At 63.8% G+C, this 57,671-nt stretch carries 42 protein-coding genes and 6 pseudogenes (1 of these 48 running past the window's edge); 18 read left to right on the top strand and 30 right to left on the bottom strand.

The genetic code is table 11. From position 1 onward, the window contains the following. A protein-coding gene (locus E4Q08_RS18225; RefSeq protein WP_034913053.1) for a hemerythrin domain-containing protein crosses the window boundary here: on the bottom strand, positions 1 to 283 show its 5' portion. It extends 179 nt beyond the left edge of the window; only the first 283 of its 462 coding nucleotides appear in the window; the start codon lies at positions 281 to 283; its stop codon lies beyond the left edge, outside the window. 100 nt (positions 284 to 383) lie between these two features. Between E4Q08_RS18225 and E4Q08_RS18220 the strand changes: the two genes are divergently transcribed. The 4 genes from E4Q08_RS18220 (at position 384) to E4Q08_RS18205 (ending at position 2,456) form a co-directional block, all read left to right on the top strand. After that, positions 384 to 827, top strand: a complete 444-nt coding sequence (locus E4Q08_RS18220) for a universal stress protein (RefSeq protein WP_034913051.1) — start codon at positions 384 to 386, stop codon at positions 825 to 827. A 29-nt stretch (positions 828 to 856) separates the two neighbouring features. Beyond that, positions 857 to 1,543: a retropepsin-like aspartic protease family protein gene (locus E4Q08_RS18215; RefSeq protein WP_169071404.1), complete on the top strand. Its 687-nt coding sequence runs from the start codon at positions 857 to 859 to the stop codon at positions 1,541 to 1,543. Between the two features lie 12 nt (positions 1,544 to 1,555). After that, the gene (locus E4Q08_RS18210) at positions 1,556 to 1,816 is read left to right on the top strand and encodes a hypothetical protein (protein ID WP_034913048.1); all 261 of its coding nucleotides are present in this window, start codon (positions 1,556 to 1,558) and stop codon (positions 1,814 to 1,816) included. 112 nt (positions 1,817 to 1,928) lie between these two features. Next, complete coding sequence (locus E4Q08_RS18205) at positions 1,929 to 2,456, top strand: CoA pyrophosphatase (RefSeq protein ID WP_248594992.1); 528 nt, start codon at positions 1,929 to 1,931, stop codon at positions 2,454 to 2,456. Here E4Q08_RS18205 and E4Q08_RS18200 read toward each other — a convergent pair whose 3' ends face one another. Next, positions 2,457 to 2,927 carry a hypothetical protein gene (locus tag E4Q08_RS18200; protein WP_169071402.1) on the bottom strand — a complete coding sequence of 157 codons (471 nt, stop codon included), beginning with the start codon at positions 2,925 to 2,927 and terminating at the stop codon, positions 2,457 to 2,459. A gap of 241 nt (positions 2,928 to 3,168) precedes the next feature. Between E4Q08_RS18200 and E4Q08_RS18195 the strand changes: the two genes are divergently transcribed. Further along, a complete protein-coding gene (locus E4Q08_RS18195; RefSeq protein ID WP_169071401.1) occupies positions 3,169 to 4,350 on the top strand; it encodes an acetyl-CoA C-acyltransferase family protein in 1,182 nt (393 codons plus the stop codon). Positions 4,351 to 4,532: 182 nt separating this feature from the next. Here the strand turns inward: E4Q08_RS18195 and bioD are convergent, their stop codons facing one another. The 9 genes from bioD to E4Q08_RS18150 form a co-directional block, all read right to left on the bottom strand. Continuing rightward, on the bottom strand, positions 4,533 to 5,225 hold the full coding sequence (gene bioD, locus E4Q08_RS18190) for a dethiobiotin synthase (protein ID WP_034913311.1): 693 nt from the start codon (positions 5,223 to 5,225) through the stop codon (positions 4,533 to 4,535). Continuing rightward, positions 5,222 to 5,992 carry a malonyl-ACP O-methyltransferase BioC gene (bioC, locus tag E4Q08_RS18185; RefSeq protein ID WP_169071400.1) on the bottom strand — a complete coding sequence of 257 codons (771 nt, stop codon included), beginning with the start codon at positions 5,990 to 5,992 and terminating at the stop codon, positions 5,222 to 5,224. Before bioC ends, bioD begins: the two co-directional genes overlap by 4 nt. Next, entirely contained in the window at positions 5,973 to 6,737 is a 765-nt protein-coding gene (locus E4Q08_RS18180) for an alpha/beta fold hydrolase (RefSeq protein ID WP_034913306.1), read from the bottom strand. The genes bioC and E4Q08_RS18180 overlap by 20 nt, the downstream gene beginning before the upstream one ends. Further along, positions 6,734 to 7,888: an 8-amino-7-oxononanoate synthase gene (bioF, locus tag E4Q08_RS18175; RefSeq protein WP_169071399.1), complete on the bottom strand. Its 1,155-nt coding sequence runs from the start codon at positions 7,886 to 7,888 to the stop codon at positions 6,734 to 6,736. The genes E4Q08_RS18180 and bioF overlap by 4 nt, the downstream gene beginning before the upstream one ends. Next, positions 7,885 to 9,216, bottom strand: a complete 1,332-nt coding sequence (bioA, locus tag E4Q08_RS18170) for an adenosylmethionine--8-amino-7-oxononanoate transaminase (RefSeq protein ID WP_169071412.1) — start codon at positions 9,214 to 9,216, stop codon at positions 7,885 to 7,887. The genes bioF and bioA overlap by 4 nt, the downstream gene beginning before the upstream one ends. A 7-nt stretch (positions 9,217 to 9,223) precedes the next feature. Then, positions 9,224 to 10,399, bottom strand: a complete 1,176-nt coding sequence (locus tag E4Q08_RS18165) for a DUF2863 family protein (RefSeq protein ID WP_034913296.1) — start codon at positions 10,397 to 10,399, stop codon at positions 9,224 to 9,226. 237 nt (positions 10,400 to 10,636) lie between these two features. Continuing rightward, complete coding sequence (locus E4Q08_RS18160; protein WP_034913293.1) at positions 10,637 to 11,104, bottom strand: carbohydrate-binding protein; 468 nt, start codon at positions 11,102 to 11,104, stop codon at positions 10,637 to 10,639. A gap of 61 nt (positions 11,105 to 11,165) precedes the next feature. Continuing rightward, on the bottom strand, positions 11,166 to 11,651 hold the full coding sequence (locus tag E4Q08_RS18155; RefSeq protein ID WP_169071398.1) for a DUF2934 domain-containing protein: 486 nt from the start codon (positions 11,649 to 11,651) through the stop codon (positions 11,166 to 11,168). A 185-nt stretch (positions 11,652 to 11,836) separates the two neighbouring features. Next, a complete protein-coding gene (locus E4Q08_RS18150; protein ID WP_169071397.1) occupies positions 11,837 to 13,825 on the bottom strand; it encodes a site-specific recombinase in 1,989 nt (662 codons plus the stop codon). A 101-nt stretch (positions 13,826 to 13,926) separates the two neighbouring features. Here E4Q08_RS18150 and yaaA point away from each other — a divergent pair, with 101 nt between their 5' ends. Both yaaA and E4Q08_RS18140 read left to right on the top strand, forming a co-directional pair. Further along, the gene (gene yaaA, locus E4Q08_RS18145) at positions 13,927 to 14,709 is read left to right on the top strand and encodes a peroxide stress protein YaaA (RefSeq protein WP_034913288.1); all 783 of its coding nucleotides are present in this window, start codon (positions 13,927 to 13,929) and stop codon (positions 14,707 to 14,709) included. Positions 14,710 to 14,776: 67 nt separating this feature from the next. Then, positions 14,777 to 16,093: an NYN domain-containing protein gene (locus tag E4Q08_RS18140; RefSeq protein WP_169071396.1), complete on the top strand. Its 1,317-nt coding sequence runs from the start codon at positions 14,777 to 14,779 to the stop codon at positions 16,091 to 16,093. 98 nt (positions 16,094 to 16,191) lie between these two features. On the opposite strand, the gene panD is transcribed toward E4Q08_RS18140, so the two are convergent. From panD to hda, 7 genes are all read right to left on the bottom strand, one after another. Beyond that, a complete protein-coding gene (gene panD / locus E4Q08_RS18135; RefSeq protein WP_034915916.1) occupies positions 16,192 to 16,575 on the bottom strand; it encodes an aspartate 1-decarboxylase in 384 nt (127 codons plus the stop codon). A 60-nt stretch (positions 16,576 to 16,635) separates the two neighbouring features. Next, positions 16,636 to 17,481 carry a pantoate--beta-alanine ligase gene (panC, locus tag E4Q08_RS18130; RefSeq protein WP_169071395.1) on the bottom strand — a complete coding sequence of 282 codons (846 nt, stop codon included), beginning with the start codon at positions 17,479 to 17,481 and terminating at the stop codon, positions 16,636 to 16,638. Positions 17,482 to 17,590: 109 nt separating this feature from the next. Continuing rightward, on the bottom strand, positions 17,591 to 18,403 hold the full coding sequence (gene panB, locus E4Q08_RS18125) for a 3-methyl-2-oxobutanoate hydroxymethyltransferase (protein WP_169071394.1): 813 nt from the start codon (positions 18,401 to 18,403) through the stop codon (positions 17,591 to 17,593). Between the two features lie 530 nt (positions 18,404 to 18,933). After that, positions 18,934 to 19,428 (bottom strand): 2-amino-4-hydroxy-6-hydroxymethyldihydropteridine diphosphokinase, encoded by a 495-nt coding sequence (folK, locus tag E4Q08_RS18120; RefSeq protein WP_034915922.1) that lies wholly within the window; start codon positions 19,426 to 19,428, stop codon positions 18,934 to 18,936. A gap of 118 nt (positions 19,429 to 19,546) precedes the next feature. Next, entirely contained in the window at positions 19,547 to 20,902 is a 1,356-nt protein-coding gene (pcnB, locus tag E4Q08_RS18115; protein WP_169071392.1) for a polynucleotide adenylyltransferase PcnB, read from the bottom strand. A gap of 85 nt (positions 20,903 to 20,987) precedes the next feature. Beyond that, the gene (locus tag E4Q08_RS18110) at positions 20,988 to 21,653 is read right to left on the bottom strand and encodes a histidinol-phosphatase (RefSeq protein WP_169071391.1); all 666 of its coding nucleotides are present in this window, start codon (positions 21,651 to 21,653) and stop codon (positions 20,988 to 20,990) included. An 18-nt stretch (positions 21,654 to 21,671) separates the two neighbouring features. Further along, positions 21,672 to 22,328 carry a DnaA regulatory inactivator Hda gene (gene hda / locus E4Q08_RS18105; protein ID WP_169071390.1) on the bottom strand — a complete coding sequence of 219 codons (657 nt, stop codon included), beginning with the start codon at positions 22,326 to 22,328 and terminating at the stop codon, positions 21,672 to 21,674. A 145-nt stretch (positions 22,329 to 22,473) separates the two neighbouring features. On the opposite strand from hda, the pseudogene purM reads away from it, so the two are divergent. Beyond that, positions 22,474 to 23,518: pseudogene (purM, locus tag E4Q08_RS18100) on the top strand (phosphoribosylformylglycinamidine cyclo-ligase). A 114-nt stretch (positions 23,519 to 23,632) separates the two neighbouring features. Then, positions 23,633 to 23,953 (top strand): hypothetical protein, encoded by a 321-nt coding sequence (locus tag E4Q08_RS18095; RefSeq protein WP_169071389.1) that lies wholly within the window; start codon positions 23,633 to 23,635, stop codon positions 23,951 to 23,953. On the opposite strand, the gene E4Q08_RS18090 is transcribed toward E4Q08_RS18095, so the two are convergent. Further along, positions 23,947 to 26,844 (bottom strand): DUF2135 domain-containing protein, encoded by a 2,898-nt coding sequence (locus E4Q08_RS18090; RefSeq protein WP_169071388.1) that lies wholly within the window; start codon positions 26,842 to 26,844, stop codon positions 23,947 to 23,949. The two genes, E4Q08_RS18095 and E4Q08_RS18090, sit on opposite strands and share 7 nt — an antisense overlap. Before the next feature lie 106 nt (positions 26,845 to 26,950). Beyond that, positions 26,951 to 27,211: pseudogene (locus tag E4Q08_RS18085) on the bottom strand (anaerobic C4-dicarboxylate transporter family protein); the annotation flags it as partial. 285 nt (positions 27,212 to 27,496) lie between these two features. Here E4Q08_RS18085 and E4Q08_RS18080 point away from each other — a divergent pair. From E4Q08_RS18080 to E4Q08_RS18060, 5 genes and pseudogenes are all read left to right on the top strand, one after another. Continuing rightward, a pseudogene (locus E4Q08_RS18080) lies at positions 27,497 to 28,506 on the top strand (sulfate ABC transporter substrate-binding protein). A gap of 102 nt (positions 28,507 to 28,608) precedes the next feature. Continuing rightward, positions 28,609 to 29,445, top strand: coding sequence for a sulfate ABC transporter permease subunit CysT (gene cysT, locus E4Q08_RS18075; RefSeq protein WP_169071387.1), 837 nt, complete (start codon positions 28,609 to 28,611; stop codon positions 29,443 to 29,445). A 1-nt stretch (position 29,446) separates the two neighbouring features. Beyond that, positions 29,447 to 30,340, top strand: a complete 894-nt coding sequence (cysW, locus tag E4Q08_RS18070; protein ID WP_169071386.1) for a sulfate ABC transporter permease subunit CysW — start codon at positions 29,447 to 29,449, stop codon at positions 30,338 to 30,340. A 3-nt stretch (positions 30,341 to 30,343) separates the two neighbouring features. Then, entirely contained in the window at positions 30,344 to 31,405 is a 1,062-nt protein-coding gene (locus tag E4Q08_RS18065; RefSeq protein ID WP_169071385.1) for a sulfate/molybdate ABC transporter ATP-binding protein, read from the top strand. A 9-nt stretch (positions 31,406 to 31,414) separates the two neighbouring features. Next, positions 31,415 to 32,350 (top strand): CysB family HTH-type transcriptional regulator, encoded by a 936-nt coding sequence (locus E4Q08_RS18060; RefSeq protein ID WP_169071384.1) that lies wholly within the window; start codon positions 31,415 to 31,417, stop codon positions 32,348 to 32,350. A gap of 105 nt (positions 32,351 to 32,455) precedes the next feature. Here the strand turns inward: E4Q08_RS18060 and E4Q08_RS26225 are convergent, their stop codons facing one another. Continuing rightward, entirely contained in the window at positions 32,456 to 33,727 is a 1,272-nt protein-coding gene (locus E4Q08_RS26225) for an adenylate/guanylate cyclase domain-containing protein (protein ID WP_169071383.1), read from the bottom strand. A 309-nt stretch (positions 33,728 to 34,036) separates the two neighbouring features. Here E4Q08_RS26225 and E4Q08_RS18050 point away from each other — a divergent pair, with 309 nt between their 5' ends. After that, positions 34,037 to 36,469, top strand: a complete 2,433-nt coding sequence (locus E4Q08_RS18050) for a tetratricopeptide repeat protein (protein WP_169071382.1) — start codon at positions 34,037 to 34,039, stop codon at positions 36,467 to 36,469. A 46-nt stretch (positions 36,470 to 36,515) separates the two neighbouring features. On the opposite strand, the gene E4Q08_RS18045 is transcribed toward E4Q08_RS18050, so the two are convergent. Beyond that, positions 36,516 to 37,148, bottom strand: coding sequence for a putative metalloprotease CJM1_0395 family protein (locus tag E4Q08_RS18045; RefSeq protein ID WP_169071381.1), 633 nt, complete (start codon positions 37,146 to 37,148; stop codon positions 36,516 to 36,518). Between the two features lie 264 nt (positions 37,149 to 37,412). Between E4Q08_RS18045 and recC the strand changes: the two genes are divergently transcribed. Genes recC through recD form a run of 3 tightly spaced genes read left to right on the top strand, consistent with a single transcriptional unit; the run spans position 37,413 to position 46,857 of the window. Then, complete coding sequence (recC, locus tag E4Q08_RS18040) at positions 37,413 to 40,970, top strand: exodeoxyribonuclease V subunit gamma (RefSeq protein ID WP_169071411.1); 3,558 nt, start codon at positions 37,413 to 37,415, stop codon at positions 40,968 to 40,970. Continuing rightward, on the top strand, positions 40,967 to 44,758 hold the full coding sequence (gene recB / locus E4Q08_RS18035; RefSeq protein WP_169071380.1) for an exodeoxyribonuclease V subunit beta: 3,792 nt from the start codon (positions 40,967 to 40,969) through the stop codon (positions 44,756 to 44,758). Before recC ends, recB begins: the two co-directional genes overlap by 4 nt. Next, positions 44,755 to 46,857: an exodeoxyribonuclease V subunit alpha gene (gene recD, locus E4Q08_RS18030; protein ID WP_169071379.1), complete on the top strand. Its 2,103-nt coding sequence runs from the start codon at positions 44,755 to 44,757 to the stop codon at positions 46,855 to 46,857. The genes recB and recD overlap by 4 nt, the downstream gene beginning before the upstream one ends. A 220-nt stretch (positions 46,858 to 47,077) precedes the next feature. Here the strand turns inward: recD and secF are convergent, their stop codons facing one another. From secF to porA, 8 genes and pseudogenes are all read right to left on the bottom strand, one after another. Continuing rightward, positions 47,078 to 48,022 (bottom strand): protein translocase subunit SecF, encoded by a 945-nt coding sequence (gene secF, locus E4Q08_RS18025; protein ID WP_169071378.1) that lies wholly within the window; start codon positions 48,020 to 48,022, stop codon positions 47,078 to 47,080. Between the two features lie 12 nt (positions 48,023 to 48,034). Then, positions 48,035 to 49,912: a protein translocase subunit SecD gene (secD, locus tag E4Q08_RS18020; protein ID WP_169071377.1), complete on the bottom strand. Its 1,878-nt coding sequence runs from the start codon at positions 49,910 to 49,912 to the stop codon at positions 48,035 to 48,037. Positions 49,913 to 50,100: 188 nt separating this feature from the next. Next, positions 50,101 to 50,427 (bottom strand): preprotein translocase subunit YajC, encoded by a 327-nt coding sequence (yajC, locus tag E4Q08_RS18015; protein WP_034919631.1) that lies wholly within the window; start codon positions 50,425 to 50,427, stop codon positions 50,101 to 50,103. Between the two features lie 55 nt (positions 50,428 to 50,482). After that, positions 50,483 to 51,592: a tRNA guanosine(34) transglycosylase Tgt gene (tgt, locus tag E4Q08_RS18010; protein ID WP_169071376.1), complete on the bottom strand. Its 1,110-nt coding sequence runs from the start codon at positions 51,590 to 51,592 to the stop codon at positions 50,483 to 50,485. A gap of 87 nt (positions 51,593 to 51,679) precedes the next feature. Then, positions 51,680 to 54,413: pseudogene (gene ppdK / locus E4Q08_RS18005) on the bottom strand (pyruvate, phosphate dikinase). 159 nt (positions 54,414 to 54,572) lie between these two features. Continuing rightward, positions 54,573 to 56,195, bottom strand: a complete 1,623-nt coding sequence (locus E4Q08_RS18000) for an NAD(P)-binding protein (protein WP_169071375.1) — start codon at positions 56,193 to 56,195, stop codon at positions 54,573 to 54,575. Next, positions 56,195 to 57,209: pseudogene (locus E4Q08_RS17995) on the bottom strand (thiamine pyrophosphate-dependent enzyme). Before E4Q08_RS17995 ends, E4Q08_RS18000 begins: the two are co-directional and overlap by 1 nt. An 11-nt stretch (positions 57,210 to 57,220) precedes the next feature. Continuing rightward, positions 57,221 to 57,671: pseudogene (porA, locus tag E4Q08_RS17990) on the bottom strand (pyruvate ferredoxin oxidoreductase); the annotation flags it as partial.

Raw genomic sequence — 57,671 nt, 5'->3', positions numbered from 1 at the left:
GCTCGGCCAGCGCCGCTGCGGCGGCGGCGAGCAATTGTCGCATCTGCGCATGCTCGCCGCGCATCACCTGCGTAGGCCCCCGGTACATGCCGGTGCTCTGTTCAAAGAGCGGAAAGAGGAGCGATTCTTCGGCCGCGAAATGATCCTGCATCGCCTCCTGAAAACGACCGAATCCGGTCCTCGCCAGTTCCCAGTCGCCGCTGGCGACAGCCTGCTCGACCGCGACCATCAGATGGTCACAAGAGCGATGATCGTTGGCCATGAAATTCGTGATCGTGTGCATGCAGAAACCTCGCTGAATTAACACTATCATTGTCTGGCGGATGCTTGCCGCCAACCATGACCAATATCAACTAAAATGAATTCTCTGTGGAGGAAATGCCATGTTCAAACACATCCTTGTCCCTACCGACGGCTCCGAGCTTTCCCAAGACACTGCCCGTCGGGCAATTTCCTTCGCCAAGGAGACTGGCGCGCGCATTACGGCGTTCTTCGCCAAACCGGAATACCCGGTCACTTATTATGGTGAAGGGGCGCTGATCGACCCGACGACGCCCGAGAAGTTTGCCGAACTTGCTGAGCAACAAGCCCAGCAGACGCTGGATTTCGTCGTCGAACTCGGCGCGGCCGAGGGTGTCCAGGTCGCCAAGCTGTCGCTGACCAGTGACGTTCCCTATCAGGCGATCATCGACGCTGCGACCGAAGCCGGCTGCGACCTGATTTTCATGGCCTCGCATGGTCGTCGCGGTATCACCGCCCTGTTGCTCGGCAGCGAAACCAACAAGGTGCTGACGCACTCGAAGATTCCGGTGCTCGTTTACCGCTGATTCCGCCAGGCTTGCCTGCAGAGTACGTTATGGTCGAGCACTGCATTCGCCGGGGTGGCCGCTGGCGTTGCGGCTGGACGGCGATTCGGCAGATACTCTGCCTGTCATTGTGCACGCTCTACTGGCCTGCACTGGCGGCTGACGTCGGGCTGGCCGGTGTCTTTCCAGGAAAGGCTTTGCTGACCATCAATGGTGGGGCGCCGCGAACCGTGGCCGTCGGCGCGAAAACCGACGAAGGCGTCAAGGTGCTTTCGGTCGATAATGACACCGCCACTATCGAGATCGACGGAAAGAAGCGTATCCTGCGGGTTGGGCAGAACGTCGCGTCGCAACCCTCGGGCGATGGGGGTGGCAAGGCGGTCTTGACGGCTGACGGCAGTGGCCACTTTCTGACCACGGGAAACATCAACGGAACGACCATTCGCTTTCTTGTGGATACCGGTGCCACAATGATCTCGCTCGGTGCCGGCGATGCGCGGCGCATCGGGATTGACGCCAGCAAAGGACAGCGGGGGATCACCAATACGGCCAATGGCCCGGCGTCGGTGATTCATGTCAAGCTGGATACGGTACGGGTTGGCGAGATTGTCCTGAATAATGTCGATGCCCTGGTGCATCAGCAGGATCTGCCGTTTGCCCTGCTGGGCATGAGTTTCCTGAACCGGATGGAAATGCAGCGCGATGGTCAGACCATGACTCTCAGGAAGCGCTACTAGGAGAAGTCGAATATGCCTCACCGCGACGAAAAAGTATCGATGTTGGGCCACGAACTCGAACTCTTGATGGGCGAGCGGCAGAGGCTACTGCAGGTCGTCGGTGCAACTGCCGCACTGGTCGCCTCTCTGGACAGCAGTCTGCTGCCGCAGGGAGCCATCAAGTCCGCGAATCTGGTTTCGAGCTCGCTCAATGCCCTGCCCGAAGAAACCTTGCGCGACGCGCTGGCCGCGGTGCGTGCCGAGATCGAGAAGGAAGTGCGTGTCCGTACCTGAGGCCCTGCTCGAGCCTGCGATCGGGTCAGCGTTCGGGTCAACAGCCGGCAGCGGCGTCGTGGACCTCGACCGAGTACGCCAGGTTCTGCACCGCGAGCCTGCGCTGGCGACGATGGTGCTCGAAGACGGTGTCGGTGATGAGGAATTGCTGCCGGCCGCCGTGCTCTTCCCGATCGTTCGACGCATCGCTGGGCCGACGGTATTGCTGACGCAGCGCACCGCGCATCTGAAGGATCATCCCGGGCAGATCAGTTTCCCGGGCGGGCGGCGCGAGCCGACGGACACTTCGCCGGCGCATACGGCCTTGCGCGAGGCAGCCGAGGAGATCGGTCTGGCCGCCGAGCATGTCGAAGTCGCCGGCTACCTGCCGGAATACCTCACCAGTACCGGCTTTCGGGTCACCCCGGTGGTGGCTCTGGTGAACCCGCCCTTCGAGTTGCAGCTCGACGCGTTCGAGGTGGCCGAGGCATTCGAGGTGCCGCTGGCTTTTCTGCTGGATTCCGCCAACCACCAGCAGCATTCGCTCCACTACCGCGGCAGGCTTCGTCACTACACCGCGATACCATACCGAGAGTACTTCATCTGGGGAGCGACAGCAGGGATCATTCTGTCCCTCTGGAGGGCACTTGCCAAGGGGTGATCAATCGAGCACCAGCGCGAGTTTCACCAGAAACTGCTTCGCCTTGTTCTGGTCGGGTGCAGCGCGCAGCGCTGCACGGAGTTTTCCGACCTTCTTGCGGAGATCGTCGGCGGTCTCTGCCTGCTCGATCTCGGCGATCAGTGTGCCTGCCTGCGAACCCAGCAATTCCTGCAAAGATCGGACGGTGTAGCTTTTGGCGAGGCTGATGTCCTCGTCGGCTGGTGGTGGTGGTCGCCGAACGGCTGCTTTGCTCCCCAGCGCCTGTACCTGCACGAACCCGCCATCCAGCAGGGCAGCCAGTTGCTGTGCGCCCTCGGTGACGGAGGCGCCAAAGGCCAGCAACTGGTTTCCGGTACGCTGCCCATCGACCATGATCAACATGGCGCGCATGCGAAAAGGGAGGTGGCTCGCGCGGGTAGAGATCTCCTCGATGCCTTTGGGAGTTTTGCTGAAGACTGACGACAGATCCATTTCCGCCATTATACTGACATTCGGCTGGCGCTTCGCATGCGCGGAGCGACGCGGGAGTGATTTCCGAAGAGGGCAATTTCAGAAGCTTTGCACGGCGAACCTTTGCTATCATTGACTGGCTGCCGGCGCGGCTTGCTGCTGCGGATTTCGTGATGTCTGGCGTGCGCTGCTGCGGTGCTTGTTTTTGATGAGGCTTGCCAGTCTGGTAGGCGGTTGATCGATTATTTACAGGAGTTTCTTCATGAGCAGAGAAGTAGTTGTACTAAGCGCGGTCCGTTCAGCCATTGGCACCTTCGGTGGTTCGCTCGCCAATATGGAGCCGCATGAGCTGGCCGGCACCGTGATGAAGGAGTCGATCGCCCGTTCCGGTGTCGATCCGCAGCAAATCACTTACGTGACGGTCGGCAATTGCATTCCGACCGATTCGCGCTTTGCCTATGTGGCCCGCGTCGCCTCGATCCAGGCTGGTTTGTCGATGGATTCGGTGGCCATGGCCGTCAACCGTCTGTGCGCATCGGGCCTGCAGGGCATCGTGACGACTGCCCAGAACATCATGCTCGGCGACGCCGACTATGGTATCGGCGGTGGTGTCGAAGTCATGTCACGTGGTTCCTACATGTTGACGGCGATGCGCAGTGGTGCCCGCATGGGCGACACCAAGGCCATCGACATGATGGTCGCCACGCTCAACGACCCGTTCGGTGCGGGTCACATGGGCGTCACTGCAGAGAATCTCGCCAGCAAGTGGCATATCAGCCGTGAAGAGCAGGACGCCTTGTCCGCCGAGTCGCATCGCCGTGCTGCCGCTGCCATCGCCGAGGGCCGCTTCAAGTCGCAGATCGTTCCGATCGTCATGAAAACCCGCAAGGGCGATGTCGTGTTCGATACCGATGAACATGTCAAACCGGCGACGACGATCGAAACCCTGGCCAAGATGAAACCCGCTTTCAGCAAGGACGGGACAGTGACCGCCGGCAATGCCTCCGGAATCAATGACGGTGCCGCCTTTATGGTGCTCACCGCTGCCGACGTCGCCGCCAGTGCTGGTCAGAAGCCGATTGCCCGTCTCGTTGCCTACGCCGTTGCCGGTGTGCCGAACGAACTCATGGGCGAAGGTCCGATCCCGGCGACAAAAGCGGTGCTCAAGAAGGCCGGCCTGACGCTCGATCAGATGGACGTCATCGAGTCCAACGAAGCCTTTGCCGCGCAAGCCATTGCGGTCAACAAGGGGCTCGGCCTCGACCCGGTGAAAACCAATCCGAATGGTGGGGCAATCGCCCTCGGCCACCCGGTCGGCTGCTCGGGCGCTTTCATCGCGACGAAAGCGATCTACGAATTGCAACGTATCGGCGGCAAGTATGCGCTGGTCACCATGTGCATCGGTGGCGGGCAGGGCATTGCGGTGATTTTCGAACGCACCTGATCTTCGCTTTCTGAGTAGGTCGGGTTACGCTGCGCTAACCCGACCTACGTGCCCGGTCTTTAATGTGAAAGTCGCGTCAGCAACTCACGAAACTCCCCTCTCCACTTGCGGGGGAGGGGTCGGGGGGAGAGGGAAACGGTCATGATTTTCATGATCGGGGGTGCCTGGAAAAGTCATGACCGTTAGACCGGCGATGGCGGCAAAGGCAGTCCCATAGCCGGTAACCGCAGACTGCGCGCGGCTTCTGCGGGTGTCGTGCCATGTGCGACGACGCCGAGCAGCGGCGCTGCCAGCCGTTGTTGCAGTGCCGCCAGGTTCTCGCTGAAATGGGACATCGCCGGATCGATGCGGTTGGCCACCCAGCCAGCCAGCGGCAGAGCGCAGGCAGCGATCGCCTGCTGGGTCAGCAGCGCATGGTTGATGCACCCGAGGCGCATGCCGACGACGAGAATCACCGGCAAGCGAAGCATGACCGCCAGATCGGCGGTGTCGCAGTCGGTGCCGAGCGGCACACGGAAACCGCCGACCCCCTCGACGAGAACCACGTCGGCGAGGGTCTGCAGCTTAGCAAAAGACGCGGCGATGTGCGGCAGCTCGATGCAACGGCCTTCCTCTGCGGCGGCGATGTGCGGCGCGATCGCAGCGCCGAATCCGTAGGGATTGACCAGCGAACGTGCGGGCTCGATCGACGAAGCCGCGAGCAGGCGTTCGACGTCCTCGTTGCGACCCTGCTCATCGAGACCGGCGGCGACCGGCTTCATCGCCACTGCGCTCAGCCCGGCCTGACGGCAGGCGTGCAGCAGCGCGCAGGCGACAAAAGTCTTGCCGATCTCGGTATCGGTGCCGGTGATGAACCAGCCGCGTGGGTCTGTCATTTTCTGGCGTAGGCAAGAATCACGTCGTAACGTGCCGGCAGACCGGCCGCCGTGCGGTGCGCTTCGTAGGCGGTCTGTACCCGCTGCCAGGCGGCACGCCCGAGCAGGCCGCTGCGCGCACCTTCGCCGACCGAGTTGGCGCCGATGTCCTTGACCGCACGCAACAGGGTTTTCAGGTCGGGGTAGTGCAGGCTGATGGTCTCGCGGTGCAGGCGGATTTCGCAGAAGCCGGCACCCGCCAGCGCTGCTTCGATCGTCGCTGGTTCGCTGAAAGTAAGGGTGTGGCGGTGGCGGTCGATGCCGCTGAAGGCCACGCGCAGTTCGTCGAAGGTGCCGGGACCGAGCGTACTCAGCGCCAGTTGTCCACCTGGGCGAAGGACGCGCCGCGCTTCCCGGAAAACGGGGCCGACAGCGCACCACTGCACGGTCAGGTTCGACCACCAGGTCGTATAACAGTCCGCCTGGCAGGGCAGGGCCTCGATGTCGGCAGCAAGGCAAAGGTCGGCGTCCTGGCGTGCCCGGGCCAGCATCGCTGGCGCGAAGTCTACCGCGGTAATCGTCGCATCTGGCCAGCGGTTGCGCAACAGGCGGGCGCCGTAGCCGGTACCGCAGCCGGCGTCGAGGATGCTGGTCGGTTCCGGAGTCGGTGTAAAACCTGCCAGCAGCGATTCGCAGACCTGTCGCTGCAGCACTGCAGCATCGTCATAGGAGGCTGCGGCGCGATCGAAGGATTCGCGGACACGCTGCCTAGGAGGCGGTTCGGGCATGGCAGAAATCGTCCAGCAGGGCTACGAAGCGATCGGGATCGGCAAGGAAGGGTGCGTGTGCGGCGCCGGCGAACACCTCCAGGCGGGCGTTCGGCATCGCTTTCGCCATGGACTTCGCCGCCGCGAGCGGGTTGAGCGTGTCCTGGTCACCATGGATGAGCAGGCTCGGTGTCGCAATCTTCGGCAGTAGCAAACGCAGGTCGAGGTCCCGAAGCCAGTCGAGGCCGCGGCGCAGCGTTTCCGGGTCAGGCAGTCGGCCGGCGCGCAGGCCGGCGCGCAGCGTGCGGCCAAGCGCCCGCGCCTGCTCGTCGCCCTGGTTCAGCAGCCCGACGAAACGCTGCAGGGTCTGTTCCGGTTGCTGCCGGATATTCTCCGAGAAGCTGTCGAGCAATTCCGGTGCCTGCGCCTGCTGCCAGTTGCCGCGCTGGACGAAACTGGCGCTGGCGCCGACCAGCACCAGGCCGGCGACGCGTTGCGGTGCGAGCAGGGCGGCGCGCATGGCCAGCATGGCACCGAGTGACCAGCCACAGAGGATCACCGAATCAGGGAGCGCATCGATCAGGCTCCGTGCCGTCTCGGTGAAATCTGCATCGCTGGCCGGTGACTGGCCGTAGCCGGGGAGATCGACGGGGTGCACCCGGCAGGATCGCGACAAGGACACGAGCAGCGGCTGCCAGACGGCGCTGCCGAGCCCCCAGCCGTGCACCAGCGCGAGTTCGGGATCCTTGCCGATGAGCACGCTCATGCCAGCGCTCGCAAGGCGTCGACCAGGCGGGCCAGATCGGCTTCGCTGTGGGCCGCGGTCAGCGACACGCGTAGACGCGCGCTTCCCCTGGGCACCGTCGGCGGCCGGATCGCCGGTACCCACAGGGCTCGCTCGAAAAGCGCGCTGGCGACCCGCAGGGCATCATGGTTGTCGCCGATGATCACCGGCTGGATCGCCGTCGGTGAAGGCAGTAGCTGCCAGCGCGTGTCTGCGAGTCCAGCGCGCAACTGCGCGACGAGTTGCCACAGATGCTGACGACGGGCATCGCCGGCAGCGATCAGGTCGAGACTGGCGGTCAGCGCGCAGGCGATGATCGGGCTGGCGGCGGTGGTAAAAATGTAGCTTCGCGCCCGCTGCTCCAGCCATTCGATCACCGTCGCGTCACCGGCGACGAAAGCACCGGCAGCGCCCGCTGCCTTGCCGAGGGTGCCCATATAGACGAGGCGCCTGGCCGCAGGAAGGTTGAAATGATCAAGGCTGCCGCGTCCCTGCCGACCGAGAACGCCGAAACCATGCGCGTCGTCGACCACCAGCCAGGCATCGAAGCGCTCGGCGAGCGCCAGCAGGCCGGGCAGGGGAGCGAGATCGCCGTCCATGCTGAACACCGCGTCGCTGAGGATCAGCTTGCGTCTGGCCGGGCTCGCGGCGAGCAGACGTTCGAGTACCGTCAGATCGCCGTGCGGGTAGCGCTGGCTGTCGGCGCGCGAGAGCTGCACGGCGTCGATCAGGGAGGCATGGTTGAGCCGGTCGGAGAACACCGCGTCGTGACGCCCGACCAGCGCCGGAACGATCCCCAGGTTGGCCAGGTAGCCAGTCGAGAAGAGCAGGGCGCGTGCAAAACCGGTGAACGCGGCGAGCTTCTCCTCGAGCACTGCGTGTGCGCCGAGATGGCCGCTGACCAGATGCGAAGCGCCGCTGCCGACGCCCCAGGCCCTGGCACCGGCGCAGGCGGCTTCGACCAGCGCCGGGTCATTGGCCAGGCCGAGGTAATCGTTGCTGCAGAAGCTGAGCAGTGAGCGGCCGTCAAGCCGGGCTAGCGGTCCGCAAGGGCATTCGAGAGTCCGGCGGTGGCGTTTGAGACCGTCACGCTGCAGAGTATCGAGTTCGCTTTGCAGTTCTTCCCAGATCATCTGCCGAGCGCCGCCTCGAGTGCAGCGCGGGCGCGATCCACGAGGAACGCGCATTGATCGCGGCTGATCACGTAGGGCGGCATGAAATAGACGGTATTGCCGATCGGTCGCAGCAGGATTTCGTTGGCCAGGGCCTGCCGGTAGAAACGTTGCGAGAACTCCGGATCGTCGGTGTGCACGTCGAACGCAGCGATCATGCCACGCTGGCGGAGGTGGCGCACCTGCGGGTGACCGGCCAGCGGTGCCAGGCAGTTGCCGAGATGCTCGGCGAGGCTGCGATTGGCGTCGATCACCTGCTCGTCGGCGAAGAGGTCGAGGGTTGCCAGGGCCGCCCGGCAGGCCAGCGCGTTGCCGGTGTAGGAGTGCGAGTGGAGAAAGCCGCGGCTGATCTGATCGTCATAAAAATCGGCGTAGACCGCATCGCTGGTCATGACGATCGACAGCGGCAGGTAGCCGCCGGAGATGCCTTTCGACAGGCAGAGGAAGTCCGGCTGGATCGCCGCCTGCTGATGGGCAAAGAAGGTGCCGGTACGCCCACAACCGACGGCGATCTCGTCACAGATCAGATGCACCTGGTAGCGGTCGCAGAGGGCACGCGCCAGGCGCAGGTATTCCGGATCGTACATCGCCATGCCGCTGGCACACTGGATCAGCGGCTCGACGATCAGCGCGGCAATGCGCGGATGGTGTCGTTCGAGATGGCTCTCGAGTGCGGCGGCCGCGCGGCGGGCGACCTCGACCGGGGTTTCCCCCGCCTCGGCGAGGCGTGCATCGGGCGTCGGCACGGTGCTGGCCGGGCGGATCAGCGGCGCGTAGGCGTCCTTGAACAAGGCGACGTCGGTGACCGCGAGCGCACCGATGGTCTCGCCGTGATAGCTGCCGGTCAGGCACAGGAATTCCTGCTTGTCCTGGCGACCGCGGTTCTGCCAGGAGTGGAAAGACATCTTGAGCGCGATTTCGGTTGCCGAAGCGCCGTCGGAAGCATAGAAACAATGGCCGAGCATGCCGCCGGCGAGTACCGACAGCCGCTCGGAAAGCTCGACCACCGGCCGGTGCGTGCAGCCGGCGAGGATGACATGTTCGAGTTCATCGAGCTGCTCGCGCAGCGCCGCATTGATGCGCGGATGGCAGTGGCCGAAGAGGTTGACCCACCACGAGCTGATGCCGTCGAGGTAGCGCCGGCCGTCGAAGTCATACAGCCAGACCCCCTTGCCGCTGGCGATCGGAAGCAGCGGCAGGGCCTCGGACGCGGCCGCATGCTGCTTCATCTGGGTGCACGGATGCCAGACGGCGTCGAGGCTGCGTTGCAGCAGATCGCGATTGCCCATCATCGGTTCAATGCAGGGTCTGTGATGGTGCGTTGTTCTGCTCCGGCATCTCGGCGTGTACGGTATCGCCGTCGATATTCGGATAGAGCGGCGCACCACAATCGTCACAGAACTCGTAGGGAAACTGCTGGTCGAGCGCGACCACGTCCCTGAGGCCGGATTTGCGCAAAGCGGTTTCGATCTCGCCGGCGACATCGGTGGTTTCATCCTCGATGCCCAGCAAGGGCCAGACGACGCCATGAAAAACCACGTCGCTGTCCTTCGGGCCGAAACCGATCCGGTATTCCTCGAGCCGCTTGTCGTGGAAGCCACCGATGACTGCCCGCAGGCTTTCGGCGGGCTGCCCGAGGGTGGCTTGCAGAAACGCCACCGAAGCGTTCAGCGAGTACGGGCGCGAGGCACTGTCGGCCGCCCGGCAGGCGGCGTGGTAGGCGTCAGCCAGCAAGGGCTCATAGGCACAGCCGGTGAGCAGAGCCTCGAAGCACGGTCCGCCCTGTTTCAGCCACTCCCTGAGGGAACTCTCGCGAGTGCTCTTGTCGGCCTCGTTCCAGCGAAAGAGTGGCTGCCCACGGCGAACCGCCAGCGCACCGACGAGGTAACGGGTATCGGAAAGAAAGCGATTGGTTTCGGGCATGCTCGACGCGTCGATACTGATGTCGCTGCCGGCCATCGCGGCGATCCCCAGTTGTTGCATCAGTTGCCAGGTATCGACGAAGCTGTGCGGCAGTTGATCCGGGCTATACAGATAATCGGCCAGCGCCAGCCGGGCACCCGCAGCAAAGACATGCGCGCCGAGGTGCACCTTCAGCGTCTGCAGGGTGCTCTTCGGGATCGCCACGGTGGGAATCGAAAATCGCGACCAGGCCAAGAGCGGTGCGGCAAAGAGCAGAATGTCGAACTCCTGCCCGAGATGCGACAGCACACACGACTCGGCGTGCGCCTCGATGGTGTCTGCAAGATCGTCATGCGCCATGGCATGCGTGTCGAACAGGCGGTCCAGCGAGCCGGTGAAGTCATCCTCGGCGCCGTCATGGAACAGCTTGTCGACGAGTTCGCCGAGACGGTTTTGCCAGAACAGGTCCTCAAGCTTGCTGCCGGATTCGGCAAGACCTATGGCCAGACGGCTCAACTCGGTGGCATCAGCCGAAATGCGCTTGCGGGAGGTAAAGCGGTTGCGTTTCATGGTCGGGAGCCTGCGGGACGGTCAATTCATCATTGTACCAAGCTGGCGGGCTTGACGTTGGCGTGCATGCATCTTGTTGGCGACGCGGCCGCATGCTGGAACTCTATTGCACGAAAGAGAGATACAGGAATGCCTCTTCAAGACATCAGGATTGTGGCATCCATGCAGGTCAGGAAACTCCAGCCGGTTGCGCAAGCGTGCCTGCCGGCTGGATAAGTGGATAAGTGGATAAGTGCTTCAGGCGATTCGCAGTTCTGCCAGCGAAGCGAGCGCGTGCTCGTTGCCGATATCCGGCGTAATGATCAACTCAAGCACCGTCACTCCGGAGAGATCGACCCGATGTTCCTCGGTTTGAGTCACTGAACCTTCCGGGCTGAAATTCCACTGTTGACGCACGATTTCGCGGAACGATTGCCCGGCGTCGCCAGACCAGCGCAGCAGATACTCCTGCGTACGCTGCATGGCGGTCTCGACAAAGCGGACGCGGATTCGGCGAAGCTGCTGCGGTTGTGCAAAAAGCAGGCGGATGGTCTGCTTGCCGGGAACGGCGGCACGCCAACCGCTGCCTGCTCCAGCCAAGAGTGCCGATTCGATCGGATGCCGGGCATCCTCCGAACTGATTTCGACCTCTGCCAGTTCGTCGAGCTTGAGCCAGTCTGCCGCAGCAGTGAGCTGCGGGTTTTCGTCAATCAGTCGCTTGTGCATGGTTTGGTCCCGACGTTAGTAGCATGCATTGCTGGAACTGCTGGAGAGGGTTGCGAGGCGTTCACGCTTCGCCAAGCTGTGCGGCAATTTCCCCTTCGGCCTGCGCCCAGTAATCGGTGTCAGCTCCCCGGAAACCGTCCCTCTCGGCAATGAAGTACGCCGCCGACTGGACCATGCGATAGCGGTCCTCGGGGCTTGGCTTCACCGGCATTGCAACGGGCGCCGCGCACTCGGTGGGTGCAGACTGCAGACTCTCGATTTCGGCAGCAATGGCCGTAGCGGCCGGCTTTGGCGAGGCCATCTTCTGCGGGGCAGGAGCAGCGGCGGTAGGTGCAGGTGCAGGTGCAGCGGTAGGTGCAGGAGCGGCAGGCGCAGGTGCAGCGGTAGGTGCAGGAGCGGCAGGTGCAGGTGCAGCGACGGCAGCCGGTTTCTTTACCGCCGCCGCCTTGACGGCCGGCGTTTTCCCTGCAGTACTGGCGGTTGCCGTCGCGGTCGTCGTCTTCCTGGCGGCGGGTGCTCTCTTGGTCGTGCTCTTTTCTTCAGTCATGATCATTCCTTGCTGTTGAGGTCGGTGGAGTGGGGTGAGTGGGGGCTGCAGGCGCGGATCAACCGTTCCTTGAGTACTCTCGCAGGATAGGAAAATAGCGCTTGGCGGTCAAGGCGAATCGAGCACTCCGGGCTCTCGAACTGGCGATTGCCCGTTCGCCGGGGTCTGCCCGGCAGACGAAGCGGTCAGGCCGTCTTTATTGGCGGCATGAAGAAATCCCTGGGTTGTCGACGCAGATGCGAGACGACCGATCGCGCCAGGTTTTTCCACTGCGGATCGGAAACCTGTCGCGAACGCAGGGCGACATTGAGCGCCAGCGCAAAGCTGACCATGAGATTCATGAAACCGATCGTGGCAACGCCAAGCACCGCCCAGGCGAGCAGCCACAGATCCGGGAGAAGGTCGAGGCCGACAAAAGCGATGCCAATGAATGCCGACGAAAATGCGACATGGCGGATGTCGATCGGCAGCCCGACCAGCAGGCCGAAGAAGGTCGTTCCTCCGAGCAGAAAACCGAACAGCAGATTGCCGGCGAGCGCTCCGAGGTTGTCGCCGATGTAGGCCGCGCCACGGCGCATGCGCGCTTCGCCGAACAGGCGCTGCGGCCAGCCGAGTTGCAGGATACGTTCGGGGATGCGGTTGTAGGCGGCGTAATTGTCGTAATAGCCGCTGATCAGTCCGGAGATGAACAGGCAGACGCCGGCGATGGCGGCATAGAATACGGCCGCGCTATGCACCAGGCTCTGCTCTTCGAGCAGATGCAGCGATTTGTCGGGGCTGGTGAAATGCTCGCCGCTGCTGCTGAAGATGGCGAAGGCAATCAGCCCGGCGAGCGGAATGGCGATGCAGACATTGCCCAGAATGGCGATGATCTGACTGCGGCAGGTGCGCGCGATGAGGTCGGTCAGGGCCTCGATGTCGCGCAATTTTCCGCCGCCGTTACTGAGGCTTGCGGCAATCGCGTTGGCGGTCATTGCCGGTTGTTTGGTGGCGACGGTGCCATGCAGAATGTGGATCAGACAGAAACCGAGCCCGTAATTGAGGGAAAAGGCGAGGGCGCCAGTCAGGGGTGGCAAGGCCGCTTTGGCGAGCAGGATTTTCAGGCAGGCCATGCCGGCAATGACCACCCCGCCGATCATTGCCGAACGTGCCATCGACCAGTATTCCGCGCGCGTTTCGGTAATGTAGTGCTCGCCATGACGGCTGGCGTTGTCGGTCACCCGCAAGGCAATCAGTTCAGTGTTCTGGCGCCAGTGCCTGCCGAGATCGTTGCGCAGGCATTCGTCGCTCACCAGACGGGTGAACAGGCTGACGATTGGCGGGTAAGCCGACGCCTCGTCCAGATCGCCGTGCAGGCCGGCGAGAATGTCGAGCAGATGCTCGCTGCGCCGCAACAGTTGCCGCAGGCGCTGCAGTTGATAGGTCAGGTGGATGCTGGTTCCATTGCGGGCCGCATTCCTGCGTACCCGTTCGATGACCTCCTGGCATTGGCCGAACAGAACACGCAGGTGCAGATCGTCGCTGTCTGCTGCGATGGACTTGCCCCAGTGGTCCGGATAGGCCTCGATGTAGTCGGCCATCTCCAGGTTTTGCGCGACGAAGGGCGATTCGTGGGTCACCAGTGACGGTTCCAGCCGCAGCAGTTCCGGCTCCATGCCACAGGCGGCAATCCCGTACGAAAGCACGCGCAGCGAGCGAAGCAGTTCGAGTAGCGAGTGTGGAAAGGTCTCGCTGGTCGGCTCCTCGTCGAAATGCATGGCTTCGAGCAGTCGCAACCAGGCGTCGTCGCCGACGCCGACCACCCAATGCCGGTCACTTGGCCGGTCGAAGGTACTGCGCAGGACGCTGCGCAGCAAACCGGGGTCGAGCACCTCGGGCAGGAGCTTGTGGCCGATGCGGCGAAAACCTTCGGAGGCGAATCCGGTATTCGGCAGGATGCCGGTGGTGGTGTACAACTCGATGTGGCGATGCGTTCTGAGCAGCGTGTTGAAGGCGGCGCGCAAAGCCGATCGTAACTCGGGGTGGATGCTGAGAAGGTAGCAGAGGGCCTGCAGATTTCGCCTGGCGGTCTCGAAGTCTTGCGCCTTTGCCGGCCGGATTTCGTCGACCAGGAGGGCGAGCAAGGAAGTCAGATCCGCATCCGGGAGCAGCAGGCGCTTGAGGAGTGGTTCCATGGTTTAAAGTCGCGCCGGAATCCGCGCCGGTCGATCGCTGTCGATTACAATGGCTGAATCTTAGCACGTGCCGGGAATCCTCCATCGCCTGGAACCAGCAGATGATCATTGTCCTTTCCCCCGCCAAGAGTCTCGATTTCCGGACGCCGCCGGCGCTTGCCGAGCATAGCCAGCCACTCTTTCTCGACGACTCACAGGAGTTGATCGACGAGTTGCGCGAGTTGTCGCCGGCGCAGCTCGCCAGCCTGATGAAGATCAGCGATCCACTGGCGGTGCTCAACGTCAACCGCCATGCCGAGTGGGCACGGCCGTTCACCCCGGATAACGCCAAACCGGCGGCCCTGGCTTTCAATGGCGATGTCTACGACGGGCTCGACGCGCCGTCGCTGGCTCTGGAAGCCTGGCAGTTCGCGCAGCGTCACCTGCGCATCCTCTCCGGTCTCTACGGGCTATTGCGCCCGCTCGACCTGATACAGCCGTATCGGCTGGAGATGGGAACCCGTCTGGCCAATCGACGCGGCAGGGACCTCTACGCCTTCTGGGGCGAGCGCATCACCGACGCGATCAATGCCGCGGTGCACGACGCGCACGCAACCGTCCTGGTCAATCTCGCCTCGGAGGAATACTTCAAGGCCGTCCGGCCGAAACAACTGTCGGTGCCGGTGATTCGACCGGTCTTCGAAGACTGGAGCGGCGGCAGGTTCCGGGTCGTCAGCTTCTACGCCAAGCGGGCACGCGGGCTGATGGCGCGTTATGCAATCGTCAATCGCCTGATGACGGCGGCCAGCCTGAAGGACTTTACCGGCGACGGCTACGTCTATATGCATGCAGAAGAATCCGCGAGCGACAGCGCCTGGGTGTTTCGGCGCCGCCTGGCCGCCTGACTTCGGCAAGACTTTCAAGTCGCCCCGCTGGTGCGTGGCGCATCACAACCTGGGGAGAAAATGAATCATGGCCGTAGCGCCCGAAACCGCCATCATGGCGCTGTATTGTGACTTCGAGAATGTCGCCCTTGGCGTTCGCGATGCCAAATACGACAAGTTCGACATCAAGCCGGTCCTGGAACGCTTGTTGCTCAAGGGCAGTATCGTCGTCAAGAAGGCTTACTGTGACTGGGAACGCTACAAGGGTTTCAAGTCCACCATGCACGAGGCCAGCTTCGAGCTGATCGAGATCCCGCACCTGCGCCAATCGGGCAAGAATTCAGCCGACATCCGGCTGGTCGTCGATGCACTGGATCTGTGCTACACCAAGTCGCATGTCGATACCTTCGTGATCATCAGCGGTGATTCGGACTTTTCGCCTCTGGTTTCCAAGTTGCGGGAGAACGCCAAGTACGTGATCGGTGTCGGTGTCAAGCAATCGACCTCGGATCTGCTGATCGGCAACTGCGACGAGTTCATTTTCTATGACGACCTCGTGCGCGAGATGCAGCGCTCGGCGAGACGGGATTCAAAGGAAGCACAGCCGGTGGTCAGGCGCTCGCCGGAGGAGGATGCGCAACGCAGGCAGGAACTCGAGGGACGCCGCAGCAAGGCCATCGAACTGGCCGTTGCCACTTTTGAGGCACTGGTCACCGAGCGTGGCGACAGCAGCAAGATCTGGGCGTCGATGCTCAAGGAAGCGATCAAACGGCGCAAACCCGATTTCAGCGAATCGTATTACGGCTTTCGGGCTTTCGGCAACCTGCTCGAGGAAGCCCAGGCGCGTGGCCTGCTCGAGATTGGTCGCGATGAAAAATCCGGCACCTACGTCTTTCGCAGCAACGGTATGGTGGCTCGACCGGAAGCAAGCGCCGAGGTGCCTGCCGAGCCCTTGCCGGTCGTTCCGCTCGAACCCGAGAGCGCAGTGGGTGAAGAAGCAAGCGAGCCGGCGGCTGTGCGTCGCAAGGGGGAGGGCCGGCGCAAGGCAACCGAGAAAGGCATCAAGCGGGTCAGGGAGCCGCGGCTGGCCAGGCAGGAAAGCGTGCCGGTCGAAGAACCCGTACAGGAAGTGAACGAACTCGTTGCGTCCGTCGAAGCGGCGCCAGCAGAACCGGTCGAACTCGTCCTGGAGGTCACGGCAGCGCAGACTGGCGCCGAATTACCATCGGCTGTGTCGTCGCTTGAGGAGGCAGGCCACGAAGTCATCCCGGTTGCTGAGCCGGGTGTACCTGCAGAAGTGCAGGCCGTCCCGGTGGCGGATGAAGAAGAAGCCAGTGCCGTCAAAAAGCCGGCTACTCGCAGTCGTCGTCCACGCAAACCGAAAGTGCTGCCGGAAACGGCCTGATCAGCCGGCGCTGCCCTGCCCTTAATGTGAAAGTCGCGGAGCGACAAAAAAGCCGCGATCGGTGTCGCGGCTTTGTCGGTGCGGAGCTGGTGTTGCGCTCAGGCGGCGGCTTGCGTCGGGATCTTGCCGGCGATCCGCACGATCCGGTTCTGCGTATCGACGTAGATCAGTTGCGGCGCATATTTGGCCAGTTCGATCTCGGTGTACGTCGCGAAGCTGGCGATGATCAGGATGTCACCCGGCGCGGCGCGGCGCGCGGCTGAACCATTCACCGAGATGACGCCGGAGCCGCGCTCGGCGCGCAGCGCATAGGTCGTGAAGCGCTCGCCGTTGTTTACGTTCCAGATGTCGATCTGTTCGTACTCACGGATATTCGAGGCCTCGAGAAGGTCTTCGTCGATCGCGCATGACCCTTCGTAGTGAAGCTCGGCGTGGGTCGCGCTGACGCGGTGCAGCTTCGACTTCAGCATGGTTCTCTGCATGGAATTTCACCGGTTGAGAGTTGTTTGGGGAAGCGAATTGTAGCGGCTCATGGCTACCTGTCAATGGCTGCTCGCCAGCTCGATTTCGACATTGTCGATCAGTCGCGCAGCGCCCAGGCGGCTGGCTGCGAGCACCACCAGCGCCTGCTCGTCGGGGCCTTGCGGGAGCTGCAGATCGGACTGTCGACGCACGGCCACATAGTCCGTTTTCCAGCCATTCTGATCGAGCTCGCCGGCCGCTTCGCGTTCGAGTTTGGCGAAGTCGCGTTCGCCGGCATGCACCGCCGCAGCGAGGCAGCTCAGGAGGCGATGCAGGCGTGGCGCCTCGGCACGTTCGCTGGTCGACAGGTAAGCGTTACGCGAAGACAGCGCCAGGCCGTCTTCGGCCCGCACGGTCTCGCTGCCGACGATCTCGATCGGCAAAGCCAGTTGCTGTGTCATATTGCGCAGAACCATCAGTTGCTGGTAATCCTTCTTGCCGAATAGCGCCGCCTGTGGCTGGATAATGTTGAACAGCTTGAGAACGACGGTGGCGACGCCCCGGAAATGGCCAGGACGGAATTCCCCGTCGAGTTGATGCTGGATCGCGGGTGGTTCGACATGGTACTGCTGCGGCTCGGGGTAGAGCACCGCCTCGGTCGGCGCGAACAGCATCTCGACACCGGCCGCAGCGAGCTTCTCGCAGTCGGCCTGCAAGGTGCGTGGATAGCTATCGAAGTCGTCGTTTGGCCCGAACTGCAGGCGATTGACAAAAATGCTGGCGACCACGCAATCACCGTGGTTACGCGCCTCGTTCATCAGTGCCATGTGTCCGGCATGCAGGTTGCCCATGGTCGGGACAAAAGCGATGCGGCCACGCGTTTGCAGCGCTGCGCGCAGTTCGGGGATCGACGAGTGAATCTGCATGGCTATTGCTGAACCTCTTTCAAACTGGAATGACAAGCTGCCTGAGGAATGGCTGCGGCTATCCGTATCCGTGCCGTGCCGTGCCGGGGACCGACGATATCCTGGCGGCTCAGTAACAGTGTTCGGGACCCGGAAAGGTGCCCTCCTTTACGGCGGCAACATAGGCTGCGATCGCCGCAGCGATCGACGGCTGGCCGGTCATGAAGTTCCTGACGAAGCGGGCCTTTCTGCCCGCCGAGATATCGAGCATGTCGTGCAGGACGAGCACCTGGCCGGAGCATTCCCGGCTGGCACCGATGCCGATCGTCGGAATCGTGAGCTTGCCGGTGGTTTCGGCCGCCAGCGCTTGCGGGATGGCTTCGAGAACGATCAGGCTGGCGCCGGCTTCCTGCTGCGCGAGCGCGTCGGCAATCAATCGAGCTGCACCGGAGTCATCGCGGCCCTGTACCCGGTAGCCGCCGAGCTGGTGCACCGATTGTGGCGTCAGGCCGACGTGCGCGCAGACCGGAATGCCGCGCGTGCAGAGGAAGCGGGTCGTCTCGGCCATGTCGACACCGCCCTCCATTTTCACCATCTGCGCGCCGGCGGCCATCAGCGCCACCGCATTGCGCAGTGCCCGCCGCGGGCTTTCCTGGAAGCTGCCAAAAGGCATGTCGGCGATCACCAGCGGTCGCTGGCTGCCACGCGCGACGCTGGCGGTGTGGTAGGCGATGTCGGCCAGCGTCACCGGCAGTGTCGAGTCGTGGCCCTGCAATACCATGCCGAGCGAGTCGCCGATGAGCAGTGCGTCGACGCCGCTGTGATCGCACAACTGTGCAAAACTCGCGTCGTAACAGGTCAGGACGGCGATCTTTTCGCCATTGGCGCGCATTCTGGCGAGGTCGATGTGCGTCAGACGGCGCGTGGCTACGTGGGTGGACATGGGCCTACTCTCCCCGGTTGAAATAATCGCGGTGTCCGCGCACGCCTTCGATGCGCTTGACCAGCAGTTGAATCATTGCTTTTCCTCTCTGGCACCTGGCTGTTCGGACTGGCTTCGCGAAAGCCCACTATGGGCAAAGCGCGCCTAGGATACACAGTGCTGCTTGCAGATGGGCAAGTTTCAGCGGGTCGGTGATACAAAAAGACTACGAACCAATCGGTAGCTGGCGCGTTACAGGGTTATGGTGCATTGGAGACCCCTCATGAAAACGATTGTCCTCGCGCTTCTCGTCACTGTCGCCACGGCTGGCTGCGTAGTTGCCCCTGCTCAACCAGGGTATTACGGGCCGCCACGCGCATACCTTAACCCACCCGTGGTCGTGGTCGAACCACCACGGGTATACGGCTATCCCCCGCCGGTGGTGGTGCCATGGAGGCCATATTATGGAAATGGTTATTGGCATCGGCGATACCGTGGCGACTACTAACGGTCATGGCTGTTGCAGGCACCCCCGATCATGAAAGCCATGATTACTCTGCAAGTCTCTGGATTGCTTGCCCACGGACTGCCGGCAGCCAGGCGGCGGCGGTACCGCGGCCGGGAATGCGGCAGAGCGGCGCAATCTCCAGCAAGGGGGCGAGCACGAAAGCGCGCAGGTGCATGCGCGGGTGCGGCACGCTCAGTCGCGGGCTATCGACCACCCGTTGATCGTAGAGCAGCAGGTCGAGGTCGAGGGTGCGCGGCGCATGGTGGAACTCGCGGCGGCGACCGAAGCGACGTTCGACGACGAACAAGGCGTCGAGCAACTGCTGCGGGTCAAGCACGGTCTCGATGGCAGCAACTGCGTTGATGAAATCGGGCTGGCCGCGGATCCCCACCGGCGCCGTGCGATACAGCGAAGAGAGCTGCAGCAGTCGCGATTCGGGCAGTTCGGCGAGCGCCGCTGCGGCTGCGCGCAGCTGTGCCAGCGGATCGGCGAGGTTGGCTCCAAGCGCGACGAAAGCCAGGTGCGAGACGTCAGACACGATCGACTTCTGCCTGCCGCCATGCGGCGATCCTGAATCAGAGCACGGGCTATCCGTCAAGCGTTCTGCGTCCTCTGTGCTGGCGCCATGCCGGGGAGGCTGCGCCGCTGGCTGCACATCATTCCGGGGGCTTGGCATCCTGGCTGGCATCGGCAGGTGGGCGACGCCGCCGGCGACGCTTTTTCGGTTCGCCGGGCGCTGCCGGCAGCAGCATGGCGGCGCGCGCCTCGTTGCTGGCATCGAGAAAAGCGGTCCACCATTCGCCGACGGCTGGATCGATTTCGCCCGACTCGACCCGCAGCAGCAGGAAGTCGTAACCCGCCTTGAAGCGCGGCTGCTGCAGGACGCCGTAGGGGCGTTTGCCGGAACGCTGCTCGAAACGCGGTTGCAGGGCCCAGATATCCTTGATGTCACCGGCAATCCGGCGGGTGATCGCGAGCTTTTCTGCCTGCACATCGAGGACTTCGTCCATCGCCAGAAAGAGGGACGGGATTGCCGGTTCGCCGCGCGCCTTGAGTGGTTCCCAATTGGCCAGCACCTGATGCCAGAGCAGGGTGGCAAAAAGGAAGCCGGGCGAGATCGGTCTGCCTTCGCGGACGCGGCAATCGGTGTTTTCGAGGGCCAGCATGACGAAGCGTTCGCCGAGCGCCTGGTCGAGAATCACGTCGAGCAGCGGCAGCAGACCGTGGTGCAGTCCCTCCTCGCGGAGCTGTGTGACGCAGCGCACGGCGTGCCCGGAGGTGAGCAGCTTGAGCATCTCGTCGAACAGGCGTGAGGGCGGGACATTCTCGATCAGGCTGCCCATCTCGCGGATCGGCCGCCGCGCCTCGGGATCGATCGACAGGCCCAGCTTCGCCGCCAGGCGCACGGCGCGCAGCATGCGCACCGGATCCTCGCGGTAGCGGGTTTTCGGGTCACCGATCATGCGCAGGGTTTTCTGGCGCAGGTCGGCAACGCCGTGGTGGTAATCGACGATGGTTTCGGAAGTCGGGTCGTAATACAGGGCGTTGACCGTGAAATCGCGGCGCGCAGCGTCTTCCAGCTGGCTACCGAAGACATTGTCGCGCAGCACCCGACCCTGCTCGTCGGTGAGCGCCTGGTTGCTGCCCTCTTCTCCATGGTGGCCGCGGAAAGTGGTCACTTCGATGGTTTCTGCGCCCATGCTGACATGCACGATCTGGAAACGACGGCCGATGATGCGGGAGCGGCGGAAGCAGTGACGGACCTGTTCCGGCGTCGCATTGGTGGCGACATCGAAGTCCTTCGGCGTCAGGCCGATCAGCAGGTCGCGCACGGCGCCGCCGACGATGTACGCCTGGTAGCCATTTTCCTGCAGGGTCTCGACGGTGCGTCGGCAACCCCGACTGATGTCCTCACGCTGCAGGCCATGCTGGGCGACGGCGATGATTGCCGGTTCGCCATGCTTGCCGGGGTTTTTGCGTCCGAGGACGCGGGAGATGAACTTGCGGATCATTGCGAGTGGCTTCTGCTCGGTGCTATGGCGCAGCGCATGATAACGGATATTGCCACAGCCGGTGGCCGACGTTTTCCCGATAGGCTCACCCGAGGAGGCTCATGATCGGCCAGGCCGCGGCTTCGGCGTGCGCGCGCAACGTCGGATCGGGGTCAACCACCACCGGGTTGCTGACCCTGGACAGCAAGGGCAGGTCGTTCTGCGAGTCGCTGTAGAACCAGCTCCGCTCGAAGCTGCTCCACCATAGTCCGAGTGCTTCGAGCCAGGCCTCGACGCGGATGATCTTGCCTTCCCGAAACGATGGCAGGCCGCGCGGCCGACCGGTGAACTGGCCGTTTTCCTGTGCCGGAATGGTGGCGATCAGATGCGCGATTCCGAACTCGCGGACGATCGGACCGGTGACGAAGCTGTTGGTGGCCGTGACGATGGCGCACAGGGCGCCACTGTCGAGATGCCCGCGAACCAGCCGCCGTGCCTGCTCACTGACCAGTGGCAGGATGTTTCGGGAAAGGAACTCGCGCTGCCAGGATTCGAGCAAGGCACGGGGATGGGCCGCCAGCGGCCGGAGCTGGAAATCGAGAAAGACGTCGATGTCGAGGGTTCCGGCCTTGTACTGTTCGTAGAATTCAATGTTTTTGGCTTCATACAGGGCACGGTCGAGAATCCCCTTGCCAATCAGGAACTGCGCCCATTCAAAGTCGCTGTCACCGGCGATCAGGGTATTGTCGAGGTCGAAGAGGGCCAGATCCATTCTTTGCTTTCGGGCGGGTCAGCCAGTCACCGAGGTCTGCAGAACCTCGCGCAACAATGGCAGGGTGATTGGGCGCTTTTGTTCCAGAGAGTAACGGTCGATCGCCACCAGTAAAGCCGCCAGGCTGCGCATGTCGCGCGGTGCTCGCGCAAACAGGTAGCTGAACGCCTCGGGCGGCAGCACCAGGCCGCGCACTCTCGCCTGTTCGGCGAGCGCCGCCAGTTTTTCGGCATCGCTCAGCGGCTGCAGGCGATAGAGCAGGCCACTCCCCAGCCGTGTGCGCAGGTCTTCGCGCAGGGCGAGGTGCAGCGGCGGCATGTCGGCGGCGGCAAGCAGGCGGCCGCCGCTGGCGCGCAGGCGATTGATCAGGTTGAAAAGGACGATCTGGCCCCCTTCGCCGAGCGCCTCGACGTGGTCGACGGCGTAGAACTCGCCCGCCGGGGCAATTCCTGACAGCTCCGGGTCTGTGCGCGCATCGCTGTACGCCGCCTGGCAGGCCTGCAGCAAATGCGATTTGCCAGCGCCCGCTTCTCCCCAGAAGAGGAACACCGATTCGCGGTTCGCCGGCGCCAGCCAGGCGGCCAGACCAGTCAGCGCTTCGGCATTGCTGCCGGCGACAAAATTGTCGAAGCTGGGCGGCGCGTCGGGCAGCAGTTCAAGAATCAACTGGCGCATCGGACGGGGTTCAAGCGGGGGCGGAGGCACTGCGATCGGCACGCGGGAGAGCCATTTCGGATAAGATTGAGTTTCAGGCGATCGTAAATCGTGCATTCTACCACTGCACAGCATTCGCCAGCCTTGCTCGGGGATCCCCTAACACATGACTCAAGAATCTCTCTCCTATCGCGATGCCGGTGTCGACATCGACGCCGGCGATCAACTCGTCGAACGGATCAAACCCTTCGCCAGAAAAACCCTGCGCGAGGGCGTACTCGGCGGTATCGGCGGTTTTGGTGCGCTCTTCGAGGTTCCCAGACGCTACCGCGAGCCGGTACTGGTCTCCGGCACCGATGGCGTCGGCACCAAGCTCAAGCTCGCTTTCGAACTACAGCGGCACGACAGCATCGGCATCGATCTGGTGGCGATGAGCGTCAACGACATCCTCGTCCAGGGCGCCGAGCCGCTCTTTTTTCTCGACTATTTCGCCTGTGGCAAGCTCGACGTCGATACCGCTGCCGACGTCGTCAAGGGCATCGCCAGAGGCTGCGAACTTGCCGGTTGCGCGCTGATCGGCGGTGAAACGGCTGAAATGCCGGGCATGTACCCGGCAGGCGAATATGATCTCGCCGGTTTTGCCGTCGGCATCGTCGAGAAAGCGGCGATCATCGACGGCTCGACGATCATTCCGGGGGGATGTGCTGCTCGGCCTGCCGTCATCGGGCGCGCATTCCAACGGCTATTCGCTGCTGAGGAAGATCATCCATCGCGCGCAGCCGGACCTGACGCAGGCCTTCGACGGCGAAACGACGCTCGCCGAAGCGATCCTGGCGCCCACGCGGATCTATGTGAAAGCCTTGCTGGCGCTGCTGCAGGCGCTGCCGGTCAAGGGCATGGCGCACATCACCGGTGGCGGCCTCACCGGCAACGTGCCGCGCATCCTGCCGCCTGCAGTCAAGGCCGAGATCGCGCAGGCGGCGTGGCCGCGTCCGAAGCTTTTCGACTGGCTGCAGCGCGAAGGCGGCGTCGCCGACAGCGAAATGCACCGCGTCTTCAACTGCGGTATCGGCATGGTCGTCGTCGTCGCCCGCGAGGACGTGCGGCAGGCCTTGCAGATCCTGCATGCGGCCGGCGAAGCCGCAGTGGTCATCGGGGCGATCAAGGTGAGGGGCGAGGGGGAAGCGGGGACGATCGTGGTTTCCGGGTAGGGCTCTGGGAGGCAGGTGGGTGAATGGTCGGGCGCTTCCGTCTCTGATACGTGGACGGGGAAGAAATGGTAATATACTTGTCATTGGCTTGATCGTCGCCTCGAAGGAGAGAAAATGCGCAACCGTCTGATGCGGATCGTGACCTTGGTCGTTGGCACCGTACTCCTCAATACCGGGTGCATCCTGTCGCAAGCCGTAGACCGCAACTACCTTGGCGTGAACGTCCCAGCGGCGAACACGGACCGGAAATTGACCGGCCTTTTTCTGCTGCCCTTTGCCACTGTTCTGGATGTATTGACATTGCCGGTGCAGGCGGGGGCGGTTCTGACCTATGGCGACGACTTTCCTTACCGGTATCAGGGCCAGGAAGAGGGTACCCTGACTCCGTATCGGGGCAATGCGGTGCAGTCTGCCCCACAGGCTCCGCGTTACTGACCGACCACGAATTCCCCCACCGTCACCACTTCGCTCTGCCCCTTGAGCCGCAGGGTCAGCCACTCTTCCTTCTGGGCGGCGGTGCCGAAAGCGGTATACAGGCGCAGACTGAGCGTCGTCGCTCCCGCGACCACTTGCTGACGGTGTCCGTAGAACTGCGCCTGCACGAGGTAGCGGCCGGGCTTGGCCTTTTTCAGGGAAAACTCCTCGGGACCGTAACCCCCGGTGAAATCGCGTGACATGGCGCCGCCCTGATAGCTCAGACGGTTGCCGTAGTAGGCCTTTTCCCCGTTGGGGTCGGTGACCCAGAGGTCGATGTCGGTATTGTCTGCGTCCCAGGCCAGGAGCACGCGCAGGTCGAGCGGCAGATTGCGGAGGAGGCGCGGGTCGATCGCCGAGGTATCGATTCCTGATGGCGCAGTGGCGATCAGCGCATTCATTTCCGCCAGGGCCACCAGTTCGATATCCGGGAAACGGTTATGCCAGGGACGCGTCACCACCTGGTAGAGCGACTCCACGGCCTGCTGCCGGTCGCCGGTTTCCGCCTGTGCCAGTCCGAGGTCACGCCAGGACTGCGGTTCGTTGGGCGCCAGCTCGAGGACGCGTTGCAGTACCGGCACGGCAAGGTCGGCGCGTCTGGCCTGCAGCAGGCGGTAGCCGAGGATGCGCAGGATTTGACGGTTTTCTAGATCCATCTCGGCCAGATTGGAGAGAATGCGCAGCGCCAGTTCCGGGCGGCCACGCTCGAAGAATAGGTCGGCCACGTCGAGGAAGAACGCCGTACTGTTCAGGTAAGCGGGTCGCTCGTCGAGATAGACGCGATACAGCTGCTCGGCTTCGGTCTTGCGCAGGCGCTCGGCATAGGGCGCGTCGGGAAGCCATTTCTTGAGCTGAATCCTGGCGACGGGCGCCTCGTCAGCCATTTTCGCCTTGCTCGCCGGAGCGGCTGCATCCATCCGCGACATCGGCGCAGCGGCCGGCGCCGGTGGTGCTGCCGAAGCGGGCTGGCTTCGTTCCATCATGCCGGGCGCGGCTCCTGCGGCTCCTGCGGCCGCTGCCACTTTGGCTTCCTGCCTGACCTGCGGGCGCTCTCCCTTGGGGAATTCGCGTTCCCACCAGGCCTGTTTTTCCTTGAAGCGACGCACGATGTCTTCCAGGTGGCTGACGCGGTCGCGTTCGACCTGTTGCCTACGGCTTGCCGCGAGCCGCTCATAGTCGGCACGCAGCTCGGCCGGGGGCGGGATTTCATGGCGCACATAGTCTTCGACGCGATCCAGGACGATCAGCGAGGTGCCCGGAGTGACCAGACCGAAGGACTTGCCGAGGCGGGCGATGGCTGCCCGATGGATGGCCCGCTCCGGCAACAACTGCTGCAGCCGCAGGCGTGCCCAGGCCTGCGCCGCAATACTGGCCGGCAGCGTGTTCGTGCCGCCGACCCGGACTTGCTGGCGTTCGATCCCGCCGCCGGGTTTGCGCCATTCCAGATCGATGACTGCCGTCGGCTCGGTCAGGACGCCGGCCACCGCCAGGCGCCCCGATTCCTGATCGGGCGGCGCCGCCACCAGCTCGCGTGCGCCGTTGGAACGTAGGCTGGCCAGGCCTGGGCCGATGCTGCGCAGCGCCGTCACCGCCACCGCCGGCGAAGTCGCGAGCAGATCGACAAAGGCGCCGCCGCTCCTGGTCGCCGCCTGGCGCAAACGCTCGCCATCAGCCGCTGCGGCAGCGCTGACGGCAAACAGCGGCAGGTCGAAATCGGGCATGGCCTGGGCCGAAAAATTGCCCAGGCCGTCGGAGAACAACAGCACGGCGTCCGCCGCTGCTTGCGGGCGAAAAGCCGCCATGTTGGTAGCGCCGTCGTAGCTCACCTGCTCCAGTCGCGCGCGCAGAGCTGACCAGTCGCCTCCCTTGACGACAAAACTGCCGCCGTCCTCGGCGCTGTCGCGCGCCAGCGTCAGCCGCACCCGGCAATTGCCGAGAGCCTTGAAATAGGCATCGAGCAGGGCAAATTCGCGCCCGTGCTCGCGATTGGCACCGGAACCTGAAGCGTCCCAGACCAGAGCCAATTGCCCTGGTTTCGGTCGTGCGGCACGGCTCATCCCAGGCCCTGGCAGTTCGGCGTAGAAGTACCGTTTACCATCGAATTCTTCCACGGTCAGCAGCGGGCCGGTATGTGGCGAGAGGCTCACTTCGGCCAGCCGCTCCGGCGAATAGTCGCGGCGATGCACTTCCAGCGTTGCGCCGCCTGCGCGGTTTTCCCAGCGGGCAGCGCTCAGGCCGCGCAGCACCCTGGCGGCATCGGCCTGGAGTCCGGGCGCCTGAATACGCAGATCGAAGCTTCTCAGTCGTTCGCCGAAAGCCAAAGGCAGGCGCAGCAATGCCGTGCCATCACGCCTTTCCGGTAGATGTTCGCTGATCGTCAGTGACACCTTGCGATCGCCTTGCGCAGGAATCGGGTAGATGCGCAACTTGTAGTTGTTGCCCTGGGTGGCCTCCAGCAGAGCCGGATCGACTCTCGTCCGCGTCACCTCCTCGAAAACTTCCTGACCGCGAGCCTTGTCGACGGGTACCGCCGGCCGCCACTTGCCGTCGAAATCGAGGGCGAAGCCACTGACCTCCTGACCATCGAGCAGGGGGAACTGCAGTTCGCCTTCGAGCAGACGGGCGTTGGGATTGTGGAAGGTCATTTCGACCGTGCTCTTCGCCAGACGGCCAACGACCAGCACATCGATGCTGACGCGAGCCAGCCGCAGCGGCTGTGCCGCTGCCGGCGCGCGCAGAATGATGGGGGGCACCACCACCGGCGATGGATCGCTGATCAGCAGACCCTGGGTGCTCGCTGCCTGCGCAGCGAAGAACAGTGCCGTCAATGCAAGAGCTTTCGATATTTTCATGATTTGGCCCATCTCCAAATGAAACGCAATGAGCAGGTAAACGGCGAGTTGCGGTCAACGGGGTCAAAGAGGGGCAAAATCGATTGCCTGCCGCGTCGGCTTCGGCTTACACCAGCCCGCGTGCTGTCGCCAGCAGGTAGCCGATGATGCACGAAGTGCCGACACCGATCAGGCCAGGCGCAATGAAACTGTGGTTGATCAGGTACTTGCCGATGTGGGTGGTGCCTGAACGATCGAACTGGATGGCCGCCAGGTCGCTCGGGTAGGTCGGCAGGATGTAGTAGCCGTAGCTGGCCGCAGCAAAAGCGACGACGAAGCCCGGCGGGACGCCGATCGACAGCGCCACCGGTACCATCGACCAGAATGAGGAGCAATTCGAGAGTCAGTAGCATGGTGATGAACCCTTTTCGCGTAGTTGCCAGCCTGGAGGACAGCATTCGCTGTTGTGGTGGCGACGCGATGTCGCTTACAGCCGCCACTGACCGGCAATGCTACAAGATCCCGCCGGGAAGGCGTTATATTTTGGATCAGCAACTCTGCCAGCGAAGCAGATTCCGCGCTGCCTCCGTATAAGCTCATAAGCAAAGATTCGTTGGCTGTCGTGCAGCGCTCTCCTAGACTCCGTCCCACCCATTGATTGAACGGAGTTCTCATGAAGTTGAAACGTCTTCTTGCCGGCCTGCTGACCAGCGCACTGATTATCGGCAGTGCGGTCGCTGCCGACATCTCTCTTTTGAACGTCTCCTACGACCCCACCCGCGAGTTGTACCAGGACTTCAACGCCGCTTTTGCCAAACACTGGCAGGGCAAGACCGGTGATACGCTCAAAGTGAACGCTTCGCATGGCGGTTCCGGCAAACAGGCGCGCTCGGTGATCGACGGCATCGATGCGACGTGGTCACCCTGGCGCTGGCCTATGACATCGACGCCATCGCCGACAAGGGCATCGTGCCGCTCGACTGGCAGAAGCGGCTGCCCAACAACGCCGCGCCCTACACCTCGACGATCGTCTTCCTGGTCCGCAAGGGCAACCCCAAAGCCATCAAGGACTGGAACGATCTGGTCAAGCCCGGCGTCTCGATCGTCACCCCCAACCCCAAGACTTCTGGCGGCGCGCGCTGGAATTACCTCGCTGCCTGGGCCTATGCGCTGAAGCAAGCCGGCGGCAACGAAGCCCGGGCCAAAGAGTTCGTTGGCCAGATCTACGGCAACGTCAAGGTGCTCGATTCCGGAGCACGCGGTTCGACGACCACCTTCGTCGAGCGCGGCATCGGCGACGTGCTGCTTGCCTGGGAGAACGAAGCCTACCTGGCGATCAAGGAACTCGGGCCGGACAAGTTCGAGATCGTCACGCCGTCCTTGTCGATTCTTGCCGAGCCACCGGTTTCCGTGGTTGACAAAGTGGTCGACAAGCGGGGGACGCGCAAGGTCGCGCAGGCCTACCTCGAATACCTGTACTCGCCCGAAGGCCAGGAAATCGCTGCCAAACACTATTACCGGCCGCGCGACGCCAAGGTTGCCGCCAGGTACGCCAAGCAGTTCGGCAAGGTCAACCTGGTCACCATCGACGATATTTTCGGTGGTTGGCGGAATGCCCAGAAGCTGCATTTCTCGGACGGCGGCATCTTCGACCAGATCTACGTTCCCGGCGGAAGACGTTGAATCTCGTTTGAAACCTCGCTTGAAACTCCGACTGAATCGTCGGAGGAATCCACTGCAGCAGAAAGAGAAAATGAACAAGTTCTTGTCTTTGTCGAGGCCGGCATGGCCAGCCTGAAGCGCTTCAGTCCCTTGCCGGGCTTTGGCCTGGCGATGGGCTACACGCTGGTCTATCTGACCCTGATCGTGCTGATTCCGCTCACAGCAGTCGGTGCCAAGACGCTGACCCTCGGCTGGGATGCTTTCTGGTCTGCGGTCAGTAGTCCGCGCGTGCTCGCTTCGTATCAGCTCAGCTTTGGCGCCTCGCTGCTGGCGGCCGGCATCAATGTCATTTTCGGCCTGATCTTTGCCTGGGTGCTGGTACGCTACCGCTTTCCCGGCAAGGGCCTGGTCGATGCTCTGGTGGACCTGCCTTTTGCCCTGCCGACGGCGGTGGCCGGCATCGCCTTGGCAACCATCTACGCGGAGAATGGCCCGGTCGGCGAACTGCTCAAGAGGTTCGGAATCGAGATCGCGTACACGCCTTACGGGGTGTTGCTGGCACTGGTCTTCATCGGCCTGCCGTTTGTCGTGCGTACGGTACAACCGGTGCTCGCCGACCTCGAAAAGGAAGTCGAGGAAGCCGCCGCCGGCCTCGGGGCCTCGCGCTGGCAGACCTTCGTCAAGGTCATCCTGCCGCACATCACCCCGGCACTGCTGACCGGTTTCGCGATGGCCTTCGCCCGCGCCGTCGGCGAATACGGATCGGTGATCTTCATCGCCGGCAATGTACCGATGGTCTCCGAGATCACGCCACTGTTGATCATCACCAAGCTCGAACAGTACGACTACGCCGGCGCCACCGCGGTTGCTTCGGTGATGCTGGTCATCTCCTTCATCCTGCTGCTGATCATCAATGCGCTGCAGGGCTGGATGCAGCAACGATACACGGCAGAGGCCTGAGATGAGTGGAACGATTGCCTTGAAACCCGGCAGCCTGGCGCGTCATGAGACACTCAGCACGCACGAGCCAGCCTGGGTGAAGGGGGTGCTGATCGGCATCGCGCTGACCTTCTTCGCCGTATTTTTGCTGCTGCCGCTGGCGACGGTTTTTGCCGAAGCCTTGCGCAAGGGTTGGGGGGCTTACGCAGCGGCGCTGGTCCACCCGGATGCCCGCTCGGCGATTACGCTGACGGTGCTGGTCGCTCTGGTCGCGGTTCCGCTGAACCTGGTGTTCGGGGTCGCCGCCTCATGGGCGATCGCCAAGTTCGAGTTCTCCGGCAAGCGCCTGCTGATCACCCTGATCGACCTGCCTTTTTCCGTGTCGCCGGTGATCTCGGGCCTGATCTACGTGTTGATGTTCGGCGCGCAGGGCTGGTTCGGCCCCTGGCTGCAGGCACACGACATCAAGATCATCTTCGCCCTGCCCGGGATCGTGCTGGCGACGATCTTCGTCACTTTCCCTTTCGTCGCCCGTGAGCTGATTCCGCTGATGGAAGCGCAGGGCTCGGAAGAAGAGGAAGCGGCGGTCGTCCTCGGCGCTTCCGGTTGGCAGATGTTCTGGTACACCACGCTGCCCAGCATCAAATGGGGCCTGCTGTACGGGGTGATTCTGTGCAACGCGCGTGCGATGGGCGAGTTCGGCGCGGTGTCGGTGGTCTCCGGGCATATTCGCGGGATGACCAATACCCTGCCGCTGCACGTCGAGATTCTCTACAACGAATACAACTACGCCGCAGCCTTTGCCGTGGCCTCGCTGCTGGCTCTGCTGGCGATCGTCACGCTCGGGCTGAAAACGCTGGTCGAGCGGCAGACGCATCGGCAGCAGCAAGAGAAAAATGAACTTTCCGGAGAATGAGCCATGAGCATCGCCATCCGCAACATCAGCAAGCAGTTCGGCGCTTTCAAGGCGCTCGACGACGTCTCGATCGAAATTCCTTCCGGTGAACTGGTCGCCCTGCTGGGACCGTCGGGTTGCGGCAAGACGACATTGCTGCGCATCATCGCCGGCCTCGAATACGCCGATCAGGGCCAGATCCTGCTCGCAGGCGACGATACCTCGGCTCGCCACGCCCGTGATCGCCAGGTCGGTTTCGTCTTCCAGCACTATGCGCTGTTTCGCCACATGAGCGTTTTCGATAACGTCGCTTTCGGCCTGCGCGTCAAGCCGCGGCGCTACCGTCCCGCCGAAGCGGAGATCAGGCGCAGGGTGAAGCGTCTGCTCGAGTTGGTGCAACTCGACTGGCTGGCCGACCGCTACCCGACCCAGCTTTCAGGCGGTCAGCGCCAACGCATTGCACTGGCGCGTGCACTGGCAGTGGAGCCGAAGGTGTTGCTGCTCGACGAACCTTTCGGCGCCCTTGATGCCAAGGTGCGCAAGGAATTGCGGCGCTGGTTGCGGCAGTTGCACGACGAAATCCACGTCACCAGCGTTTTCGTCACCCACGACCAGGAAGAAGCGCTCGAGGTCTCGGACCGGGTAGTCTTGATCAACAAGGGAAAGGTCGAGCAGATTGGTACGCCCGAGTCCGTATATGACCATCCGGCGACACCTTTCGTCGCCAACTTTCTCGGCTCGGTCAATCTGTTTCATGGCCGGGTCGAGGACGGACAGCTGCACCTGGGCGAGCACCAGGTCGGTGCCGCCGACGGCAACGACGGCAAGGCGGTGGCCTTCGTGCGTCCGCACGAGTTCGAGCTGGTGCCGGGTTGGGCTGAGCGTGACGGCCTGCCGGCGACGATCGTCCGCGTCGTCTCGGTCGGGCCCAGCGCGCAGATTGAGCTGAGCCGCTCCGACGGCGAACTGGTCGAGGTCTCGATCGCGCGCGATTCCTTCCGCCTGCTGGGTCTTGGCAAGGGAGACCAGGTGTTGCTGCGCCCACGCCATATCCGCGTCTTCCAGGCCGAAGCGCAGGCGGCTTGAGGAAACCCGATGAACTTTCAGCAACTTCGCATCATTCGCGAAACGCTGCGCCAGGATTTCAACCTGACCGAGGTGGCAAGTGCGTTGTACACCTCGCAACCGGGGGTCAGCAAGCATATCAAGGACCTCGAGGACGAACTCGGCATCGAGATCTTCGTACGCCGTGGCAAGCGTCTGCTGGGACTGACCGAGCCAGGCAAGGAACTGGTTGAAGTGGTGAACCGGATTCTGCTGGACACCCAGAACCTGCGCCGTATTGCCGACCAGTTTGCCAGTCGGGAAAGTGGCCATTTCGTGGTCGCCACCACGCACACCCAGGCGCGCTATGCGCTGCCGCAGATCATCAAGTGGTTCAAGACCGATTATCCGCGCGTGCATCTCGCACTGCACCAGGGCAGTCCGGTGGACATCGCCGAACAGCTCGTGGCGGGCGAAGCCGATGTCGGCATCGCCACCGAACGACTCGATAAGGTGCCGGAATTGGTCACCTTCCCGTTCTATCGCTGGTACCACGCGGTGATCGTTCCCTACGGCCACCCCCTCCTGAAGGTCAAGGACCTGACGCTGGAGTTGATCGGCGAGTATCCGATCATCACCTATCATGAGGGCTTTACCGGCCGGACGCATATCGACAAGGCTTTTGCCGACGCTGGCGTCGTGCCGGACATCGTGCTTTCGGCGATTGATGCCGATGTGATCAAGACCTATGTCGAACTCGACCTCGGCGTAGGCATCGTCGCATCAATGGCCTACGACGGCTTCAAGGACCGCAACCTGGCGCTGATCCCGGTGCCGCACCTGTTCCCGGAAAGCACCACCCGTCTGGCTGTGCGCCGCGGCACCTATCTGCGCAGCTATGCGCTGGCGTTCATCGAAAAGGTCTGTCCGGAGATCGGGGAAGAAAACCTCAAAGCGGCGATTCAGAAACAGAACGGCAGTGAGTGACTCGCGCAAAAGCGATGATGGCGATCACGGCGATGCCCAGAATGACCAAGTCATTGACCAGGAACTGTGTGGCCGAATGCACCATGAATCCCAGGCCACTCGTCACTATGGGCTTAAATTTGGAACTGCTGGATCCGCAGAACCTCTTGAATTGGTCCGTGTCGCGCGGCCTTTGAGAAGAAAAACGCGCATCCGGCCTTTGCCCTTGACTGCAATCTCGCCACGATCCTTGCAGATGAAGTCGGGTGGCAGCAAGGCGCGCGTCGCGTCGCTGATCTGAATCTCGCCGGATATTCCCTGCGATTCCATGCGCGCGGCGATATTGACCGTGTCGCCCCAGAGGTCGTAGATGAAGCGCTTCTTTCCGATCACGCCAGCCACTACTGCACCCGAATTGATACCGATACGGATCTCCAGCCCAGGGAAATCCTTGATCGCCGTCTGCATCCGCAAAGCCAGTTCCGCGGCTGCGACGGCATGATCGGGACGTGCTTCGGGAATGCCCGCTGCGACCATGTACGCATCGCCAATCGTCTTGATCTTTTCCAGCCCGCCTTGCTCGGTGAGATCATCGAAACGTGTAAAGATGGCATCCAGGAGACCAACCACATTGGGCAGCGATTCGGACAGCGCGGTGTAGCCGACGATGTCTGCAAAGAGCACGCTGCATTCCCCGAAGGCATCGGCAAAGGTGCGTCCCTCGCGGCGCAAGCGCTGGCTGATCGTCGCCGGCAACATGTTTTCAAGGAGTGCTTCCATGCGCGCATTGGCACTGGCGAGTTGTTTCTCGGCTTCCGCCAGATCGGCCACGAAAAGCCGGGCCACCCAGATCAGCGAAGCGAAATTCGCCAGCGAGAGTATCCAGCGGCCTGTTCGTTGCGCCTCGGAGTCATAGGCCAGACCCAGTGGCGGCAAGCTCACGAGAGCCAGTTCGACGGAAACGAAGATCAGCACACAGGCGCCTACATACACCCGCCGCCCGCGCTGACTGTGCTCGAAGAACAAGAGATATGCGCCGACGATCAGCGGCAGCAGGTGGTAATGGCTCATGCTGAGAAATGGACCGGTCACCCCTTCGAGCGCAATCATCCCTGCGACGACCGGAATGACGATGCAGAAATAGCTGTGACCGGCAAGTCCGAGCCGACCGCGGGAGAGGCAGAACCATACCCAGGCCGCCCCAGCGCCCGAAATTCCCTGCAGGATCAGTGTCGGCCAGTCGCCCCGCATCAGCGCAACGACACTCCATGCGATCGCATAGGCGAGCAGAAATCCGACTCCGGCATGCAGCAAGCGCACCGCCCGGAGGCGACGATACTGGCGAAATTCGACATCGGTGTAGACGAAATCACCCAGGGCACTGCTGTTCTTCACCATTCCTCCTGACTCCCGCCGGCCTTGGCAGAGCGGTTACATCCACGCAGGCGGGATTCTATGGCGATTCTTCGAGGAGGGGCCTCTCGACCAGCAAAGATGCCCCGGCAACATCGTACCAGGGTAACCGTTCGAGACGGTAGTCCCGCCATGCCAGGGAAGCAATCGACTCATCTCGCGCGGTGAACTCCTGATGGCTTTGCGATGATTGACCGCAAGGATGGTGGGCGATACATTGCATTCTCCCGAGAAGACAGGCAGTGGTTTCGCCTGTTTGCCGCTCGCTTCACTTTGGCAGCAAGCATATCTCAGATGAGCAGACGAACCAGGCGCACCCCCGCCGCAGCGGCGCCGACACCCCCAGCAGGACAGAGGCCGCAGCGCCGGCTCTGGATTGCCGTCGCCCTGGTACTGACCCTGCTGGTCGCCGCCGGGACGCTGTTCTGGGTCAGATCGGCAAAGGTGCCAGCCCCGGCAGTCGCCTCGTCGGCCTTGCCTGCAGCCGTCACCGAGGCGGTGGCGGCAGTCGCGGCCGCCAGCTACGTCGGTGCCGAGACCTGCAAGACCTGCCATGAAAGCGAATTCCAGGCGTGGTCGGGTTCGCATCATCAGCTCGCGATGCAGGAGGCGACGGCCGCCAGCGTGCGCGGTGATTTTGCCAACGCCAAATTCAGGAAGGACGGCGTCGAGTCCACCTTCTTCAAGCGCGGCGACAAGTTCATGGTGCACAGCGATGGCCCGGACGGCAAGCTGACCGACTACGAAATCCGCTACACCTTCGGCGTCTATCCCTTGCAGCAGTACCTGATCCCGTTTCCCGGCGGGCGTTATCAGGTGCTGCCGATTGCCTGGGATGCGCGGCCGCAAGGTGAGGGAGGCCAGCGCTGGTTCCACCTCTATCCAAGGCAGAAAATGGATTACCGGGATCCCCTGCACTGGACCGGTGTTTACCATAACTGGGCGCTGCAGTGCGCCGAGTGCCATTCGACCGATCTGCACAAGGGCTACGACGCGGCCAGCAAGACCTACCAGACCACTTTCAGCGAAATCAATGTTGCCTGCGAATCCTGCCACGGCCCCGCATCCGCGCACCTCGACTGGGCCCGGCAGGCCCGGGCGCCCTATCCTCCCCAGGGCAGCAAGGGCCTGCCGACATTGCAAAGCCGTTGGAACGAAGCGTGGAAATTCCCGACCGAAGACGCCAGGTTCGCGGTGCGCGACCGCCCGGCCGACCCTGCCGGAATGAACAGTTGCGCTGCCTGTCACGCCCGCCGCTCGACGCTCAGCGAAGACCGCAAGCCCGGCGCAACGCTCGAAGACAGCCATCGCCTGGCGATGCTTACCGCGCCCAACTACCATGCCGATGGCCAGCAACGTGAAGAGGTCTATGTCTGGGGTTCGTTCCTGCAGAGCAGGATGCATCAGAACGGTGTCACCTGCATGGATTGCCATGAGCCGCACGCGCAGAAGCTGCGCGCCGCAGGCAACGCGCTGTGCACCCGTTGTCACGCTGCCGCCGAGTTCGATGCGTTCAAGCATCACCAGCACCTCGCTGGTGGCAAGGGTACGCAGTGCGTGACCTGCCACATGCCGACGCAGAACTACATGGTGATCCACGCTCGCCAGGATCACAGCCTGCGTATCCCGCGTCCCGACCTCTCGATCGCTTTCGGCAGCCCGAATGCCTGCACACAGTGTCACACCAACAAGACCGCGCAGTGGGCGGCCAGTGCCATGGACCGCTGGTACGGCAAGCGCTGGCGCGAGCGACCGCACTACGGAAGTACCCTGCACGCCGGCGAGACGCAGGGCCTGCGTGCCTTGCCGAGTCTGCTCGAACTCGCCGCCAACCCGACGGCACCGGCAATCGTCCGGGCGACTGCCGCGACGCTGGCACAGCCCTATGCCAGTCCCGCCACCCTGCCGGCCGCGCGCGCGCTGCTGCACGACGCCGACCCGTCGCTGCGTGTCGCCGCACTTGGCATGATCGCGCCGGCCGATCCGGTCAACCGCGTGCGCAGTGGCGCACCGCTACTCTCGGACCCGGTGCGTGGCGTGCGCATCGAAGCTGCACGCATCCTCGCCGATGTGCCGGATACGCAACTTCCAGAGGGGAAGCGTGCCGCTCGTGCGGCTGCGCTGCAGGAGTACGAGACGGCGCTGGCGCTGGAGGCCGACTGGCCTTCCGGGCAGGTCAACCTTGGCAACCTGCGTTTGCGGCAAGGACGCGCCGACGCAGCGATTGCGGCTTTCGAACGCGCCATCGCGCTTGACAAGGGCTTCAGCGGTGCCTACGTCAATCTCGCCGATGCATTTCGCCAACTCGGGCGCGAGCCGGCAGCGGAAGAGACCCTGCGCCGGGGTCTGGCGGTGCTGCCTCGCGATGCCGACCTGCATCACGCGCTCGGCCTGTTGCTGACGCGCAAGGGCGAGCAGGCCGATGCGCTCAGGGAATTCGCCAAGGCCGCCAGGTTTGCCCCGGACAACGCACGCTATGCCTATGTGCAAGCCATCGCAGTCGATTCTTCCGGCAAGCGCGAGCAGGCGCTGGCGCTGCTGCGCAGCGCCAAGCAGCGGCATCCGAACGATGTCGACATTCTCGGCGCATTGCTCTCGATCAGTCGCGAGTCGGGCGACCATCCAGCCGCCCTGCGCTACGCCAGGCTGCTCGCCGAGATGTTGCCGGACAATGCCGGCCTGAACCGCCTGATCGGAGATCTGGAAGGGCGCCAGATCGACCACTGAGCAGGCGGTCCGGCGATGCAGCAGCTGCCCCGTAGGCCCGCAGGGATCAGGCGAAGAGGTCGATGGCCGACCCCGACGATTGCTCACCGGTAGCGGCGCCGGTATAGGCAAGCATCGGCTGGCGGCCCGGTACGCCGGCAGATTTGCCCTCCTGCGTGGCGCCGCCCTCGGTTGCCAGCTCCATGCTGGCCTGCATCGCCATGCGCGTGGCCATGGCGGCAACCTGCCGGTCTTGCCCCGAGGGATCGGCGGGGGCAAGCGCGGCGGCCCTGATCTGATCGGCCTTGGCCAGGGTTTCCGCGGGGGTGCGTCCGGGTGAGGTGTCGATCCCGACTTCTCCGCCGATCGCATAACGTTGCCCGTCCGGACCCGCTTCATAGGTGAAACTGGCGCCGCTCCGGATCAGGCTGCCGCCGGCGGCGACATGTGCCATTTCGTGGGCGCGCACTTCGCGGTCGCGCTGCTGCAAGGCTCGCAGCCGTTGCTGATCGGCCTCGGAGAGTTGGCCGGGCCCTTGGCCCCTGATTTGAGCGGCTGGCTCGCTGCGTTCGCTCTTGCCGTCTTGTTCGGCTCGCGACGTAGCCCCGTCGGCTTCCGCGTCGCGGCTCGATGGGGACACCTCAGGACGGGCCAGGCGTACGGTGCTGAATACGCTGATCGGCGACAGGCTGGCGATCATTTCTCGATCTCTGGTCAAACCCCCACAAGTTCGAAACAAGGCATTTGCCGCAGCCGCGGCAGTTCATCCGGATCACGGGCAAGGATTCGGGTTCCGTCGACATTCGGAGTATATATGCGTCAGCCCAGAATAGGGTGGTGGCGGCCTGTATGCTCGGGCCAGCGGAATATCTTTCCGCCCGAGTTCTGAGGTATCGTTCAAGCCTCGCTAGCCCACTGATCCCCGGAGCCCGACTTGACCCTCCCACCCCTGACGCCTGGCCTGATGCTCGTGCATGGCAATCAACCGGAGATGCTGCGCGAGCTGGTCGTCGAATGGATGAAACGCTATCCGCTGGCGCCGCTCGAGAACGAGATCATCCTGGTGCAGAGCAATGGCATTGCGCAGTGGCTCAAGCTGGCGCTCGCTGCCGATGCGGGGCAGGGTGAGGCAGCAGGGGGCTGCGGGATCGCTGCGGCACTCGAAATTTCGTTGCCGTCGCGCTTTCTGTGGCGGGTGTATCGCGCACTGCTCGGACGACCGGCGGTGCCGGAGAGTTCGCCGTTCGACGAATCGCGGCTGCTCTGGCGTTTGATGCGCTTGCTGCCGGAAGTGATGAACGATGCGGAGTACGCGCCGCTGCTCGGTTTCCTCGACAGGGACAGCGATCGGCGCAAGCGCTTCCAGCTTGCCGAGCGCCTCGCCGACCTCTTCGATCAGTATCAGGTGTATCGCGCCGACTGGCTGGCAGCCTGGGAGGCGGGCCAGGATGTCCTGATCGACGCCCGCGGACGCGAAGAGCCACTGGCGGACGGACATCGCTGGCAGGCAGCGCTCTGGCGCGCCTTGCTGGCCGACGTGCAGGCACGGACCAGCAGGTCCGGCGGCGCGGGTGCGCACGCGGCGGCAGCGAATGCCGGGCGGGCGGGAGTGCACGCAGCCTTCCTGCGTTGCGCCGCGCACTGGCCGGAGGAGGAACGTCCCGCCGACTTGCCGCGCCGGGTGATGGTGTTCGGCGTTTCGAGCCTGCCGCAGCAATCTCTGGAAGTGCTCGCGGTGCTGGGGCGCTGGACGCAGGTGCTGATCTGCGTGCACAACCCGTGTCAGCACTATTGGGCCGACATTGTCGCCGACCGCGACCTGCTGCGCAGCAGCGGGCGTCCTCGCCAGTCGCGGCGGCAGGGCATGCCGGAGTTCATCGACGACGAACGGCTGCATCTGCACGCGCAGCCACTGCTCGCCGCCTGGGGCAAGCAGGGACGCGATTTCATCGGTCTGCTCGAAGCACACGACGACGATGCGACGCGCGCCGGCTACCTGCCGCATTTCGCCGCCATCGGGCAGCGCATCGAGCTGTTCAAGGACTTCGGCGGTGCCACCCTGCTGCAACAACTGCAGGATGACATCCTCGAATTGCGCCCGCTGGCCGAGACGCGCGCGCACTGGCCAGAGGTCGATCCGGCACGCGATGCTTCGATCCGTTTCCATGTCGCCCACAGTCCGCAGCGCGAAGTCGAGATCCTGCATGATCAACTGCTCGCCGCCTGCAACGCCGACGCAACGCTGCGCCCGCGCGACATCCTCGTCATGGTGCCCGACATCGACCGCTACGCGCCACATGTTCAGGCGGTTTTCGGCCTGCCCGAAGCAAGCGACGCGCGCTACCTGCCGTTCAGCGTCGCCGACCAGGGCCGGCGCCAGGTCGATCCGTTGCTGCAGGCGCTCGAAAAGCTGCTCGATCTGCCGCAGTCACGCCTGGCGGTCAGCGATCTGCTCGACCTGCTCGAAGTGCCAGCGCTGCGGCAGCGCTTCGGCATCGCCGAAGACGACCTGCCGCAATTGCAGCGCTGGATCCGGGGTGCCAACATTCGCTGGGGGTTGCACGCCGAGCAGCGTGCCAGTCTCGATTTGCCGCAGCACGCCGAGGCGGCAGCGCCGAATACCTGGCTGTTCGGCCTGCGGCGGATGCTGCTCGGCTACGCCGTTGGCGCCAACGCCGCGGCCTGGCAGGGGATCGAGCCTTACGACGAAATCGGCGGCATCGATGCCGCACTGCTCGGACCGCTGGTGCAGTTGCTCGACCGCCTCGAAGCGACTTGGCGGATGTTGCGCCAGCCGGCGACCGCCGACGTCTGGTGCACGCGTCTGCGCGTCTTGCTCGCCGACTTCTTCACCGCCGAGGACAGCGGCGACGCCTTCACCCTGCTGCAGCTCGACAGCGGCCTGCAGCGCTGGCAGGACGCCTGTGACGAGGCGGCGCTGGCCGAGGAACTGCCGCTGTCGGTGGTCGGCGAGTCCTGGCTCGCCGGCTTCGACGAGGGAGGACTGTCGCAGCGCTTCTTCGGCGGCGTCATCACCTTCGCCACCCTGATGCCGATGCGCGCCATCCCGTTCCGGCAGATCTGCCTGCTCGGCATGAATGACGGCGACTACCCGCGCACGCGCACGCCGATGGACTTCGACCTCATGGCACTGGACTACCGGCCGGGTGACCGCTCGCGCCGCGAGGACGATCGCTATCTGTTCCTCGAAGCGCTGCTCTCGGCGCGCGCATGCCTGCACATCTCCTGGGTAGGCCGCAGCATCCACGACAACAGCGTGCGGCCGCCGTCGGTGCTGGTCGGGCAGTTGCGCGATCATCTGGCAGCGGGCTGGACCCTGGCCGGTCACTCCGGGCCAGCCGGCAAAGCGGGCGAAGCCCTGCTTGCGGCGCTGACCGTCGAGCACCGGCTGCAGCCCTTCAGCCCCGACTATTTCCCGGCGCTCCCGGAGGAAGCCAGACTTTTCACCTATGCACAGGAGTGGCAGCCTAAAATCGAGGCCGTTGCGGATGCGGGTACGCCGGAGGCGGACAACGTCTTGCCACTGCTGCTGCGCGAAGAGCCGCTGTCGCTGCGCGATCTCGGCGACTTCCTCAGGCAGCCGGTCAAGGCCTTCTTTCGGCAGCGCCTCGGCGTATGGTTCGAGATCGACGATCCGGTGAGCGACGATCAGGAACCCTTCGATGTCGATGGCCTGGGCCGCTGGCAGGTGCAGGACGAGTTGATCCGGGCGCAGGTCACTGCGCTCGAGCAGGCGCAGGACATTGCCGCCGCACGCAATGACCGGCTCGCCAGCATCCGGCGGCGCGGCGATCTGCCCGGTGGTGCCTTTGGCGATGCCCTGGCCGACGAGCTGCTGGCGCCGCTGGACGATTTCCTGGAGCGCTATCAGCGTGCGCTCGCGCGCTGGCCGTCGCTCGTCGATGGCGAGGAAGAGATCCGCTTCCAGATCAGCGCTGAAGAGCAGGAACTGGCGATCGCCGGCTGGCTCGGTGGCATCCGCAGCGACGGCGCTGGCCGGCGCGGCCGGGTCGTTCTTGAAACGAGTGATCTGGTCAAGAACAATCAATATCGGGGCGAGAAGGTCATTCGCCACTGGGTCGGGCATCTGGCCCTGCACTTGGCCGGCGGGCCGCTGAGCACCGAGATCGTCAGCAAGGCCGGCGATGTCACCCTGCCACCACTGACGATCGAACAGGCTCGCTGCCATCTGGGAAAACTTCTGCTCGCCTGGCAGCAGGGAATGCAAAGGCCGCTGCCGCTGGCGGCCAGGACGGCGTTCGCCTACCTCAAGGGTGGCGACGACGCGGCGCGCAAGGAATACCAAAGCGCTTACCAGTTTCTGGGCGAAGTGGACACCGACGCCTATCTCAAGCGCGCCTATCCGGATTTCGACGCGCTGCTGGCCAACGGGGATTTTCACCTGCTCGCCGAGACCCTCCTGCGCCCGCTGTTTGAGGCGATCCCGGCCAGCAAGGAGAAAGCCGGCCGGGCGGAGAAGAGCGCGGGAGTGTCTGCATGAACTCCGCCGCACTGCCGGCCGCGCCCGGCACGACCGTCGAAATGCTCGATCCGCTGCGTTTGCCGCTGCATGGCAGCCGGCTGATCGAGGCCAGCGCCGGCACCGGCAAGACCTTCACGATTGCCGCGCTGTATGTCCGCCTGGTGCTGGGTCATGGCGCGGAAAACGCTTATGCGCGCCCGCTCACGCCACGCGAAATCCTCGTCGTCACCTTCACCGAGGCGGCGACGCAGGAGCTGCGCGACCGCATTCGCGTCCGTCTGGCGCAAGCGGCCGCCTGTTTCCGGATCGATGCCGGCGATGACACCAGCGAGGACGACAGCACCGCTGCCGACGAGCTGCTGCTTGCGCTGTGCCAGGAGTACCCGCCGGAACAATGGCCGGCCTGCGCCCGCAAACTGCAACTCGCCGCCGAAGCGATGGACGAGGCGGCCGTCTCGACCATCCACGCCTGGTGCCAGCGCATGCTGCGCGAACACGCTTTCGACAGCGACAGTCTGTTCACCCAGACGCTGGAAACCGACCCGCACGAGCTGCTCGCCGAAGTCGTTCGCGACTACTGGCGCAGCTTCCTGGCGGCGCTCGACCGCGAGGCGGTTGCCGAGCTGCGGCAATGGTGGTCGGGTCCGGACGCCTTGCAGGATGGCATCAAGAATCTCGTCGCACATGCGGATCGGCTTGCCGAGTCGCCGCTGTCCCCGGCGGAGGCGCTGCGGAGCAGCCTGAGCGGGAGGCGGCGCCGCCTGGCTGAACTCAAGGCGCCGTGGACGGAATGGGTGGATGAGTTGCAGACGCTGCTCGACAACGCGGTCGCAGGAAAGAAAGTGGATGGACGCAAACTGCAGGCCCGCTTCTACAAGCCGTGGCTGGAGACGCTGCGCACCTGGCGGGACGACCCGGGCAGGCTTTGGCCCGATCTCCAGACAGGCTGGACGCGCCTGACACCTGCCGGACTGGCCGAAGCCTGGAAAACCGCTTCCCCTCCGGACCACCCCGCACTGACCGCGATCGCCGATCTCGCTGCTGCGCTGCAGGCCTTGCCCGACGCACGCATCGACCTGCTCTGCCACGCGGCACGCTGGGTGGCACAGCGCTTTGCCGCCGAGCAGGTGCGCCGTGCGCAGATGGGTTTCAACGATCTCCTCACCCGGCTCGACGCCGCTCTGCACGCGGCCAGTGGCCAACGCCTCGCCGACAGCATCCGGCAGCAGTTTCCAGTGGCCTTGATCGACGAATTCCAGGACACCGACCCGGTCCAGTACCGGATTTTCGATGCGGTGTATCGCGTTGCGCAGAGCGCTCCCGACACCGCGCTGATCCTCATCGGCGATCCGAAACAGGCGATCTACGCCTTCCGCGGTGCCGACATTCACACGTATCTGGCGGCCCGCCGCGCCTGCGTCGAGCGGCTCTACACGCTGAAGAAGAACTACCGCTCGACCAGGGCCATGGTCCTGGCGGCCAATCACTGCTTCACGGTGGCGGAGGATCGTGCCAGCGGATCCGGAGCTTTCCTGTTCCGCCGCGGGACGGACAATCCGGTGCCCTTCATCACCGCCGAGGCACAAGGCCGCGCCGATGCGCTGCAGGCCGACGGCATGCCGGTGCCCGCACTCACCGTCTGGTACCTGCCGCCGAATCCGGATGGCAAACCCCTGGGCAAGACCGTCTATCGCGAACAGATGGCGGCCAGCTGTGCCGGCGAGATGGTGCGCCTGCTCAATCTCGGTCAGGCGAGGCAGGCCGGCTTTGCTGGCGAGACCGGCATGCAGAGCGTGCGCCCGGCCGACATCGCGGTACTGGTCAACAGCCGCAGTGAAGCCGATACGATCCGCAGGGCGCTGGCGCAGCGCGGTGTGCGCAGCGTCTATCTCTCGGACAAGGATTCGGTTTTCGAGAGCGCCGAAGCCGGCGAACTGCAGCACTGGCTCGCCGCCTGCGCCGAACCCGACGACGGGCGCCTGCTGCGCAGCGCGCTGGCCACCGCCATTCTGGGCCTGAGCTGGCGGGAACTCGACATGCTCAACCACGACGAGATCGCCTGGGAAGCGCGCGTCCTGCAGTTTCGCGGCTACCGGGACTGCTGGCGCCGCCAGGGTGTGCTGCCGATGCTGCGCCGGCTGCTCAACGATTTTCACGTGCCGGCAAGGCTGCTCGGGCGCGGCGATGATGCGGGCGGGGCGGTCGACGGCGAACGCACACTGACCAACGTGCTGCACCTTGCCGAATTGCTGCAGCAGGCGAGCGCGCTGCTCGACGGCGAGCACGCGCTGATTCGCCATCTCGCCGAACAGCGGCGCGATGCCGCCAGCACTGGCGGCGACGCGCGCCAACTGCGCCTGGAGAGCGACGCCGATCTGGTGCAGGTGGTCACCGTGCACAAGTCCAAGGGGCTGGAATACCCGCTGGTCTTCCTGCCCTTTGCCTGCACCTTCCGGGCAAGCGACGCCAGGGAGCTGCCGTTGAAATGGCATGACGATGACGGATGCCTGCAGCTCGCGCTCGCTGCCGACGCGGGCATCGTCGATCGGGCAGACCGCGAACGCCTCGGCGAAGACCTGCGCAAGCTCTATGTCGCGCTGACCCGTGCGCGTTACGCCACCTGGATCGGCGTCGCGCCGCTCAAGGATCTGGAGCGCAGCGCTTTCGGCTACCTGCTGGGCGGTGGCGAACCGATGGCAGCGGCTGCGTTGCCGCAGGCGCTCGGAACCTGGCGCGACCACTGCCCATACATCGCCCTGGCACCGGCGCCGGCAGCCAGCACCGAGCGCTTCCTGCCGCAAGCCTCGGCGCGGGCTGCCGGTTCGGCACGCAGCTCGGCGCGCGCACTGCGCGAGCACTGGTGGGTCGCCAGCTACTCGGCGCTGAAGACCGTCGGCGAGGACGCGGCTGCGGCATCCGCGAGCGCAGCCGACACGCCGGTGGAAGACGTATTCCTGGAAACCAGGGTAGCGCAGAACGCCGCTGCCGTCGCGGACGGTTCGCCGCCGCCCGGCACGAGCCAGACGCGACCGGCGGCCCCCGCTCCCGGTTCGCTGCACGATTTTCCGCGTGGCGCCGAGGCCGGAACCTTTCTCCATGACCTGCTCGAATGGTCGGCCAAGCAGGGTTTCGGCCGGGTTGCCGGCGAACCGGCGCTGTTGCGCGACCTGATCGCGCGCCGCTGCCAGGCGCGCGGCTGGCAGCACTGGATCGAGCCCTTGCAGACCTGGCTGCTGCATTTCCTGAGCACGCCGCTGCGGCTGCCGGCGCTGCCCGGCGTGCCGGCGACCTCGCCGATGCTGGCCAGTCTGCCATCGTCGATGGCCGAAATGGAGTTCTGGCTCGCCGCGCATACGGTCAAGACGACCAGCATCGACGCGCTCGTCTGCCGGCACACGCTCGCCGGCGCCACGCGTCCCGCGCTGCAGCCGGGCGAACTGAACGGCATGCTCAAGGGCTTCATGGACCTCGTTTTCGAGCACGAAGGCCGCTACTACGTCGCCGACTACAAGTCGAACTGGCTCGGTCCCGACGATGCCGCCTATACCCCGGCGGCGATGGCTGCCGCGATTCTGCACGCCCGTTACGAGCTGCAGTACGTCCTCTATCTGCTCGCGCTGCATCGCCTGCTGCAGGCGCGCCTGCCCGATTACGACTACGAGCGCCATGTCGGCGGCGCGGTGTATGTCTTTCTGCGCGGCGTGCACGCGCCGAGCCAGGGCCTGCATGTTGAACGTCCGCCGCGCGCCCTGATCGAAGCGCTCGACGCACTGTTCGCCTGCTCCCGCACGCAGGAAACGCCATGAGCCATCGCCCCTTCGACAGCCGGGCCGCGCTGCAGGCGGTGCTGGCGTGCTGGGCCGAACGCCAGTGGCTGCGCGCGCTCGATGCGGCGTTCGCCGATTTTCTCTGGCGCGAAGTCCCCGACGCGCCGCCGTTGCTGATTCTCGCCGCCGCGCTCGCCAGCCACCAGCTCGGCCGCGGTCACGCCTGCCTCGATCTGGCGGCGACGCTACAGGCACCGGCATTTGCCCTGTCGTTGCCGCCCGAGGGCGAGGAGGGGAGGGATACGCTGGCAGCGACGGATCCGCCACCGCTGCCGGCGGAGGTGCTGGCTGGACTGAGCCTGGCGCAGTGGCAGGTGGCGCTCGAGCATCCGCTGCTGGTCGGTTGCGGTGCCGGCGACACGCCGCTGGTACGCGTCGGTCCACGCCTGTATCTGCGCCGTTACTGGCAATACGAAGAGGACGTGCGCAGCGCCCTCGAGCGCCGGCTGGCGCTGTCGGCGACGCTGCAGGCCGCGCTGCCACTGGACGCGCTGCGCCCTATCCTCGACGGGCTGTTTCCTCCCGCAGCGGCCGGCGAGGCCGGGGCCGACTGGCAGAAAATGGCCTGCGCACTGGCGGCGCGCAGCGGTTTCAGTATCCTCACCGGCGGTCCGGGAACCGGCAAGACGACGACCGTGGTTCGCCTGCTGGCGCTGCTGCAGGCGCTGGCGCTCGCCGCGCCGTCCGCCGGCGGGGCGGCTCGCCCGCTGCGCATCCGGCTGGCGGCGCCGACCGGCAAGGCGGCGGCGCGCCTCAACGAATCGATCGCCGGCGCGGTGGCGCGCCTGCCGCTGGCTGGCCTCGAACAGGCGGAAGCGGTGCGCGCCGCGATTCCGGTCAAGGTGAGCACCCTGCATCGCCTGCTCGGCAGCCGGCCGGATACCCGGCATTTTCGTCACCACGCCGGCAATCCGCTGGCGCTCGACGTGCTGGTGATCGACGAAGCGTCGATGGTCGATCTGGAAATGATGGCCGCGGTGCTGGCCGCCCTGCCGCCTGCGGCGCGGCTGATCCTGCTCGGCGACAAGGATCAGCTCGCTTCGGTGGAGGCCGGCGCCGTGCTCGGCGAACTGTGCCGGCACGCGCGCGCCGGCCACTACACCCCGGCGACGCGTGACTGGCTGGCTGCGGCCAGCGGTGAACGCATCGACTCCCGCCTCGTCGACGAGGCGGGCAGCGCGCTCGCGCAGGCGGTGATCATGCTCCGTCACAGTTACCGCTTCTCTGCGGCGAGCGGCATCGGCCAACTGGCGGAAGCGGTGAACGCTGGCGACTCGGCGCGGGTCAGCGAGGTCTGGCGGCACGCCCATGCCGACCTCGCCCTGCTGCCGCTGGCCGCCGGTGACGAAGCGCGCTTCGCGGCGCTGGTCATCGATGGTGCTGCGGCAGGGCAGGTCGCCGATCCGGCGCCACCCGCCGGGCTTGCCCAGACGGCGTTGCGATATGGCTATCGCCATTACCTCGCGACCCTCGCCGAGACCCGGCCCGCCGCCGCCGCGGATCAGGACGCCCTGGACGACTGGGCGCGCCGGGTGCTGCGCGCGCATGGCGAGTTCCAGGTGCTGTGCGCGCTGCGGCGTGGGCCCTGGGGTGTGGCCGGGCTCAACCAGCGCATTGCCCGCGTGTTGTGCGCAGCCGCTCTGATTCCGGCCAGCGCCGGCTGGTATCCGGGCCGCCCGGTTCTCGTCACCCGCAACGACTACGCGCTCGGGCTGATGAACGGCGACATCGGCATCACCCTGGCGCTACCGCATGCGACCGACCAGGAAACGAAGCTGCGCGTCGCCTTCCCCGCCGGTGACGCCGGCCAGGGGATCAAATGGATCCTGCCGAGCCGCCTGCAAGCGGTGGAAACGGCGTATGCGCTGACTGTGCACAAGTCGCAGGGATCGGAGTTCAGCCATGCCGCGCTGGTCCTGCCGGAAACGATGAGCCCGATTCTCACTCGCGAACTGCTCTATACCGGCATCACCCGCGCTCGCGCTTTCCTGACGCTGGTCATGCCCGGTCCACCCAGGCTGCTCGAGGAAGCGGTGCACAGGCAGGTGTTGCGGGCGAGTGGACTGCTGTGGGAGTGAGGCTGGCTTTTTGGCATGTTCCACGCCGATTGCGGCAAGCAGATCTTCATTGCCGACCAGCCCGGAAGATATGCTGGGTCGGCGGTGACGGTGCCGGACCGGGTCGGTCAGGAGTCGCGATAGGGTTCAGCGGTGCCCTTTTTCATATGGCTTTCTTTGCGGCTTGTTGCTCTTCCAAGCGCCCGGTTCCGCCTTCAGCAGTGACGCTTGCCCAGCGCGTCTAGACCACGGCACCATCCTCATTGGCGCCTTCGATCTGTTTCTTGGGCCGGATGAACTGCTCGCGCGAGACGCCTAGCCACATCACCAGCGGACTCGCCACCAGCACCGAGGAATAGATGCCGAAACAGATGCCGATGGTCAGCGCCAGTGCGAAGTAATACAGCGTTTCGCCGCCGAAGAGCAGCATCGACAGTACCATCATCTGCGTCGAGGCGTGCGTGATGATGGTTCGCGAGATGGTGCTGGTGATCGCGTGGTCGAGCACCTGCGGCGTGCTCAGGCCACGGGCTTTCTTGAAGGTCTCGCGGACGCGGTCGAAAACGACGACCGACTCATTGACCGAGTAGCCGAGGACGGCCAGCACCGCTGCCAGTACCGAGAGCGAGAACTCCCACTGAAAGAAGGCAAAGAAACCGAGAATGATGACTACGTCGTGCAGGTTGGCGATGATCGCCGATACCGAAAAACGCCACTCAAAGCGGAAGGCCAGGTAGACGACGATGCCGATGACCACCAGCAATAGCGCCAGGGCGCCGTTTTCCGCCAGTTCCTTGCCGACCTGCGGGCCGACGAACTCGACCCGGCGCAGCGTCGCGCCGGGCGCGTCGGCAGCGAGAGCCTGCATCACTGCCTCGCCGATCTTGGCCGTGTTCTGCTCGGCTTTGAGCGGCAAGCGAATCAGAACGTCCTGGCTGGATCCGAAATTCTGTACCGAGAAGTCGGTGTAGCCCGCCTTGCCGAGGCCGTCGCGGACCTGCTCCAGCTTGGCCGCCTGCGCGTAGTTGAGTTCGATCAGCGTACCGCCGGTGAACTCGACCGAGAGGTGCAGACCACGACTGAAGAGGAAAAACACCGCCAGCAGGAAAGTGAGCAGCGAGATGACGTTGAATACCAGCGCATGCCGCATGAACGGGATGTCTTTACTGATCCGGAAGAATTCCATCTGCGTGCTTTCCTATTTGACGGTGCCGGCCGTGCTGTTTGCCGGTTTCCAGACCTGACCGATGGCCAGCGACTCGACCTTGCGGCGACTGCCGTAGATCAGGTTGATCAACGCGCGCGAGACGACCACGGCGGAGAACAGGGAGGTGAGAATTCCCAGGCAGTGCACCACCGCAAAGCCCCGGACCGGTCCGGATCCGAAAATCAGCAGGGCAATGCCGGCAATCAGCGTCGTGATGTTGGAGTCGAGAATCGTGCCGAAGGCGCGCTCGTAACCGGTATGAATCGCCGCTTGCGGCGTCGAACCATTGCGCAGTTCTTCGCGGATCCGCTCGTTGATCAGGACGTTGGCGTCGATGGCCATGCCCAGCGCCAGCGCGATGGCGGCGATTCCCGGCAGGGTCAGCGTCGCCTGCAGCAAGGAGAGCAGGGCGACCAGGAACAGCAGGTTGGATGCCAGGGCAATCACCGAAACCAGGCCAAAGAGCATGTAGTAGGCAATCATGAACGCGGCAATCGCCGCAAAACCCCACATCGTCGACAGGAAACCCTTCTTGATGTTTTCGGCACCGAGGCTCGGGCCGATGGTGCGTTCCTCGATGATCTCCATCGGTGCCGCCAGCGAACCGGCACGCAGCAGCAGCGCCGTGTCATTGGCTTCCATGGTGCTCATGCGGCCGGAAATCTGCACGCGGCCACCACCGATCTCGGCCCGGATGACGGGCGCCGTGACGACCTCGCCCTTGCCCTTCTCGACCAGCACGATGGCCATGCGTTTGCCGACGTTGTCGCGCGTGATGTCCTTGAAGATGCGGGCGCCGGCCGAGTCGAGAGTCAGGTGTACGGCGGGCTCATGCGTCTGGTTGTCGAAACCCGGCTGCGCGTCGGTGAGTCGTTCGCCGGTCAGCACCACCTGCTTCTTGACCAGCAGCGGCATGGCACCGCGCTCGACATAGAGTTCGGTGCCAAAAGGTGGCTGACCGGCCTGCGCAGCTTCGATCGCGCCAGGGGTGTCGTCCACCATGCGGATCTCGAGCGTTGCGGTACGGCCGAGAATGTCCTTGGCCTTGGCCGTGTCCTGGACTCCCGGCAACTGTACGACGATGCGGTCGGCGCCCTGCTGGGCGATCACCGGTTCGGCGACGCCGAGTTCGTTGATCCGATTGTGCAGGGTGGTCATGTTCTGCTTGATCGCGAATTCCTGGATGCGCTTGATCGCCTCGGGCTTGAGCGTAGCGACCAGCTTCAACTCGTCGCCTTCTCCCTGGTCAGCCAGGAGCAGGTCGGGCTGGTTATCCTCGAGAACGATCCGCGCTTTGTTGCGCGTCTCGTTGTCGCGGAAGCGAATCACTACCCGCTCGCCTTCGCGGGTGATTCCGGCGTGGCGGACGGTCTTGTCGCGCAGTAGCGTGCGCAGGTCGCCACTGATCGCGTCGAGACGTTTGGTAATGGCCCCTTTCATGTCGACCTGCAGCAGGAAATGCACGCCGCCGCGCAGGTCGAGGCCGAGGTACATCGGCAAGGCGTGCAGGCTGCTCAGCCACTGCGGCGAACTCGACAGCAGATTCAGCGCCACGACATACTGCGGGTTACCGGCGTCGGGGTTGAACTGCTTTTCCAGCAGATCCTTGGTCTGCAACTGGGTGTCTGTACTCCGCAGACGCACCTTGACACCGTTGCTGTCGAGGAAGATTCCGCTGCTCTCGATCCCTGCCGTCTGCAGGGTGCTGGCGACGCGTTCACGGGTCTTGTCATCAACCTTGAGCGTGGCCTTGGCGCTGGAAACCTGCACCGCTGGTGATTCGCCGAAGAAGTTCGGCAGGGTGTATACCAGGCCAAACAGCAGTGCGAAGGCGACGGTGAGGTATTTCCAGAGCGGATAACGATTCATGGATATGGATGCTTGCGTTCAGAGGAGGCGGGCATGACTTGCGAGGCAAGCGGCCCGCAGAATGGTTAATGTGAAAGTCGCGTATGGGACTCACGAATCTTCCTCCCCCCTCGCGGGGGGAGGGGTCGGGGGGAGAGGGAAACGGTCATGACTTTCATGATCGGGGGTGCCTGGAAAAGTCATGACCGTTAGAGCGCCTTCAGCGTACCCTTGGGCAGAAGCACCGTAACGGCCTGCTTTTGCACCTGGATCTCGACGGTAGGGGCGATTTCGAGAGTCAGGAAGTTGTCGCTGACGCGGGTGACGCGGCCGGCAATGCCGCCGCCGGTGACGACTTCATCGCCCTTGGCAAGGGCTTCGATCAGCGCCTTGTGTTCCTTTGCACGCTTCATTTGCGGGCGAATCATCAGGAAGTAGAGGACGACGAACATCAGGATGATCGGCAGCAGCTGCATGAAGCCGCCCATCGGGTCGGTCGTGGCAGCTTGTTGGGCGTGGGCGGTGCTGATCAGCACATCAGTCTCCTAAGGCAGAATGTTTGAATTGAGCCGGCAATTGTACCACTTGCGATCAACTCTGCTGACTGCGCGTGCTGTGGAAAGCGGCAACCCATGCCGAAAGCATGCCGGTGGCAATGGCATTGCGCAGCTCGTTCATCAATTGGTGGTAGTAGTACAGGTTGTGCAGTGTGCCGAGCTGCGCGGCGAGAATCTCGCCGACACGGTTGAGGTGGTGCAGGTAGGCGCGCGAAAAGTTCCGGCAGGTATAGCATGCGCAGCTTTCGTCAAGCGGCCGAGGATCGTTCTTGTATTTGGCATTCCTGATCCGGACGTCGCCATGGCGGGTGAAGAAATGACCATTGCGTGCGTTGCGCGTTGGCAGAACGCAGTCGAACATGTCGATTCCAGCCGCTACCGCAGCCACCAGATCCTCCGGTGTGCCGACGCCCATCAGATAGCGCGGCTTGTTCTGCGGCAGTAGCGGGGTGGTATGCGCAAGGATGCGCGCCATGTCGTGCTTCGGCTCGCCGACGGACAGCCCGCCGATGGCAAAGCCATCGAAGCCGATTTCAGTGAGCACGGCCAGCGATTCTTCCCGCAGGTCTTCATACATACCGCCCTGCACGATCCCGAACAGCGCGTTCTTGTTCTCCAGATGGTCGTGCTGCAGGCGCGAGCGCTTGGCCCAGCGTAGCGAGAGCCGCATCGAGCTGGCCGCTTCGAGATGGGTGGCGGGGTAGGGCGTGCATTCGTCGAGAATCATGACGATATCTGAATCGAGGACATGCTGGATACGCATCGACTCTTCAGGGGTCAGGAACAGGCGGTCACCGTTGATCGGCGACTGGAAGCGGACTCCCTCTTCGCTGATCTTGCGCAGCGCACCTAGCGAAAATACCTGGAAGCCGCCGGAATCGGTGAGGATCGGGCCGTTCCAGCACATGAAGCGGTGCAGGCCGGCATGCGCGGTGATGACTTCCAGACCGGGGCGCAGCCAGAGGTGGAAGGTGTTGCCCAGACAGATTTGCGCGCCGGTCTCGATGAGGTCGCGCGGGGTCATCGCCTTGACCGTTCCATAGGTGCCAACGGGCATGAATACGGGGGTTTCGATGCAGCCATGAGCGAGGCTGAGGCGGCCTCGACGGGCCGCGCCATCGCTGGCGAGAAGTTCGAAGTTCATGGGGTCCAGGAAAAAACACCCCTGGCAAGCCAGGGGTGTTGGGCGTGGAAAAGCCTGGCGCCCGGCGCCAGCTTGTTGACAAAAGGCTTACTTGGCGTCGTCGAGGGCCGCTTGCGCTGCTGCCAGGCGGGCCAGCGGCACCCGGAACGGCGAGCAGCTCACGTAATCGAGACCCGTACGGTGGAAGAACGCGACCGAAGCCGGGTCACCACCGTGCTCACCGCAGACGCCCAGCTTGATTCCCGGACGTACCGAACGACCTTTCTCGACGGCCATTTTGACCAGCAGCCCGACGCCTTTCTGGTCGATCGACTGGAAGGGATCCTGCTCGTACATGCCGTCTTTCAGATAGCTGGGCAGGAACTTGCCGGCGTCATCGCGCGAGAAGCCCATGGTCATCTGCGTCAGATCATTGGTACCGAACGAGAAGAACTCCGCCTGCCCACCGATGCTGTCGGCGATCAGGGCGGCGCGCGGCGTTTCGATCATCGTGCCGAGCAGGTAGTCGAGTTTTTCGCCGCGCTCGGCGAAGACCGCCGCTGCCGTCTGGCGGATGACCTTGGCCTGGGCGTTGAATTCACGGACCGTTCCGACCAGCGGGATCATGATTTCTGCCTTGACGTCGAAACCCTTGGCCTTCATGTTGAGGCCCGCTTCGAGGATCGCACGCGTCTGCATTTCGGTGATTTCCGGGTAGGTGATGCCGAGGCGGCAGCCGCGGTGACCCATCATCGGATTGAACTCATGCAGATCATCGACGCGCATCTTGATCACGCCCAGCGGCACATTCATTTCATGCGCCATGATCCGCTGGTTGTCTTCATCGTGCGGGACGAACTCGTGCAGCGGTGGGTCGAGCAGGCGAATGGTGACCGGCAGACCGCTCATCTCGCGGAACAGGCCTTCGAAGTCGCCGCGCTGCATCGGCAACAGCTTGGCCAGTGCCCGGCGGCGCCCGGCTTCGTCGTCGGCGAGGATCATTTCGCGAACGGCCTTGATGCGGTCACCCTCGAAGAACATGTGTTCGGTACGGCACAGACCGATGCCCTTGGCACCGAAATTGCGTGCCACCTTGGCATCATCCGGCGTGTCGGCATTGGCGCGCACGCCGAGTCGCTTGTAGCGGTCGGTGAGATCCATCAAGGTCCCGAAGTCGCCAGTGAGTTCGGCTTCCTTGGTCGGTACCTGACCCTCGTAGACTTCACCGGTCGAACCATCGAGCGAAATCCAGTCGCCTTCCTTGTAGATCCGGTCGCCGATCGACATCGAACGTGCGTGGTAATCGACCCGTACGGCGCCCGCGCCGGAGATGCAGCACTTGCCCATGCCGCGCGCGACGACTGCCGCGTGCGAGGTCATGCCACCGCGGGCGGTGAGAATTCCCTTGGCAACGCTCATGCCGCGCAGGTCTTCGGGCGACGTTTCCTGACGAACCAGGATCACGGTCTTGCCCTTCCTGACCCATTCCTCGGCTTCATCGGCAAAGAAGACGATCTGTCCGGTCGCAGCACCCGGGGAGGCTGGCAGGCCATGCGCGATGGAACGTGCCCTCTTGATCGCTGCCGGGTCGAAAACCGGGTGCAGGAGTTCGTTCAAACGCTCCGGGTCCACCCGCTGCAAGGCCTCTTTTTCATCGATCATGCCCTGCTTGAGCATCTGCATGGCGATACGCACCATGGCCGCGCCGGTGCGCTTGCCGTTGCGCGTCTGGAGCATCCACAGGCGGCCTTCCTGGATCGTGAACTCGACGTCCTGCATGTCCCGGTAATGGTTCTCGAGGGTCGTTTCCGCCTGCAGGAGTTGCTGGTAGATTTCTGGCATCAGTTCTTCGAGCGACGGGAACCTGCTGCGGCGCTCCTCTTCGCTGACCAGTGCCAGTTGTGCCCAGCGGCGCGACCCCTCGAGGGTGATCTGTTGTGGTGTGCGGGTGCCGGCGACGACGTCCTCTCCCTGCGCATTGACCAGGAATTCGCCATTGAACAGGTCTTCACCAGTGCCTGCGTCGCGCGTGAAGGCAACGCCGGTGCCGCTTTGATCGCCCAGATTCCCGAAGACCATGGCCTGTACGTTCACGGCCGTACCCCAGGAGTCGGGGATGTCGTTCAGTTCGCGGTAGACCTTGGCGCGGTCGTTGTTCCAGCTCTGGAAAACGGCCATCACCGCACCCCACAGCTGTTCCCAGGGATCGGTCGGGAATTCGCGGCCGACGCGAGCACGAATCAGTCCCTTGAAACGCAGCACCAGTTCCTTGAGGTCGTTGGTGTCGAGTTCGGTATCGAGCTGCACACCCTTCTTCTCCTTGAGCGCGTCGATGACCACTTCGAAGGGATCGTGTTCCTGTTTCGATACCGGTTTGAGGCCCATCACCACGTCGCCATACATCTGTACGAAACGGCGGTACGAGTCCCAGGCAAAACGTTCGTTGCCGGCCTTGCGCGCCAGCCCGGCAACCGCCTCGTCATTGAGGCCGAGATTCAGGATGGTGTCCATCATGCCCGGCATCGAAGCGCGCGAGCCCGAGCGCACCGACAGCAGTAGCGGATCGGATGCGTCGCCGAATTTCTTGCCCATCTCCTTTTCGACGAAAGCTACGCCTTCGCGGACGTTCGCCTCGATCAGCTTGACCACGGCATCCTGACCCTGCTCGCTATAGACGGTGCACACCTCGGTGCTGATCGTGAAGCCGGGGGGGTACGAGAATCCCCAGGCGGCACATTTCGGCCAGGTTGGCGCCCTTGCCTCCGAGCAGATTCTTCATCGTGGCATCGCCGTCAGTTCGAGCGGCACCAAATACGTAGACGTTCTTTGTTTCAGTGGACATACATACCTCGCGGTTAGGGAAGAAGGAAAGGACACTTCAAACGCCAGGTTCGAAGTGCCCCCAGATTGGGTGATCCGGATAACGATGCCGGGTCACGTGGTTTTCGCGTCCCGGTTGCTGCAAGCGGCCAGGAGCGTCAATGCCGGTGTTGCGCAGCGCTCAGATTTCTTCTGCCTCCATCTTGATCGCGCCGCAGGGACATTCAGCGACGCACATGCCGCAGCCCTTGCAATAGTCGTAGTTGAACTCGAAGCGCTTGCCGGCGCCGAGTTTGATGACTGCATTGTCCGGACAGACGCCGTAGCAGTTGTCGCATTCGAAGCAGTTGCCACAGGAAAGACAGCGCCGTGCCTCGAACAGCGCGGTACTTTCATCGAGTCCGCCCTGGACTTCATCGAAGGTCGATTGACGACGAATGATGTCCAGCATCGGGCGAACCGTTTTCGGTGCATCGGTGTAATACCAGGTGTTGAGGTTCTCGAAAATCGCGACGTCATGCTTGGGCGGTGGAACGTATTGCTCGTTGCGCAGCCAGGCATCGATATGCTTGGCCGCCGCCTTGCCGTGACCGATGCCGACGGTGACGTTGCGTTCGGCCGGGACCATGTCGCCACCCGCGAAAATGCCCGGATGGCCGGTCATCATGTTGGCGCCGACCTGCACCACGCCATCGCTGACCTGCAATCCGGGAACGCCTTCGAGCAAACCGAGATCGACGTCCTGCCCGAGCGCGAGTACCAGCGAGTCGGCCTCGATGGTTTCAATCTCGCCCGTCGGCTGCGGAAAGCCATTGCTGTCGAGGGCCATCTTTTCAATGGTCAACGAGGATTCGTCGGCCTGCTTGATGGTCGACAGCCACTTGACCATGATGCCTTCCTGGAGCGCCTCCTCGACCTCGAAATCATGCGCCGGCATTTTCTCGCGCGTACGGCGATAGACGATCAGCGGCTCGGCACCCATGCGCTTGGCGGTGCGCGCCACGTCGATGGCCGTGTTGCCGCCACCATAAACGACGACGCGCCTGCCCAGCATGGGCTTGTCTTCACCTTCCATGCTGCGCAGCAGCGAAATGGCGTCGATGATTTTTGCGGCGTCACCGGCAGGAATCCTCGCCCGCTTGCCGATGTGTGCACCGACCGCCAGGAAAGCGGCGTCGAACTTGCCGGCCTGCATGGTGTCGAGAATGTTATCGACCTTGCTGTTCAGTTTCACCGTGACCCCAAGTTCCACGACACGCTGCATCTCGGCTTCGAGCACATCGCGCGGCAAACGGTACTTGGGAATGCCGAAGCGCATCATGCCGCCGAGCAGCGGACCCGCCTCATGGACCGTGACGCGGTGACCGAGCCGGCGCAGGTGGTAGGCTGCCGACATGCCCGAGGGGCCGGCGCCGACGATCAGGATATGCTTGCCAGATTCGGTGGTCGGTGCCGTCAGCTTCCAGCCGCGCTTGAGTGCCTCGTCGCCGAGAAAGCGCTCGACCGAATTGATGCCGACCGGCTCGTCAATCTTGCCGCGGTTGCAGACGTTCTCGCAACTATGGTAGCAGACGCGTCCCATGATCGCCGGGAAGGGGTTGTCCTTGGTCAGGTGCCGCCAGGCGCTTTCGTAGTTGCCGGATTCGGCATGGAACAGCCAGCCCTGGATGTCTTCGCCGGCCGGGCATTGATTGTTGCAGGGCGGCAGGCGGTCAACATACACCGGCCTGGAGGTGCGCCACGAGCCGGTGCGGTTGGCCAGCGAAGAGCCGGGGTCTAGAGTTATGGCAAAGGGTTTTTCCATCAGTTCGCCTCCTGGTCAAGCAGTCCGTACTTGCGAATGTTCTTGTCTGCCGCCGCCTGCAGGCGGGCGATCGTTGCCACTGCCGGCGTCTTGCCGAACAGATGGGCATAGCGTTTCTGCAGTCGCAGATACTCCTCGACTGGCTGTTGCCGGCGGATTTTCAGGACGCCGGTGACTTCGCCATGTTCCGCTTCGAAAACCGGAAAGATGCCGGTTTCCTTGGCCAGGCGTGCCAGCTTGATGGTGTCCTGCGACGCCGCGCCCCAGCCAAGAGGGCAGGGCACCAGAATATGGATGTAGCGGGCGCCGCGCATGCCCATGGCCTTGGTGACCTTGTATTCGAGGTCGTGCAGGCCCGCAACGGTAGCCGTCGCGACGTAGGGAATCTCGTGCGCCATGGCGATCGCCGGGACGAACTTGCCCTGGCCGAAGACGTTTCCGGGCTCCGGGCCGACCGGCATGGTGGTCGCCGTGCGGGCTGCCGGCGGCGTAGCCGAACTGCGCTGTACGCCGGTGTTCATGTAGCCGCCGTTGTCGTAGCAGATGTACAGAACGTCATCATTACGCTCGAACATCCCCGACAGGCAGCCGAAACCGATGTCGGTGGTGCCACCGTCGCCGCCCTGGGCAACGACGCGGACATCAGCCATCTCGCCTTTTTGTTCTTTTCACCTTGATCGCAGCAGCGATGCCGGTGGCGACCGCGGCGGTGTTGCCGAAGAGCGAGTGAATCCATGGAATCTGCCACGAGGTCTCGGGGTAGGGGGTCGAGAAGACTTCGAGGCAGCCGGTGGCATTGGCTGCAATCAGTCGGCCACGCGCGGCATTCATCGCCGCATCGATGGCGAAACGTGCGCCGAGTGCTTCACCGCAGCCCTGGCAGGCGCGATGCCCCGAATTGAGTGAATTGGTGCGGCGGATGTCGGACTGCACCGTCCGGTCTTCTTCGCCGAGCAGGCGGTTGCCGATGGTGAAGGTGCCGGTCTGGTAGAAATGCAGGGGTTGGAAGCTCATCGTAGATGTCCTCAGCCAATACGGGCGGCAATGACGCCCACGTCGCGCAGCATGCTTTCGGCTGCCGGACCCGAACGGCGAGTGGTGCGCTCGCGTTCGAGCTGCTTGTTGACCACGTTCCAGTCGAGATCGAGGAAGGTGAGATGTTCGAGTTCGCCACGAGCGGCCTTGGCAAACAGCGCTCGCAGGGATTTGCGGGTGATCGCCCGCCCGCCGAGTCCGGCGACGACGGTATGGCCGTGCAACTGCAGGCCCGACATCGCCATGCGCACGTCGGTAGACAGGATGCCACCGATGCCGACGGCCAGGCTCTTCTCGAGCACCACCACGCGCTGCGCGTTCTGCAGTGCGGCACGGACGCTATCGATCGGGAAAGGCCGGTAGGAAGTGATTCCCAGCACGCCGATCTTCTCGCCGGCAGCACGCATTTCGTCGACGGTGTCCTTGATCGTTCCAGCACCG

The sequence above is a fragment of the Candidatus Accumulibacter contiguus genome, assembly GCF_012940005.1.
GTDB lineage: Bacteria > Pseudomonadota > Gammaproteobacteria > Burkholderiales > Rhodocyclaceae > Accumulibacter > Accumulibacter contiguus.
The sequence above is the reverse complement of the archived record's forward strand: the minus strand, read 5'-3'. Positions and strand labels throughout refer to the sequence as shown.

What these genes read in the sequence shown, in the direction of transcription:
- E4Q08_RS18220 (WP_034913051.1), top strand. Translation starts at nt 384, where the DNA reads ATGTTCAAACACATCCTTGTCCCTACCGACGGCTCCGAGCTTTCCCAA.
- E4Q08_RS18215 (WP_169071404.1), top strand. Translation starts at nt 857, where the DNA reads ATGGTCGAGCACTGCATTCGCCGGGGTGGCCGCTGGCGTTGCGGCTGG.
- E4Q08_RS18210 (WP_034913048.1), top strand. Translation starts at nt 1,556, where the DNA reads ATGCCTCACCGCGACGAAAAAGTATCGATGTTGGGCCACGAACTCGAA.
- E4Q08_RS18205 (WP_248594992.1), top strand. Translation starts at nt 1,929, where the DNA reads ATGGTGCTCGAAGACGGTGTCGGTGATGAGGAATTGCTGCCGGCCGCC.
- E4Q08_RS18200 (WP_169071402.1), bottom strand. Translation starts at nt 2,927, where the DNA reads ATGGATCTGTCGTCAGTCTTCAGCAAAACTCCCAAAGGCATCGAGGAG.
- E4Q08_RS18195 (WP_169071401.1), top strand. Translation starts at nt 3,169, where the DNA reads ATGAGCAGAGAAGTAGTTGTACTAAGCGCGGTCCGTTCAGCCATTGGC.
- bioD (WP_034913311.1), bottom strand. Translation starts at nt 5,225, where the DNA reads ATGACAGACCCACGCGGCTGGTTCATCACCGGCACCGATACCGAGATC.
- bioC (WP_169071400.1), bottom strand. Translation starts at nt 5,992, where the DNA reads ATGCCCGAACCGCCTCCTAGGCAGCGTGTCCGCGAATCCTTCGATCGC.
- E4Q08_RS18180 (WP_034913306.1), bottom strand. Translation starts at nt 6,737, where the DNA reads ATGAGCGTGCTCATCGGCAAGGATCCCGAACTCGCGCTGGTGCACGGC.
- bioF (WP_169071399.1), bottom strand. Translation starts at nt 7,888, where the DNA reads ATGATCTGGGAAGAACTGCAAAGCGAACTCGATACTCTGCAGCGTGAC.
- bioA (WP_169071412.1), bottom strand. Translation starts at nt 9,216, where the DNA reads ATGGGCAATCGCGATCTGCTGCAACGCAGCCTCGACGCCGTCTGGCAT.
- E4Q08_RS18165 (WP_034913296.1), bottom strand. Translation starts at nt 10,399, where the DNA reads ATGAAACGCAACCGCTTTACCTCCCGCAAGCGCATTTCGGCTGATGCC.
- E4Q08_RS18160 (WP_034913293.1), bottom strand. Translation starts at nt 11,104, where the DNA reads ATGCACAAGCGACTGATTGACGAAAACCCGCAGCTCACTGCTGCGGCA.
- E4Q08_RS18155 (WP_169071398.1), bottom strand. Translation starts at nt 11,651, where the DNA reads ATGACTGAAGAAAAGAGCACGACCAAGAGAGCACCCGCCGCCAGGAAG.
- E4Q08_RS18150 (WP_169071397.1), bottom strand. Translation starts at nt 13,825, where the DNA reads ATGGAACCACTCCTCAAGCGCCTGCTGCTCCCGGATGCGGATCTGACT.
- yaaA (WP_034913288.1), top strand. Translation starts at nt 13,927, where the DNA reads ATGATCATTGTCCTTTCCCCCGCCAAGAGTCTCGATTTCCGGACGCCG.
- E4Q08_RS18140 (WP_169071396.1), top strand. Translation starts at nt 14,777, where the DNA reads ATGGCCGTAGCGCCCGAAACCGCCATCATGGCGCTGTATTGTGACTTC.
- panD (WP_034915916.1), bottom strand. Translation starts at nt 16,575, where the DNA reads ATGCAGAGAACCATGCTGAAGTCGAAGCTGCACCGCGTCAGCGCGACC.
- panC (WP_169071395.1), bottom strand. Translation starts at nt 17,481, where the DNA reads ATGCAGATTCACTCGTCGATCCCCGAACTGCGCGCAGCGCTGCAAACG.
- panB (WP_169071394.1), bottom strand. Translation starts at nt 18,403, where the DNA reads ATGTCCACCCACGTAGCCACGCGCCGTCTGACGCACATCGACCTCGCC.
- pcnB (WP_169071392.1), bottom strand. Translation starts at nt 20,902, where the DNA reads ATGATCCGCAAGTTCATCTCCCGCGTCCTCGGACGCAAAAACCCCGGC.
- E4Q08_RS18110 (WP_169071391.1), bottom strand. Translation starts at nt 21,653, where the DNA reads ATGGATCTGGCCCTCTTCGACCTCGACAATACCCTGATCGCCGGTGAC.
- hda (WP_169071390.1), bottom strand. Translation starts at nt 22,328, where the DNA reads ATGCGCCAGTTGATTCTTGAACTGCTGCCCGACGCGCCGCCCAGCTTC.
- E4Q08_RS18095 (WP_169071389.1), top strand. Translation starts at nt 23,633, where the DNA reads ATGCGCAACCGTCTGATGCGGATCGTGACCTTGGTCGTTGGCACCGTA.
- E4Q08_RS18090 (WP_169071388.1), bottom strand. Translation starts at nt 26,844, where the DNA reads ATGAAAATATCGAAAGCTCTTGCATTGACGGCACTGTTCTTCGCTGCG.
- cysT (WP_169071387.1), top strand. Translation starts at nt 28,609, where the DNA reads ATGGCCAGCCTGAAGCGCTTCAGTCCCTTGCCGGGCTTTGGCCTGGCG.
- cysW (WP_169071386.1), top strand. Translation starts at nt 29,447, where the DNA reads ATGAGTGGAACGATTGCCTTGAAACCCGGCAGCCTGGCGCGTCATGAG.
- E4Q08_RS18065 (WP_169071385.1), top strand. Translation starts at nt 30,344, where the DNA reads ATGAGCATCGCCATCCGCAACATCAGCAAGCAGTTCGGCGCTTTCAAG.
- E4Q08_RS18060 (WP_169071384.1), top strand. Translation starts at nt 31,415, where the DNA reads ATGAACTTTCAGCAACTTCGCATCATTCGCGAAACGCTGCGCCAGGAT.
- E4Q08_RS26225 (WP_169071383.1), bottom strand. Translation starts at nt 33,727, where the DNA reads ATGGTGAAGAACAGCAGTGCCCTGGGTGATTTCGTCTACACCGATGTC.
- E4Q08_RS18050 (WP_169071382.1), top strand. Translation starts at nt 34,037, where the DNA reads ATGAGCAGACGAACCAGGCGCACCCCCGCCGCAGCGGCGCCGACACCC.
- E4Q08_RS18045 (WP_169071381.1), bottom strand. Translation starts at nt 37,148, where the DNA reads ATGATCGCCAGCCTGTCGCCGATCAGCGTATTCAGCACCGTACGCCTG.
- recC (WP_169071411.1), top strand. Translation starts at nt 37,413, where the DNA reads ATGCTCGTGCATGGCAATCAACCGGAGATGCTGCGCGAGCTGGTCGTC.
- recB (WP_169071380.1), top strand. Translation starts at nt 40,967, where the DNA reads ATGAACTCCGCCGCACTGCCGGCCGCGCCCGGCACGACCGTCGAAATG.
- recD (WP_169071379.1), top strand. Translation starts at nt 44,755, where the DNA reads ATGAGCCATCGCCCCTTCGACAGCCGGGCCGCGCTGCAGGCGGTGCTG.
- secF (WP_169071378.1), bottom strand. Translation starts at nt 48,022, where the DNA reads ATGGAATTCTTCCGGATCAGTAAAGACATCCCGTTCATGCGGCATGCG.
- secD (WP_169071377.1), bottom strand. Translation starts at nt 49,912, where the DNA reads ATGAATCGTTATCCGCTCTGGAAATACCTCACCGTCGCCTTCGCACTG.
- tgt (WP_169071376.1), bottom strand. Translation starts at nt 51,592, where the DNA reads ATGAACTTCGAACTTCTCGCCAGCGATGGCGCGGCCCGTCGAGGCCGC.
- E4Q08_RS18000 (WP_169071375.1), bottom strand. Translation starts at nt 56,195, where the DNA reads ATGGAAAAACCCTTTGCCATAACTCTAGACCCCGGCTCTTCGCTGGCC.